The organism is Lysobacterales bacterium, assembly GCA_014946745.1.
Classification (GTDB): Bacteria; Pseudomonadota; Gammaproteobacteria; order Xanthomonadales; family Xanthomonadaceae; genus Aquimonas.
Window position 1 is genome coordinate 2,525,873 of sequence record JADCRD010000001.1, and the last position, 57,671, is coordinate 2,583,543.

47 protein-coding genes (2 of these 47 running past the window's edge) are annotated in these 57,671 nt (G+C 68.4%); 24 read left to right on the top strand and 23 right to left on the bottom strand.

Translation table 11 applies throughout. The features are described from left to right. The 5 genes from H4O13_10010 to H4O13_10030 form a co-directional block, all read left to right on the top strand. Positions 1–1,405: the 3' portion of an AAA family ATPase gene (locus H4O13_10010; protein MBE5315724.1), read on the top strand. The gene continues 200 nt to the left of window position 1, outside the view; 1,405 of the gene's 1,605 nt are visible here — the last part of the coding sequence; its start codon lies beyond the left edge, outside the window; it ends in the stop codon at positions 1,403–1,405. Positions 1,406–1,602: 197 nt separating this feature from the next. Continuing rightward, positions 1,603–2,520 (top strand): general secretion pathway protein GspB, encoded by a 918-nt coding sequence (locus H4O13_10015; protein MBE5315725.1) that lies wholly within the window; start codon positions 1,603–1,605, stop codon positions 2,518–2,520. Positions 2,521–2,536: 16 nt separating this feature from the next. Next, the gene (locus tag H4O13_10020) at positions 2,537–3,220 is read left to right on the top strand and encodes a rhomboid family intramembrane serine protease (protein MBE5315726.1); all 684 of its coding nucleotides are present in this window, start codon (positions 2,537–2,539) and stop codon (positions 3,218–3,220) included. A gap of 259 nt (positions 3,221–3,479) precedes the next feature. Further along, a complete protein-coding gene (locus H4O13_10025; GenBank protein ID MBE5315727.1) occupies positions 3,480–3,800 on the top strand; it encodes a DUF1820 family protein in 321 nt (106 codons plus the stop codon). A 30-nt stretch (positions 3,801–3,830) separates the two neighbouring features. Then, entirely contained in the window at positions 3,831–4,688 is an 858-nt protein-coding gene (locus H4O13_10030; GenBank protein MBE5315728.1) for an NYN domain-containing protein, read from the top strand. Positions 4,689–4,710: 22 nt separating this feature from the next. Here H4O13_10030 and H4O13_10035 read toward each other — a convergent pair whose 3' ends face one another. Continuing rightward, entirely contained in the window at positions 4,711–5,139 is a 429-nt protein-coding gene (locus H4O13_10035; GenBank protein MBE5315729.1) for a universal stress protein, read from the bottom strand. A gap of 141 nt (positions 5,140–5,280) precedes the next feature. On the opposite strand from H4O13_10035, the gene H4O13_10040 reads away from it, so the two are divergent. Further along, complete coding sequence (locus tag H4O13_10040; protein ID MBE5315730.1) at positions 5,281–6,669, top strand: diguanylate cyclase; 1,389 nt, start codon at positions 5,281–5,283, stop codon at positions 6,667–6,669. Between the two features lie 315 nt (positions 6,670–6,984). Here H4O13_10040 and H4O13_10045 read toward each other — a convergent pair whose 3' ends face one another. The 5 genes from H4O13_10045 to H4O13_10065 form a co-directional block, all read right to left on the bottom strand. Continuing rightward, positions 6,985–7,521, bottom strand: coding sequence for a phosphatase PAP2 family protein (locus H4O13_10045; GenBank protein MBE5315731.1), 537 nt, complete (start codon positions 7,519–7,521; stop codon positions 6,985–6,987). Further along, positions 7,518–8,654 (bottom strand): glycosyltransferase family 1 protein, encoded by a 1,137-nt coding sequence (locus H4O13_10050; GenBank protein ID MBE5315732.1) that lies wholly within the window; start codon positions 8,652–8,654, stop codon positions 7,518–7,520. Before H4O13_10050 ends, H4O13_10045 begins: the two co-directional genes overlap by 4 nt. Positions 8,655–9,268: 614 nt before the next feature. Then, positions 9,269–10,261: a zinc-dependent alcohol dehydrogenase family protein gene (locus tag H4O13_10055; protein ID MBE5315733.1), complete on the bottom strand. Its 993-nt coding sequence runs from the start codon at positions 10,259–10,261 to the stop codon at positions 9,269–9,271. A gap of 138 nt (positions 10,262–10,399) precedes the next feature. Next, entirely contained in the window at positions 10,400–11,581 is a 1,182-nt protein-coding gene (locus H4O13_10060) for a hypothetical protein (protein ID MBE5315734.1), read from the bottom strand. 61 nt (positions 11,582–11,642) lie between these two features. Next, positions 11,643–12,731: a hypothetical protein gene (locus tag H4O13_10065; GenBank protein ID MBE5315735.1), complete on the bottom strand. Its 1,089-nt coding sequence runs from the start codon at positions 12,729–12,731 to the stop codon at positions 11,643–11,645. A gap of 158 nt (positions 12,732–12,889) precedes the next feature. On the opposite strand from H4O13_10065, the gene H4O13_10070 reads away from it, so the two are divergent. Then, entirely contained in the window at positions 12,890–14,200 is a 1,311-nt protein-coding gene (locus tag H4O13_10070) for an amidohydrolase family protein (GenBank protein ID MBE5315736.1), read from the top strand. A gap of 6 nt (positions 14,201–14,206) precedes the next feature. Here the strand turns inward: H4O13_10070 and H4O13_10075 are convergent, their stop codons facing one another. The 3 genes from H4O13_10075 to H4O13_10085 form a co-directional block, all read right to left on the bottom strand. Then, positions 14,207–17,506: a PAS domain-containing hybrid sensor histidine kinase/response regulator gene (locus H4O13_10075; protein MBE5315737.1), complete on the bottom strand. Its 3,300-nt coding sequence runs from the start codon at positions 17,504–17,506 to the stop codon at positions 14,207–14,209. 16 nt (positions 17,507–17,522) lie between these two features. Further along, positions 17,523–18,548: a hypothetical protein gene (locus tag H4O13_10080; protein ID MBE5315738.1), complete on the bottom strand. Its 1,026-nt coding sequence runs from the start codon at positions 18,546–18,548 to the stop codon at positions 17,523–17,525. A gap of 122 nt (positions 18,549–18,670) precedes the next feature. Next, on the bottom strand, positions 18,671–20,845 hold the full coding sequence (locus H4O13_10085) for a TonB-dependent receptor (GenBank protein MBE5315739.1): 2,175 nt from the start codon (positions 20,843–20,845) through the stop codon (positions 18,671–18,673). A gap of 178 nt (positions 20,846–21,023) precedes the next feature. Between H4O13_10085 and H4O13_10090 the strand changes: the two genes are divergently transcribed. Further along, positions 21,024–22,337, top strand: a complete 1,314-nt coding sequence (locus tag H4O13_10090) for a GntP family permease (protein MBE5315740.1) — start codon at positions 21,024–21,026, stop codon at positions 22,335–22,337. Between the two features lie 90 nt (positions 22,338–22,427). Here H4O13_10090 and H4O13_10095 read toward each other — a convergent pair whose 3' ends face one another. The 9 genes from H4O13_10095 to H4O13_10135 form a co-directional block, all read right to left on the bottom strand. Further along, positions 22,428–23,552, bottom strand: coding sequence for a DUF4397 domain-containing protein (locus H4O13_10095; protein ID MBE5315741.1), 1,125 nt, complete (start codon positions 23,550–23,552; stop codon positions 22,428–22,430). 510 nt (positions 23,553–24,062) lie between these two features. Then, positions 24,063–25,388, bottom strand: a complete 1,326-nt coding sequence (locus H4O13_10100; protein ID MBE5315742.1) for a HAMP domain-containing histidine kinase — start codon at positions 25,386–25,388, stop codon at positions 24,063–24,065. Between the two features lie 367 nt (positions 25,389–25,755). Next, entirely contained in the window at positions 25,756–26,481 is a 726-nt protein-coding gene (locus H4O13_10105) for a response regulator transcription factor (GenBank protein ID MBE5315743.1), read from the bottom strand. 125 nt (positions 26,482–26,606) lie between these two features. Beyond that, on the bottom strand, positions 26,607–30,623 hold the full coding sequence (locus tag H4O13_10110) for a protein kinase (GenBank protein MBE5315744.1): 4,017 nt from the start codon (positions 30,621–30,623) through the stop codon (positions 26,607–26,609). Continuing rightward, a complete protein-coding gene (locus H4O13_10115) occupies positions 30,620–31,858 on the bottom strand; it encodes a PQQ-like beta-propeller repeat protein (protein MBE5315745.1) in 1,239 nt (412 codons plus the stop codon). The genes H4O13_10110 and H4O13_10115 overlap by 4 nt, the downstream gene beginning before the upstream one ends. 181 nt (positions 31,859–32,039) lie before the next feature. Next, entirely contained in the window at positions 32,040–32,759 is a 720-nt protein-coding gene (locus H4O13_10120; protein MBE5315746.1) for a CsgG/HfaB family protein, read from the bottom strand. 190 nt (positions 32,760–32,949) lie between these two features. Continuing rightward, positions 32,950–33,765 carry an amidohydrolase gene (locus tag H4O13_10125; GenBank protein MBE5315747.1) on the bottom strand — a complete coding sequence of 272 codons (816 nt, stop codon included), beginning with the start codon at positions 33,763–33,765 and terminating at the stop codon, positions 32,950–32,952. Positions 33,766–33,769: 4 nt separating this feature from the next. Continuing rightward, positions 33,770–34,918 (bottom strand): pyridoxal phosphate-dependent aminotransferase, encoded by a 1,149-nt coding sequence (locus tag H4O13_10130; GenBank protein MBE5315748.1) that lies wholly within the window; start codon positions 34,916–34,918, stop codon positions 33,770–33,772. A gap of 270 nt (positions 34,919–35,188) precedes the next feature. After that, on the bottom strand, positions 35,189–39,289 hold the full coding sequence (locus H4O13_10135; GenBank protein ID MBE5315749.1) for a S8 family serine peptidase: 4,101 nt from the start codon (positions 39,287–39,289) through the stop codon (positions 35,189–35,191). Between the two features lie 316 nt (positions 39,290–39,605). On the opposite strand from H4O13_10135, the gene ccmA reads away from it, so the two are divergent. The 10 genes from ccmA to H4O13_10185 are packed head-to-tail and all read left to right on the top strand — an operon-like array spanning position 39,606 to position 47,762. Next, positions 39,606–40,298: a heme ABC exporter ATP-binding protein CcmA gene (gene ccmA, locus H4O13_10140; GenBank protein ID MBE5315750.1), complete on the top strand. Its 693-nt coding sequence runs from the start codon at positions 39,606–39,608 to the stop codon at positions 40,296–40,298. Beyond that, positions 40,291–40,974, top strand: a complete 684-nt coding sequence (gene ccmB, locus H4O13_10145) for a heme exporter protein CcmB (protein MBE5315751.1) — start codon at positions 40,291–40,293, stop codon at positions 40,972–40,974. The genes ccmA and ccmB overlap by 8 nt, the downstream gene beginning before the upstream one ends. Continuing rightward, entirely contained in the window at positions 40,971–41,720 is a 750-nt protein-coding gene (locus H4O13_10150) for a heme ABC transporter permease (GenBank protein ID MBE5315752.1), read from the top strand. Before ccmB ends, H4O13_10150 begins: the two co-directional genes overlap by 4 nt. Further along, positions 41,717–41,908, top strand: coding sequence for a heme exporter protein CcmD (ccmD, locus tag H4O13_10155; protein MBE5315753.1), 192 nt, complete (start codon positions 41,717–41,719; stop codon positions 41,906–41,908). Before H4O13_10150 ends, ccmD begins: the two co-directional genes overlap by 4 nt. A gap of 10 nt (positions 41,909–41,918) precedes the next feature. Further along, positions 41,919–42,470: a cytochrome c maturation protein CcmE gene (locus H4O13_10160; GenBank protein MBE5315754.1), complete on the top strand. Its 552-nt coding sequence runs from the start codon at positions 41,919–41,921 to the stop codon at positions 42,468–42,470. A gap of 31 nt (positions 42,471–42,501) precedes the next feature. Next, entirely contained in the window at positions 42,502–44,481 is a 1,980-nt protein-coding gene (locus H4O13_10165; protein ID MBE5315755.1) for a heme lyase CcmF/NrfE family subunit, read from the top strand. Beyond that, entirely contained in the window at positions 44,481–45,023 is a 543-nt protein-coding gene (locus tag H4O13_10170) for a DsbE family thiol:disulfide interchange protein (GenBank protein ID MBE5315756.1), read from the top strand. Before H4O13_10165 ends, H4O13_10170 begins: the two co-directional genes overlap by 1 nt. Further along, positions 45,020–45,457 (top strand): cytochrome c-type biogenesis protein CcmH, encoded by a 438-nt coding sequence (locus tag H4O13_10175; protein ID MBE5315757.1) that lies wholly within the window; start codon positions 45,020–45,022, stop codon positions 45,455–45,457. Before H4O13_10170 ends, H4O13_10175 begins: the two co-directional genes overlap by 4 nt. A gap of 5 nt (positions 45,458–45,462) precedes the next feature. Continuing rightward, entirely contained in the window at positions 45,463–46,647 is a 1,185-nt protein-coding gene (locus H4O13_10180) for a hypothetical protein (GenBank protein ID MBE5315758.1), read from the top strand. Then, the gene (locus H4O13_10185; protein MBE5315759.1) at positions 46,644–47,762 is read left to right on the top strand and encodes a homoserine O-acetyltransferase; all 1,119 of its coding nucleotides are present in this window, start codon (positions 46,644–46,646) and stop codon (positions 47,760–47,762) included. Before H4O13_10180 ends, H4O13_10185 begins: the two co-directional genes overlap by 4 nt. Before the next feature lie 103 nt (positions 47,763–47,865). Here H4O13_10185 and H4O13_10190 read toward each other — a convergent pair whose 3' ends face one another. Continuing rightward, the gene (locus H4O13_10190; protein ID MBE5315760.1) at positions 47,866–48,021 is read right to left on the bottom strand and encodes a 30S ribosomal protein THX; all 156 of its coding nucleotides are present in this window, start codon (positions 48,019–48,021) and stop codon (positions 47,866–47,868) included. A 166-nt stretch (positions 48,022–48,187) separates the two neighbouring features. On the opposite strand from H4O13_10190, the gene H4O13_10195 reads away from it, so the two are divergent. Beyond that, a complete protein-coding gene (locus H4O13_10195; protein MBE5315761.1) occupies positions 48,188–48,676 on the top strand; it encodes a DUF4442 domain-containing protein in 489 nt (162 codons plus the stop codon). A 138-nt stretch (positions 48,677–48,814) separates the two neighbouring features. On the opposite strand, the gene H4O13_10200 is transcribed toward H4O13_10195, so the two are convergent. Then, entirely contained in the window at positions 48,815–49,285 is a 471-nt protein-coding gene (locus tag H4O13_10200) for a MerC domain-containing protein (GenBank protein ID MBE5315762.1), read from the bottom strand. A gap of 148 nt (positions 49,286–49,433) precedes the next feature. Here H4O13_10200 and H4O13_10205 point away from each other — a divergent pair, with 148 nt between their 5' ends. Then, on the top strand, positions 49,434–51,530 hold the full coding sequence (locus H4O13_10205; protein ID MBE5315763.1) for a TonB-dependent receptor: 2,097 nt from the start codon (positions 49,434–49,436) through the stop codon (positions 51,528–51,530). A gap of 398 nt (positions 51,531–51,928) precedes the next feature. Here H4O13_10205 and H4O13_10210 read toward each other — a convergent pair whose 3' ends face one another. Beyond that, on the bottom strand, positions 51,929–52,147 hold the full coding sequence (locus tag H4O13_10210) for a hypothetical protein (GenBank protein MBE5315764.1): 219 nt from the start codon (positions 52,145–52,147) through the stop codon (positions 51,929–51,931). Positions 52,148–52,231: 84 nt separating this feature from the next. After that, entirely contained in the window at positions 52,232–52,801 is a 570-nt protein-coding gene (locus H4O13_10215) for a hypothetical protein (protein MBE5315765.1), read from the bottom strand. Positions 52,802–53,025: 224 nt separating this feature from the next. On the opposite strand from H4O13_10215, the gene H4O13_10220 reads away from it, so the two are divergent. From H4O13_10220 to H4O13_10235, 4 genes are read left to right on the top strand one after another with little or no spacing between them, the layout of a single operon-like run. Beyond that, on the top strand, positions 53,026–54,603 hold the full coding sequence (locus H4O13_10220) for an ATP-binding protein (GenBank protein ID MBE5315766.1): 1,578 nt from the start codon (positions 53,026–53,028) through the stop codon (positions 54,601–54,603). A 19-nt stretch (positions 54,604–54,622) separates the two neighbouring features. Continuing rightward, a complete protein-coding gene (locus H4O13_10225; GenBank protein MBE5315767.1) occupies positions 54,623–54,988 on the top strand; it encodes a hypothetical protein in 366 nt (121 codons plus the stop codon). 49 nt (positions 54,989–55,037) lie between these two features. Beyond that, the gene (locus H4O13_10230; GenBank protein MBE5315768.1) at positions 55,038–56,303 is read left to right on the top strand and encodes a hypothetical protein; all 1,266 of its coding nucleotides are present in this window, start codon (positions 55,038–55,040) and stop codon (positions 56,301–56,303) included. Next, positions 56,291–57,067, top strand: coding sequence for a response regulator transcription factor (locus H4O13_10235; protein ID MBE5315769.1), 777 nt, complete (start codon positions 56,291–56,293; stop codon positions 57,065–57,067). The genes H4O13_10230 and H4O13_10235 overlap by 13 nt, the downstream gene beginning before the upstream one ends. Positions 57,068–57,222: 155 nt before the next feature. Here the strand turns inward: H4O13_10235 and H4O13_10240 are convergent, their stop codons facing one another. Beyond that, positions 57,223–57,671: the 3' portion of a succinylglutamate desuccinylase/aspartoacylase family protein gene (locus H4O13_10240; GenBank protein MBE5315770.1), read on the bottom strand. Its footprint extends 1,276 nt past the window's final position; the window shows 449 of its 1,725 coding nt (coding positions 1,277–1,725); its start codon lies beyond the right edge, outside the window — the gene reads right to left on this strand; it ends in the stop codon at positions 57,223–57,225.

Consider the following 57,671-nt stretch of genomic DNA (forward strand, 5'->3'; position numbering starts at 1 on the left):
GCAGATGCCGGCCGACACCCGCGTCGCCCTCGTGCTGAACCCGCGGCTGTCGCCGGTCGAGCTGGTCGAGAGCATCTGCGAGGAGCTGAAGCTCGATGTCGAGCCGATCCGCGGCAGCCTGAAGGGCCTGGTCGATCGCTTGAACGCCTACCTGCTGCGCGCCTATGGGGAAGGCCTGCGGGTGGTGCTGATCATCGACGAGGCGCAGAACCTGAGTTTCGAGGCGCTGGAGCAGGTGCGTCTGTTGACCAACCTTGAAACCGCGACCCAGAAGCTGCTGCAGATCATCCTGCTGGGTCAGCCCGAACTGCGCGAGACGCTGGCGCGACCGGAGCTGAGGCAGCTGACCCAGCGCATCACCGCGCGCTTCCATCTGACGCCCCTGTCGGCGGACGAGACCGCGGACTATCTGCGTCACCGGCTGTCGGTGGCGGGCTGCCCGCGCTTTCCGTTCTCGCGGCTGGCGGTGCGGCGCATCCACCAGCATGCGGGCGGGGTGCCGCGCCTCATCAACGTGATTGCGGATCGCGCGCTGACCGCCGGCTATGTCGGCGAACTCAGCCAGATCGGCGAGCACGAGGTCGAGCGTGCGGCGCGCGAGGCGCTGGCCTCACCGGTGCGGCGGGCGCGCCCCTGGCTGCTGAGCGTCACCGCAGCGGTCGCTTTTGCGCTGGTGTTCGCCCTGCTCTGGCGTGGGCGCGAGGCGGTCACTGAAGCCGCCCCCGAAGCGCCCGCGAGCGCCACGACGAGCCCCGCCAACCCGGCGCAGAGCGCGCTGATCGATGAGGCCGGGCTGCGCTCGCTGATCGAGGGCAGCGACGGTGCCAGCTTCGCGGCCTGGAACCATCTGCTTGCGCTGTGGACCCTGCGCGCCCGCGAGGCCGACGTGCGCACCGCCCAGCGCTGCCCGCTGGAGCTGGGCGCGGGCGTCTACTGCCTGCGCGCGGCCGGCAACTTGGCCAAACTCGAAACCCTGCGGCGCCCGGTGCTGCTGCGCCTCACCTCGGGCAATCGCGAGGCCTGGGCGGTGCTGCTCGGCAGCGGTGAAGCGCGGGTGCGCCTGCTGCTCGACGGCGAGACGATCGAAGCGCCGCGCGCCCTGTTCGAGCGCCTGTGGCTGGGCGAATTCCACGTGATCTGGCGAGCGCCGGGCTTCATCAGCGGCAATCTGCGCCGCGGCGATGCCGGCCCTGCCGTCGATTGGCTCGCGCAGCGTCTGCTCGAAGCGCGCCATCTCAGCGAGCTCTCGCCCGGGCCGCAGAGCTTCGACGCCGCGATCGAGCAGGCGGTGCGCCGTCTGCAGGCCGCGCATGGCCTGGTGCCGGACGGCATCGTCGGTCCCGAGACCCTGCTCGCGGCGACCAGCCACAAGGCAGGCGGGCCGCGCCTGCGGCGCCTGCGCTGAGCGCCCGCCGTGCATCAAGGCCCATCGCCCAGCCGCGCAGATGAGTTCGCCGCCCACGCGCAGCCGTGCGCGGCTGCCTTGAACCCGCCGGCACAGCATCGTGTGATGCCAGCCTCGTTCGCGACGCGGATGGCAGCGGACGCAGCCGCAGCCACGCCCACAGGACGTGGGATCCTCAAGCACTCCGAGCGCTCTCCATGTCCCTGATTCTAGAAGCCCTCAAGAAGTCCGAAGCGGAGCGCCAGCGCGGGCGCGCGCCCGGCCTGCTTGACCTGCAGCTGCGCGCGCCGCGGCGCCGATCGAAGGCGGGGCTGCTGACGGTTCTGAGCGCACTGGTGCTTGCGGCTGTGGGCGCAGGCTACGGGTTCGCCCTGCTCCGCGCGCCGGCCGAAGCGCCGCTGGCGGCTGCCGCGCCAGCGCCTTCTGCAGTCGCCGAAGCGGCACCCGCACCGTCCGCGCCAACGGCCACCGCTGCACCCGAGCATGCGGCGGCAGCCGAATCCAAGGATGCGGAGAGCGCTACGCCCGCATCGCGCCTGCCCAGCGACCCCGGCTTCGATTCGGTCGAGCGCGAGGCCAGACCGCAGCTGGCGGTGGCCCTGACCGACCCGGTCGCTACGGCGCAAACGCCGGCGCCGGCAGCGAGCGTGCCGCCGCCCGACGCGTCCGTCGACGCGCCGGCCGCCGCACCCGGCGCACCATTGCCTGCGACCGCAGCGATGCCCGCGACCAGCGCCGATCCAGCAGACGCCGCGCAGGCAGCGGCGGAGCCCGCAGCGCCGCAAGCGCCCACGCTTGCGGTCGCGGCCGAGCGGGACTCCGCCGCCTCGGCTCCGACTGCGGCAGGCCTTGAGCCGGTCGCGCCGCCTGCCGCCCCGAGCGATTCACCGCCGCCGCTCTCCAGCCTGGACCACGAAGCACGTGGCCGCCTGCCGCCGCTCAAGGTCAGCATGCATGTGTTCGCCGAAGACCCGGCTGGGCGCGTGGTGATCATCGATGGCCGTCGCCTGCGCGAGGGCGATGCCATGGACTCGCGCCTGCGCCTTGCGGAAATCCGTCGCGAGGGCAGCGTGCTGGAGCTCGAAGGTCGCCGCTATCTGTTGCCGCGCCCATGAGTCAGAGCGCATGAACGTGTTCGTCAACGTGCCCGGCCGGCGCCGGCCCCAAGGCCGCTGGGTGACGCCACTCATCGTTGCGCTAAGCATGGCCGGCTTCGTCTGGCTGGCGCCGCTCGAACCCGCCGCCCGCGCCGAGTTCCTGCTGCGCTGGGGCACGGTGCCGGCCTCGCTGTTCTCGCCCTCGGTGCTGACCTCGGCCCTGCTCGACGGACGCGCATTCAGTCTGGTGAGCGCTTTGTTCCTGCACGCCAACTGGCTGCATCTTCTGGGCAACCTGCTGTTCCTGCTGATCTTCGGCCTGCCCGCCGAGCGCAGCCTCGGGCCGCTGCGCTTTCTCGCGGTGTTCTTCTTCTGTGGGGTCGCGGCGAACTTGAGCGCCGCCTGGTCGCTGGATGGAACCGCCGCAGTCATCATCGGCTCCAGCGGCGCGGTGTCGGGCCTGATCGGCGCCTTTCTCGTGCTTTTCCCGCGCGCGGAGCTCGCCATTGTTCTGCCGCTCGGGGTGTTCCTCGAGTTCGTGCGCACGCCAGCCTCGGTGCTGATCGGCATCTGGGCGCTGCTGCAGCTGATGTTCGCCTACGTCGGCCCGACCTTCGGCGCGGTGGCGTGGTGGGCGCATCTCGCCGGCTTCGCGCTGGGCATGATCCTTGCCTTGCTGATGCGACGCGGCGTCGAACGCAAGCTGCGCCGCAGCTAGCAGGCTGTTAAAGAACAGCCTGCCAGCCCGGCCAGGCATGGCCGGGACGACGAAGCAAGCGCGTAAGCGATGGCTTTGTCGTGAGGCGGTACGGACCTGCGCCGGACCGCCGACTAGAAAACTCCCCGGAAGGGAGTTTTTCAACACGCTGCTAGCGGCTCTGCGGGCGGACCGCGAGCCAACTTTTACGGGGACCCCGCGTGAAGCCTATACTCCGCCGTTCGCCCTCGACCAGCTTCGCCCTTTAGCCCCCGTTTGCATGAGCAGCCGTCTGTACAAAGTCACCTTCCTCAATGCCGGCAAGATCTACGAGCTCTACGCACGTCGCGTGGTCAGCAGCGCGCTGTGGGGCTTCACCGAGGTCGCCGAGCTGGTGTTCGACGCCAACGATTCGCTGGTGGTCGATCCGACCGAGGAACGGCTGCGCAGCGAGTTCGGCGACACCCGCGTCCTGCACCTCCCCATGCAGTCCATCGTCCGCGTCGAGGAAGTCGAGCGCCGCGGTCAGCTGAGCATCCGCGACTCCGCCACCGGCGAGAGCGTCATCACCCCCTTCCCGATGCCGGGAAAACCGCGCTGACCGCGCCCCACGAACCCCATGGACGCTTGCATGAACCGAGTTGCCGTTTTCATCGACGCCGGCTACCTCTACGCCTCCGCCATCAAGCTGCTCACCGGCATCAAGCAGTCCCGCAGTGCGATCACGCTGTCCTACGAGGACTTCCTCGAGTACATCATCAAGCAGTCCGAAGCGCTGACCCGCCGCGAGCTGCTGCGCGTCTACTGGTATGACGGCACCAGCTCGGGCCCGACCGGCGCCCACCGCAAGCTGGCCTACCAGGCCAACGTCAAGCTGCGGCTGGGCATGGTCAGCTTGGCCGGTGAACAGAAGGGCGTCGACTCGCTGCTGATCATGGACATGGCCAACCTGGCGCAGAACCGCGCGATGAGCGATGCGGTGGTGCTGACCGGCGACGAGGACATCCGCGTCGGCGTGGTGCTGGCCCAGCAGTACGGCGTGCGCGTGCATCTGGTCGGCATCGCCGACCCGGACGGCGAGCGCAACCAGAGCTCGATGCTGCAGCAGGAAGCCGACACCACGGGCCTCATTGGTCTCGAAGAGCTGCAGAAGTTCGCCACGGTGAACGACCGCAGCAGCAGCGAGCACGGCGAGGACGACGAGTACGGCGACGATCCGGCCGCCGCAGCCATGGTCCAGCAGCTGCTGGATGAGGCCGCCGCCTCGCTGATCGCGATGCTGAACCCGGACGAGCTGATCCAGGCGCGGATCGGCCTTGGCACCGGCGCGCAGTCGGTGCCGCCGATGCTCGACCGCCAGCTGCTCACGGTCGGTCGCCAGCGCATGCAGCGCGATCTGATGCCGCACGAGAAGCGCCAGCTGCGCGCGCGCTTCGTCACCCAGCTGAAGCGCGCCGCCCCCGATCCGAACGAGCCCGCCGAGGGCTGATCGGACGCGCCTTCGGGCGCCGCTACTTCACCAGCAGCACGGGCACCTTCGACAGGTGCACTACGCGCGTCGCGACCGAGCCCATCAGCAGGTTGGAGACGGCGCCCATGCCGCGCGTGCCCATGATCACGGTGTCGCAGCCGTGGACCTCGACGGCGCGCGCGACCTGCTCGGCGACGCCACCCAGTGCCGTATGCAGATGCGCTTCGATGCCCGCCGCAGCCAGCATCTCGCGCCCGCCCGCCAGCACTTCTTCGGCGGCGCGCAGGGCGGCGCGGCGCAGGCTGTCGAGCAGGCTGGCGGTGAGGTAATCGCCGTAGACCACCGGCTCGTCCTGCACGTTGAGCAGGTGGACCGACAGCCGTCCGTACTCGCGGAAGAAATCGATCGCGTACTGCAGGGCGCGCTTGGCGCCGTCGGAACCATCGAAAGGAATCAGAACGCTGCGCATGGCCTCTCCTCGCTGGGTTCGACCGGCCGGTCGGAGCATGCAGTGTGGACTGCGGAACGCTGTCCGCCTTGAGTGAGGTCAAGACTGCGCACGGCACATGGCTTGCTTCGCCGAACCGCGCCCCCGCCGCCCTGCCCTGCCATGCCCGACAGCCAAGAACACTGGAAGGACAAATACCTCGACGCGATCGACCGCTTCGAGCGCGAGGAAGCGCGCTGGGGGCGCATGGACACGACGCTGCGCCGCGCCATCGGCCGCTTGAGCATTGCCTGTCGGGGGCTGGACAACCGGCTCGACGAAGAGCTCACCGAGCTGACCCAGGCCATCCGCCAGAAAGTCGACATCGAGGTGCTGGATCGGCGCATCGACGCTTTGTCGGAAGCCATCGTCGCCCTCGACGAGGCGCCCGCTGCCCCCGCGTTTACGCCGCCGCCCGAGCTGAAGGCGATGGCCAGCCCGGCGCCGGCAGCCGCGCCCGCCGCGGCGCCGTCCGATCACGGCGCCGGCCTGTTGAAGCGCATGCTCGGCCAGCTGCGCCTGGAGCCGCCGCTGGCTGAGGAGATCGAAGCGCTGGGGGATCGCCTGCCCAGCGCCAGCGACAAAGACGCCCTCGGCGGCGTCGCCGATGCCCTGGCTGAGCTGATCAACCGCCAGCAGCAGCAGCTGGCCCGCGAGCGCCTCGGCATGGAGAGCCTGTTGGCCCAGGTCGACAGTCGGCTCGACGAGTTTGCGACCTATCTGCTGCAGGACCGCGACGCCCGCGTCGACGAACGCGCCAGCCGCAGCGAACTCAGCACGCGCATCAGCAGCGAAGTCGACTCGCTCGGCCGACAGACCCGCCAGGCGACCGAGCTTGAGCAGCTGAAGACCCAGGTGAGCACACGCCTGTCGGCGATCGACACCCACGTACAGGACTACCGCAGTCGCGAGGAACAGCGCGTCGCCAAACTGGAGGAGCGCGGCGCGGCGATGCGTCTGCGCATCGACGAGCTGGAACGCGAGACCTCGCAGCTGCGCCAGTCGCTGCAGGCCGAACAGCAGATCGCCTCAACCGATCCGCTGACCCGCATCCCCAACCGTCTCGCCTATCAGCAGGCGCTGTCCGAGGAGATTTCTCGCTTCCGCCGCTTCGACCGCCCTCTCACCCTCGCGGTGTGGGACATCGACGCCTTCAAGTCCATCAATGACACCTACGGCCACAAGGCCGGCGACAAGGTGCTGTTCGCGGTCGCGCAGGTGCTGCGCAAACACCTGCGCAGCAGCGATTTCGTGGCGCGTGTGGGCGGCGAGGAGTTCGTCAGCCTGCTGCCGGGTGCCGAACTTGCCCAGGCCCAGCGCGTGTGCGAAGAGCTGCGCCGCAAGATCAGCGCGATCGGCTTCCACTTCGGCGGCACCCCAGTCAAGGTCACCGCCTCGGTCGGCCTCACCGCCCTGCGCGGCGACGACGACGGCGACAGCGTGTTCGAGCGCGCCGACCAGGCTCTGTATCAGGCCAAGCGCAATGGGCGGGATCGGTGTGAGGTGGGGTGATTGAGAGCTGGGATTGGGGATTGGGGATTCGACCGAAGGTCGCCAGGCCTTGGCGAGTGAGCGACTGAAGCAGCCTCAACCGCCTGGCTTAGGAAGCTCTGATTTGTCGGAGATTCTCGCGCGCCAGGGCGGCGCGCTCGCGGATCAGGCAGACACGTGTTTGATCCGGCGTCAGCGAGTTCGGACCCGCGCCTGACTCGCGCCGTCTGACGAACTCCTGGATGGAACTGTTCAGACCGTGCCTAAGTCTCGAAGCGGGTCACCAACCTTGCGCGCTCTTTCGAATCCCCAATCCCCAATCCCCAATCCCAGCTCTCAAGCAAACGGCCACCCCATCCCACCCAGCCACAGCGAGATACCACCGATACCGCAGGCGATGGCGGTCGCGGCCAGCACGTCGCTGGGATAGTGCAGCCCGAGCACGACGCGCGAGACGCCGACACTGGCGGTGAAGGGCACCAGCAGGGCGGCGAGCTGCGGGTAGTGCGCCAACGCGACCAGGCTGAAGGCCACCGCATGCAGGGTGTGCCCAGAGGGGAAGCTGAACTCGTCCAGCGGGCGCACCAGCGGGCGAATGCGCCGGTCCGAGGCGAAGGGGCGCGGCCGTCGGGTCCAGCGCTTCAGCGCACGGTACAGCAGCAGTGCCGCGGCGCCGGTGGCTGCCATATGGGCCGAAGCCGAAAGGCCGTTGTAGCCGTCCCAGAGCACGATGACCGCCATCAGCGCGTACCAGAACACGCCATCGCCCAGGCGGCTGACGGCCGAGAAGTAGGCGCGCACCCAAGCGCGGTGACCCCAGCGATTGGCGGCGAGGCAGAACGCGGCTTCGCCGCGGACTAGGCGGGAACTCATGCAGCTCTCCTTTCGGCCAGGTCGGTCAACAGGGCAGCAAAGTTCGCAGCGACACCGGCGGGGCTCAGGTGCGCTACGGCCTCGCGGGCGCGCGTCGTGCACGCCCTGCGCCGCGCTTCGTCCACGCCCAGCGCAAGCACAGCGGCGACGAAAGCCTGTTCGTCGCCACAGGCCACCGCGGCACCGTGCTCGCCGTCGCGCAGATGTTCGCGGGCGGCACCGTAGTCGTAGGCCACCGTGGCCACGCCGCTGGCCATCGCTTCCAGCGTCACGTTGCCGAAGGTTTCCGACAGGCTCGGGAATACGAACAGATCGGCGCTGGCGAACTGCGCAGCCAGGGCCTCACCGCGCAGCACGCCGGTGAACAGAAAGTCGGGATTCGCCGCGGCCAGCTCAGCGCGCGCCGGGCCATCGCCCACCAACACGAAGCGCGCATCGGGCCGACGCAGCTGCAGCGCGCGGAAGGCGCGCACCGCGAGGCCCAGATTCTTCTCCGGCGCGATGCGGCCGACATGGATCACGGCGAGCTGCTCAGGCGCCAGACCCAGCGATGCGCGAACAGCTTCCGAGCGCTTGCGCGGATGGAACAGCGCGGTGTCCACCGCACGCCGCAGCAGGCAGGGTCGCGCAAACCCGTTTTCGCGCAGAAACGCCTGCAGCTCCAGCGTCGGCACCAGGGTCGCCTGCGCGCTGTTGTGGAAGCGGCGCATCCAGGCGAACACCCAGGGCCGCAGGAAGCCGACGCCATAGCGGCCGGCATAGTCGTCGAAGCGCGTGTGGAAGCCGGTGGCGACCGGAATGCCGAGGCGATTGGCCGCCTTCACCGCCGACCAACCGAGTGGACCCTCGGTCGCCACATAGATGGCGTCCGGTCGCTGCGCCTGCCACCGCGACAGCAGTCGTCGCCCTGCCGGCAGGCCGAAACGCAGGCCCGGATAGCGCGGCAGCGCCGCCCCCGGCGTCAGCAGTTCATCGCCGCGCGCTTCGCCCGACACCTGGCGCGGTCGGATCACCTCTACCGCATGGCCCAGCGCCCGCAGCCCCGCTTCGAGGCCGGCCACGGTGAGGGCCACGCCGTTGACTTCGGGCGGGTAGGTCTCGGTGACCAGCGAGAAGCGGCGAACGATCGACATGCGCCCAGCCTGTGCCGCCGCCGTGTCGCCCAAGTGACGCACACGTTAAGCCCGGATGACACCCCGAGCCCGCCGACCTCATCGGGCGGGTCTCGCCCGGCCAAGCCGCGCCGACCGCCAAGGCCCCACGATCACATTGGGTGGGTCTTGACCCACCGGAGCCACGCCAATCCTCAAGGCCCCGCGAACCCATAGGGTGGGTCTCGACCCACCGAGCCGCACCAATCCCCAAGGCCCTGCGATCTCATAGGGTGGGTCTCGACCCACCGGAGCCACGCCAATCCTCAAGGCCCCGCGAACCCATAGGGTGGGTCTCGACCCACCGAGCCGCACCAATCCCCCAAGGCCGTGCGATCTCATAGGGTGGGTCTTGACCCACCGGAGCTCCACCCCCGCCCGTCCATAGCGCGTTGCCGCTCAAGGCTCGTCCGAAGCGGGGGCCGCGAACGCACAGCACCTGCCGATTTCGGCAATCCACGTCCTTCGCGACCACAGCGAGCGCCGAGCGCCGGTGGGTCAAGACCCACCCCAAGGTCGCCAGTGCGCGACCTTGGGCGGCGCTGCGCTTGGCCCAAGCGACCCAAGCAAGCGCCGCCGATCCGACGGCGCGCGGACTACTCGTTCGCCCCCGGCACCACCAGCACCTTGCCGCTGCGACCGCCGCGCGCGGCTTCGGCCACAGCCTGCTGGATTTCGCTGACGGTGAACGTCGCAGCAATGCGCGCCTGCAGCTGGCCCTTCGCGATCAACCCTGCCAGCTCGCCATACACCTCGGCCTGTTCGGCGTGGCTGGCCCCGCGGAACCAGCGCGCCAGCCAGAAGCCGACCAACCGCACGTCGCGGAACACCAGAGAGCCGGCCGAGATCTGGCAGGGCTCGCCGCTCATCATTCCGTAGTTCACCAGTGTGCCGCCGCTGGCCACGCAGCGGGCGAGACGCTCGGTGGCCATGCCCCCGACCGCGTCGATGCCAAGCCGGATCTTCGCCTTGCCGGTCGCCTGGGCCACGCGCTGGGCGAGGTCATCGCCATCGACCAGAAGCACGTCGCCGGGGGCATCGCCCATCTGTTCGATCGCCGAATCACGGCGCACCACGTTGACGGTCTTCAGGCCGCGCAGCCTGGCCAGCTCGATCAGGTAGCCACCCACCGCCGAGTTGGCCGCGTTCTGGATCACCCACTCTCCCGGCTGCAGCTCGACGAAGTTGCGCAGCATCAGCAGCGCCGTCGGCGGATTGATCGCCAGCATCGCGAGCTGCTGCGGGTCCGCGACATCCGGCAGCGGCACGAACTGCGCTGCCGGCGCCTGCACGTGCGTGCTCCAGGTGCCGCAGCCGACCGGCAGCAGCACCAGCTGACCGGCGCGGAAGCCCTGCACGCCGTCGCCGATCAGCTCAACGCGGCCCACGCCTTCGTTGCCACCGATCGCCGGCAGCGGCGGCAGCTGGCCATAGTCACCGGTCAGCGTCAGCACATCGCTAGGGTTGATGGCCGCCGCCACCACCCGCACGCGCAGCTCGTCGGACGCAGGTGCGGGCAGATCGAAGTCGACGGCGTGGATCACATCCTGCGGCACCGGGCCGCGGGTTTCGTACTGGGCGCGTTTCATGGGGGCGTCCTCGGGGTTCGGGATTCGGGATTCGGGATTCGGGATTCGGGATTCGGGATTCGGGATTCGGGGCGAGCGTAGCAAGCTGGACGCCTAACGCGACCAGTATGTTCGCGCGGCGGCGAGCAAACCAAGCGACTAGTCGGAGTGGACGCGCCAAGCCTCGGGCGGCTCTTGCGGCAGTCCCTGCTCGACCAGTCCTTCGCGCAACGCGGACAATTCCGAAGCTTCCGCGACTCGCATCCTTCGCAAGTGCGCGGCCAGGCCTCCGCACGCCATCTGGCTTTCCAGATAGGTTTCCGACAAGTAGCGGGAGAGATGCCTCGCATCCGCTGCGCGCTCGCGATCTTCGGGTCGCGTCGCCAAGCGAGACATCAGCGCGGATCCAAAGCCCAGATCCAGCATGCTGTCTGCGCGCTCGACCAGAACCTTGGCGATCCTCAGACAGTGTTCCGCAGTTTCCGCGTGGGCATGGCCTACCTCCACCGAGCAAGCCCTGCTCAGGCTGTAGAGGCCGGGCTGAGCGGTCGCAAGATGGATCCCGAAAAGCAACACATGCTTCGCGTCGAGCGCGCCAAGCTCATTCCCGACCAATGGAATCGGCGGGTCAGGCACACCTGCGTCCCTGAGCAACTTCAGGTCAGTGCGGATGAACTCCCAGACGGGAGAGTCCGACCGCTGGCTCGCAGCAGCGGCACTGAGGCGCTCTTTGGTCCAGGCTTCGTCATGGCGACCCAGCAACCACACCTGCAGGTTGTCCGGCTCCCGACGACGCAGCTCGGCGATGGCCGATGCTCGTAGCTGAGCGCTCTGAATTCCAAAGTCCAGCCCCTCACCTGAGCCCTCGAATGTGTCTTGCGCGTGTGCCCAGAGGAACTGTCTGTCAGAGATGGCACGCGCGCTTCCGGAGCGGACCAACGCGGCGGCGCGAACTCGCAGCGAGCGCACCGTTTCTTCCGGCTGGCCATCCTGTGCTTCGGCGTGTGATTCGAACCAGAGAAGTCTTGCGACCAAGAGACAGGCACGCGGATCGCTTGTAGGAGGGCAGTCACCCGGAGAACGCTGGCCACGCAGCAGCTCTCGGGCCACTTCCTGAACATAGGCGCGATGTTCAGCCCGAGCCAGCACCTCGTCGCTCGCGGCAGGCATCGAGTGATTGAGTTCCTCCCTACTTCCCTGAGACTTGCAATCGGGCCGCGGCGATGCCTGGCAGGGCATGCTGTTTACGAAGACGAGCAGCGCTGTCGCGATGATCGTTTGGAAAGTCCTTGGATTGTTCATCAATGCATCCGCAGATTGTTGGAGAAACACCGTCTCCATACGCGCGCTTTGCCCGCCCGACGTCTGTAGCGTGTCGGGCGCCCGCCCGATCCGGCGGACCTCACCATGGAGGCGACAGCCCGGCATCCACGAGCGTCAAACGCGCGGCAGAGATCTCTGTGCCTCCCGGCTCGCGGATCCGCTGCATGAAAAGGCGCTGCTGCTCTCCGGACTTGAACGCCTCAACGATTCCCTCTTGCAGATACTCGTAATCAAGCCTTGCCTGTGCGGCGCGCTCACGTTGAAGTGGATCGCGTGCAACTCGCCGCATCAGCGCGGAGCCCAGAGCCAGGTCGACCACCGACTCCGCGTGTCCTACCAGGCGTTCGGCGATACGCCAGCAGTCGGCATGCACTTCCGCCCGGACGGCCGGATCCACCGCCGCGCAAGTCTCGATGAGCCCCTGCAGCCCGGGCATCGCTTCTGCCGTCAGCATGCCGGTGAGAAGCACCTGCACGGATTCAACGGCCGTCGGCTCGAACGGCAAGCCGTCGACTGCGGGCGCATCGGCGGTGATTCCGGCGAGGCGTTCGAGATCCGCTCGAAGGACGGCGTACAGGTGGGTTTCGAGGCGCGTACTTCGAGCGGCGGCCTGCAGACGCTTCTGCGTCCAGGTCTCACCGGACACAGACAATAGCCAAGCCTGCAGGTTGTCAGGTTCTCTCCGGCGCAACTCGACGATCGCAAGTTCCCTGAGCTCGGGGGCATCGAGCTTGAACACATCCCAAGTCATCACCCAGTACAGCATTGGATCCTCATGCGCGCGCGCGGCCGCCGAAGCCAGCAGCGCCCTCACCCGATCGCGTTCGGGCTGCAGCGGACGGCTTCCGGGAGCCAGTTCGCGCTGGCTCTCGACGGCAGCAAGAAGGCGCGCGGCCAGCACGCAACTCGCGGCGTCCCGCGCGGCTGGGCAGGCCCCCAGTGACGGCTGTCCGGCCAGCAAGCGCTCGGCGACCTCGCGCCAGTAGGCGTCCACAGCTTCGCGATCTGCGTCATCCCGCGCCTCGCGCGTCATGGCATCCGCCGCGGCGAGAAGCACAGTCTTCGGCGAGTGCGAGGCCGCCGTCGGAGCGACAGCCTGGATTTCGGCCACGGGCAGCCAGAGCGCACAGACCCAGACGCAGGGAATCAGAATCATCGAAGGCTTCATGCCCTTCTCCATTGTTGGAAGGTCCCGGCTCGACAGCGCGCAGGATCGAACGTGACTCAGAGCGCCCATCGGGACTTTACGGACATCGCCGCGCACCGCCCGGCCCCTACACTCGCCGTCTATCCGCACTCCAGCCCATCCTTGCCGAGGACTCCTCCATGCATGCCCGCACCCCGCTCGCCGCCGCTCTTGCGCTCTGCCTCGCCCTGCCCGCCTCCGCCGCCGACCTGCTGGTGCAGGCCGGGCGCCTGCTGGATGCACCGGGCCAGGCGCCGCGCGCAGCCAGCACCCTGCACGTGCGCGATGGGCGGGTGGTCGAGGTGCGTGAGGGCCATCTGGATGCGGCGGCGTTTGGGCTTGAGTCCGCCGAGGTGCTGGACCTGCGCACGCACTTCGTGCTGCCGGGTCTGATCGACAGCCATGTGCATCTGTCGTCCGACAAGGGCGGCGTGGCGGGCCAGCTGGCGTCGGTGCAGATGGATCCGGTCGATGTCGCCTACGAGGCGCAGATGAATGCGCGCAAGACCCTGAGGGCGGGCTTCACGACGGTGCGCAACCTCGGTGACTCCGACGGCGTGATCCGCGCCCTGCGCGATGCGGTCAAGGCCGGCAAGGTGGAAGGCCCGCGCATCCTCACGGCCAACAGCAGCATCTCGGCGACCTCGGGCCATGCCGATCCCACGCTCGGCTTCCGCAGCGACCTGCGCGCGGCGGTGAACCGCAACGGCAACGTCTGCGACGGTGTGGACGCCTGCCGCCGCGCGGTGCGCACGCAGATCTCGGAAGGTGCGGACGTGATCAAGATGACGATCACCGGCGGGGTCAACAGCCGCATCGGTGCGGGCCTGGGCGCGCAGATGTTCGAGGACGAGGCCCGCGCCGTGGTCGAGACCGCACGCATGTACGACAAGAAGGTCGCCGTGCACGCGCACGGGGCCGACGGCATCAACCTCGCCCTGCGCCTGGGCGTGGACTCGATCGAGCACGGCACCCTGCTCGACGACGACAGCCTGAAGCTGTTCCGCGACAGCGGCGCCTACTACGTGCCGACCCTGTCGACCGTGAATGGCTACCTGGAGCGCATCGCCAAGGATCCCAACGCCTACACCGGCGAGGTGCGCAGCAAGATCGACTGGCGCATCGGCATCACCGGCAAGGCGCTGGAGCGCGCGGTGCCGGCCGGCGTCAAGATCGCCTTCGGCACCGACGCCGGGGTCAGCCTGCACGGCCGCAACGCCGACGAGTTCGAGCTACTCGTGAAGTTCGGCATGAGCCCGATGCAGGCCATCGAAGCGGCCACCACCAACGCCGCCGATCTGCTCGGCCTGAAGGGCACGGTCGGCGCACTCACGCCAGGACACGCGGCCGATCTGATCGCGGTCCAGGGCGACCCGCTGGCCGACGTCACCGCGCTGAAGCAGGTCGACTGGGTGCTGCGCGACGGGCAGGTGCTGAAGCGCCCGGAGTAATCCCCTTCAGCCGCCGAGCAGCCGCGTCATCAGGCTGCGCAGGGCCAGCGGCTTGAGCGGCTTGTGCAGCAGCCAGCAGCCGGCTTCCGCCACCTCGGCCTGTACGGCTTCGCTGTGGTCGGCGGTGATGATGGTGCAGGGGATGCGCGTCGCCGGCTCGCCCAGCCGACGGCGCAGCTCGATGCCGGTCAGCTCGCCATCGAGGTGGTAGTCGAACAGCAGCAGATCGGGCGGCGTCGACAGCAGGGCCGCGCGAATGCTGGTGGGCTCGGTGAGCGCCAGCACCTCGCAGCCCCAGCCGCTCAGCAGGGCCTGCATGCCGGCGAGCACGCCGGGGTCGTTGTCGACCACCAGCACGCGTGCGCGCAGGCTCAGTTTCGCGGCGGGCGCTGGACGCTCGCTGATGGGCGCGCGCGGCGGCGCGCGCAGCACCTCCACCGCGAAGCAGGTGCCGCGCGACGGCTGCGAGCTGAGCTTCAGCGGCAGCTCCAGCAGACGCGCGATGCGTTCGGCGATCGACAGCCCAAGCCCAAGCCCCTGGCCGCCGCGATCCAGCCGACGGAACTCCTCGAAGATCAGCGCCTGATGCTCGGGCGCGATCCCCGGGCCCTGGTCGTAGACGCCGATCTCGATGCGCTCACCGCGGCGACGCAGGCCCAGCAGCACCCCGCCCGTCTGCGCATAGCGCACAGCGTTGGACAGGAAGTTCTGCAGCACGCGGCGCAGCAGGTGGGGATCGGTACGCAGCCACAGCCGCGTGCGCGTGGCGCGCAGGCGCAGGCCCTTGTCCTGCGCCATCAGGCTGAACTCGGACGCCAGCCCCTGCAGCAGCGGATCGAGCGCGAAGTCCTCGATCTTCGGCACCAGCCCGCCGGCATCGAGGCGCGAGACATCGAGCAGGCCCGAGAGCAGGGTCTCGGCCGAACTCAGCGCGGCGTCGATCTGGCCCAGCGAATCGCGCAGAGCCGGCTCACTGCTGCGCTGCTGCAGGGCGTGGGTGAACAGATGCGCGGCGTTCAGCGGCTGCGCCAGGTCGTGGCTGATCGCCGCCAGAAAGCGGCTCTTCGCCTGGTTGGCGCGCTCGGCCTCGGCGCGCGCCGCGCGGTACTCGGCGGTGCGCTCGGCGACGCGCTGTTCGAGGGTTTCGTTGGCTTGCTTGAGCGCGGCCTCGGCGCGACGGAATTCGGTGACGTCGGTGAACGTTGCCACGAAGCCGCCGCCGGGCATCGGATTGCCGCGAATCTCGACGATGCGATCGTCAGGAAAGCTGCGCTCGGTGACGTAAGCGGTGCCGGCACGCATGTGGGCGATGCGCTTTTCCACCTCGCGCTCGATCTCGACGCCTCCGGCCAGGCCGCGCTGCAGGTTGTGCCGCACCAGTTCGGCCACCGGCACGCCGACCCGCAGCAGGTCATCGGAGAAGCCGAACAGGCGCTGGTAAACGCCATTCCAGGCGACCAGCCGCAGTTCGGCGTCGACCACACTGATGCCCTGGGCCATGTTCTCGAGCGCGGCCTCCAGCAGGCGTTGGTTGAAGCGCAGGGCGTCGCTGGCCTCGCCGACGATCGCGGCGACGGTGTCGAGGTCGCGGCCGTGGGCGCGCCGCGCGGCATCGAGCAGCAGGCGCGCCGAGGCAGCGCCCAGCACCGTGGCGAGTTCGGACTCGACGCGCGCCTCGGCCGCGGGATCGACCAGGCTGTCGTCCTCGCCCGCCGGCAGCAGCGCGGCGAGACGCGGCTCGGCGATGAAGCGCCCGGCCACTTCACCAAGCGTGCGGCGATCGAGCGCCGCTGGCGGCCGCCGCTGCGCTTCGCCGCGCGCGCGCAGCGCCAGCGCCCAGGTCAGCGCGCTGGCCAGCAGCAGGCTGAGCACCAGCGCACGGGTGGTGCGGCTCCAGCCTTCGAGCCCGAGGAAAACGTCAGGCGCAAGCGGGCCCGAGCGCAGCCAGTCGACCGGGCCACCGAAGCCCTCCAGCAGGCTGGGCAGCAGCAGCAGCCAGCACCACAGCGCAAAGCCGGCGAGCAGCCCGGCCAGCACTGCGCGCGGCGGCGTCTGCGGCCGCCAGATCGCGAAGCCCAGCGCCGGCGCCAGCGTGGCAACCGCCGAGAAGCTCAGCGCGCCGATGTCGGCCAGCGCTTCGGAGCCGGCGATGGCGCGGCTGTACAGCCAGGCCAGCAGCACCACGGCCAGGATGATCAGGCGCCGCTGCAAGAGCACGCTGCCACGCAGGTTGCCGCCGGCGCGCTGGCTCCAGCTGCCGCGCAGCAGCAGCGGCGCCAGCCAGTGGTTGCCGATCATCAGGCTGAGCGCCAGGGTCGACAGGATCACCATGCCGGTGGCCGCCGACAGCCCACCCAGGAACGCCAGCAGGGCCATGCCGCTGTCGCCGCCAGACAAAGGCAGCGCCAGCACGTAGAGATCCGAGGGCACGCCCAGCGGCGCCAGCACGGCCGAGCCGGCGGCGGCGATCGGCAGCACCGGCAGGGCGATCAGCAGCATGTACAGCGGAAACAGCCAGCGCGCGGTGCGCAGATGCTGCTGCTCGCGACACTCGACCACGCCGACATGGAACTGGTGCGGCAGGGTGAACATGGCGAGCACGCCCAGCGCGATGAGCGCGGGGAAGCCGCTGGCGCCGTCGGCCACAGGCGTCGGCGGCGTGCTGATGTCGAAGTTCGCCGAGACGTACACGCCCAGCAGCAGCATGGCTGCGAGTTTCAGCAGCGACTCCACCGCCATCGCCAGCACCAGGCCGCGGTTGTGCTCGGTGGCGCTGGCGCTGCGCGCGCCGAACAGGATGGCGAACAGGCCCATCGCCAGGGCCACGTAGAGCGCGCTGTCCTGCCAGGCCGGCGTATCCAGTGCACTGCCGCGGGTGAGCAGTCCGAAGCTCATCGCTACCGCCTTGAGCTGCAGCGCGATGTAGGGCAGCACGCCGAGCACGGCGATCAAGGTCACGACGGCAGCGAGGGCGGAACTCTTGCCGAGCCGTGTCGCGATGAAGTCGGCCAGCGAAGTCGCGCGATGCGCCTGCGCAAGCTTGACCAGCTTGATCAGGAGGCCGATGCCCAGCGCGTAGAGCAGCATCGTGCCGATGAAGGTCGGCGGCAGCCACCAGCCGGAGCGCGCGGCCTGGGTGACCGTGCCGTAGAAGGTCCAGCTGGTGCAGTAGACCGCCAGCGAGAGGCTGTAGATCCACGACCACTGGCGCTCGAACAGCGCGGGCCGGCGCTCGCCGAGCACGGCGGCGCCGAACAGCACACCGAGCCAAAGCAGGCCAGCGCCGAGCAGCAGGGCCTCGCTCATGCGCGCTCAGCCCGGCTCAGACTCCGAGTGCGTCCAGCGCACGGGCCACCCAGCGCAGCTGCGCGCCCTCGCGGGTGTCGTAGTGCTCGCCGGTGTATCCCCACCAGTCCCAGCATGCGTTCGGATTCAAGGGCGCGTAGCTCGCGCGGGTCTGCGGGTAGAGTACGACCACGCCATAGGCATCGGCCCAGCGGTTGAAGCCGCCCTCGCGCACGAAGGCCTCGCCGACTTTGTCGGCGTTCTGCTGGCAGCCGTGGAAGGCCAGCAGCAGACCGCAGCTTTCGCTCTCGCACTGCGGCGGCACGTAGAGGTAGCCGCTGTCGGCGAGGATCGGGTCGGGGCCGTCGCCGTTCAGCGCGCTCTGGCTGAAGCTGCGCAGCTGGCCCGCCGGTTCTTTCGCCGGGCGCGGCGCCTCGCCGAAGAGTTGTTCGAACACGAGGCCCGGCGCATCGAGGCCGCAGCGGCCGAGGTAGGGCGCGGGCGGGTCGAGGCATTCATCGCCCTCGCCTTCCAGCGGCAGCAGGTGACCGAAGGCGCCGTCGAGCCGCGCCTCCACGCTCAGACCCGGCGCGTCCTGCTGCAGGGCGCGATAAAGATCGGCGGCGGCGGCGCCCACCGCTGGCGCGACCTTGCGATCTTCGCGTCCATGCAGCACCAGCACGCGATCGCCTTCCAGCCCCTGCAGCGGCGCCAGCGCACCGGCCGCCGCACGCTCGCGCACGCGTGCAGCCAGGGCCTCGCCATCGGGTGCGGCTGGCTGCGCCTGCATGCAGGGCCCGAGCGCCGTGTTGAGATCGCCCTGCGCGCAGCCGTAGGGGCCGCCGGCAATCAGTGCTGCGCCGTGGATGCGGTCGGAGTACGCGAGGTGCACCTGCGCAGCCATGTAGGCACCGGAGGACAGTCCCGCCACGGCGATGCGCTCGGCATCGATGCGCAGCCCAGGCAGCGGCGGCGCCTCGGCGCGGCTGCTGCAGGCGGCCAGCACCGCGAGTGCGCAGGTGCCCAAGGCGATTCGCGGGAGCAGGTCAGACACACACGTCATGGCAGTGAACCTTGCAAAAAAACGGCCGGACCTCAGGGGAGGCGCCGGCCGGCCGCGGGGGAGCCGCCTGGAAACCGGGCCGGGTCGCACCTCGCAACCCGGCCATCTGCTCTGCTTCGCGATCAGAAGTCGTAGGTCGCGGTCAGGCTGTAGGTGCGGGGTGCGCCATAGAAGCCGGTGAGGATGCCGAGCGCCGGGATGTTGTAGCCGGTGGTGCGATACGCCTTGTCGGCCAGGTTCGCGCCTTCCAGCGCGAAGCGCCAGGCGCCGTCCGTCTGCCAGATCAGGCCGGCCGAGACCAGGCCGTAGCCGGGCTGCTTGATGGCCTCGGACAGATCCGTGGTGGGGTAGACCTCGCTCTGGTAGCTGTAGCTGACGCGGGTCGACAGGTTGCCGCCGCTGGCCAAAGGCAGAGTGTGCAGGGCAGTGATCGCCGCTGAGCGCTCGGGGGCATTGGTGAAGCGCTGATTGCCGGCGACATTGACGTTGTTGGTGATGAACTGGTCGTACTCGGCGTCGAGCCAGGCGAAGTTGCCCTGCAGGCTGAAGTTCTGGCTCAGCAGGGCCTGGTACTCCAGCTCCACGCCCTTGACCGTGCCTTTGCCGGCGTTGGCGAAGTCGCCGAAGAAGACCGGCGGGTTGCTGCCCGGCACGGCGGTGAACACCGACAGCTGGATGTCCTTGTAGTCGCTGTTGAAGTAGGCGAGGTTGAGGAACAGACGGTCATCGAGGAAGGCGTTCTTGGCACCGATCTCGACGGTGGTCACCGTCTCGTCATCGAAGGGCAGGCGCGAGCGCGGCACCGCGGTGGCCTGGGCGCGGATGTTGAAGCCGCCCGACTTGAAGCCGCGGCTGGCCAGGGCGTACAGCAGCACTTCGTCGCTCAGCTTGAAGTCCAGCGAGACCTTGGGCGAGAAGTTCTGGAAGCTCACCGAGTCCTCGAAGTCGGCCGCCACCACGCCGTTCGGTCGGGTGAACGTGGCATCGGTGTAGCCGATGTTGTAGACGTCCGCGGACTTCTTCTCGTCGGTGTAGCGGCCGCCCAGGGTGAGCGCCCAGCGCTCGGCGAAATCCCAGGTGAACTCACCGTAGACCGCCACGCTGTCGGTCTCGACCACGCCCTGGGTGTCGCCGAAGGACAGACCGAAGAAATTGTTCAGCACCTGACCACCAGCGGAGCCGGTGAACCAGTACAGGCCGGCCACGCCGCGAACCGCAGCGCCGGCGTCGTAGTTGAGCTGGAGTTCCTGCGAGGTCTGGTCGTCGGAGTAGAACGCCTTGACGTCGGCGATCGTGTTCGGAAGCGTGTCGAAATCGATGTTGGTCTCGGTGTCCGACTCGCGGTAGGCGGTGACCGACTTCAGCACCCAGGCATCCCCGAGGTTCCAGCTGAGGGTCGCGGACGCGCCCTTCATCGAGGTGTCGTTGACGTTGGGCATGCCGTTGCGCACGTCGTAACGGTCCGCCAGCGGCAGGGCCGTCGGTGCGAAGCGGTTGACGCCGAGCATCTGCGCGCCGCGCACGCCGCTCTGGTCGTCCATCCAGTCGGCAGTGAACTTGGCGCTGAAGTCGGGCGAGCCGAGATAGCCGAGCGTGGCGCGTGCTGCGAGGATCTCCTTGTCGGACACCTCCTGCCCGGTGCGCACGTTCTCGCCGTAGCCGTCGCGCGAGAGCGAAGCCACCGCCAGCCGCGAGGCCCAGCCGCCGCCGAGCGGCAGATTGACGCTGGCCTTGGTGTCGAGCTGGCTGAAGCTGCCGACCGTCACCGAGCCGCGGCCGTAGAACTCCTCCTCCAGCGCCGAGGACACGTACTTGATCGCACCGCCAATGGTGTTCTTGCCGTACAGCGAGCCCTGCGGGCCGCGCAGCACCTCGATGCGCTCGACGTCGAACACATCCAGCAGGGCGCCCTGCGGACGGGCGATGTAGACATCGTCCAGGTACAGCCCCACGCCCGGGTCGACACCCCACAGCGGATCGCTCTGGCCGACCGCGCGGATGTAGGCGGTCAGGGTGCTGGAAGAGCCGCGCGCGGCGTAGACCGTGAGGTTCGGTACGAAGCTGTCGAGATCGCTGATGTCCTCGACGTTGAGCTTGTCGAGGCCGTCAGCGGTGAAGGCGGTGACCGCCACCGGCACCTCCTGCAGGGATTCCTCGCGCTTGCGTGCCGATACGGTGATGGCGTCGAGCGTGCTCGGCTTCGCCTCCTCGCCCTGCGCGGGCGCTTGCTGCGCATGGGCGGCGTACGGTGCGGCCAACAGTGCACCGATGATGAAGCTGAGCGGCTTGCGCATCATGTGGAATCCCCTCCGGAACGGTCTTGGTCTCGCGGCGCCTGCTTCGAGGCAGGCTGCCGATTCTGCGCAAGCCTAGGTGCCGGGCCGGAGGTGGGCACTTGTACCTTCGTACAGTGACGGCGCGCACGTCGCCCTGCGAATACTCGCTGCCGTCGACCGCTCTCCCGTGTGCCCTTCCATGCTCAGCCTGATCGGGCTCATCACCGCCCTGCTGCTCCTGATGCTGCTGACCATCCGCGGCATGAACTTGTTCGTCGCCACGCCGCTGTGCGCGCTGCTGGTGGCGATCACCTCGGACATCGCGCTGCTGCCGCCGCTGGCCGGCGACGGTCAAGCCAACGTGGTCACCGCCTACATGGGCGGATTCACCAGTTTCATCGCCAGCTGGTTCTTCATGTTCCTGCTGGGCTCGATCTTCGGAAAGCTCATGGAGGACACCGGCGCCGCCGACAGCGTGGCGCGCTGGATCGTCAGCGGCATTGGCGCGCAGCGCGCGGCGCTGGCGGTGGTCGTGGCCTGCGCGATCCTCACCTACGGCGGGGTCAGCCTGTTCGTGGTGGCGTTCTCGGTCTACCCCACCGCGCTGGCCCTGTTCCGCGAGGCCGACCTGCCCAGACGCTTCATTCCAGCCGCACTGGCCTTCGGCTCGGTCACCTTCACCATGACCTCGGCGGGCTCGCCCGAGATCCAGAACTGGATTCCCATCCAGTACCTCGGCACCACTCCGTGGGCGGCCTGGCAGGCCAGCCTGATCACCGCGGTTTTCATGGCGGCGAGCGGCTACGCCTGGCTGGTGTGGATGCTGAAGCGCGCCAAGGCGCGCGGCGAGCACTTCCAGGGCCGCGACAACGATCCGCAGCCGCTGGACATCCGCCTGCCGGCGGTGTGGCGCGCCTTGGTGGGGCCGGCCCTGGTGCTGGTCGTCAGCTTCGTCTTTCACGACAGCCTTGAGACCTCGGCCTTGATCCTTGCCCTGCTCGCCGGCTGCGTGGGGGTCTACTCGCTGTGCTTCAGATCACGGCGCGACCCCGGCAAGGCCGTCGCCGAGGGCAGCACCGGTGCCCTGATCGCGATCGGCAACACGGCGGCCGTCGTGGGCTTCGGTGCGGTCGCCAAAGTCGCGCCTGCATTCATGCTGATCGTCGACTGGGTGACGCATCTGCCGGGCGGCGGCCTGGTCAGCGCGGCGGTGGCCGTGAGCATCGTCGCTGCCATCACCGGCTCGGCTTCGGGCGGCCAGGTCATCGCCCTGCCTATCCTCGCGCCGATCTTCCTCGGGCAGGGGGTCAACCCCGAGCAGCTGCATCGCTCGGTGGCGATTTCGTCCGGCGTGCTCGACTCGCTGCCGCACAACGGCTACGTGGTCACCACGATTCGCGCGATCTGCGGCGAAACCCACCGCGCCGCCTATGGCCCTGTGGCCGCGCTGACGGTGGTCGTGCCGGGCCTGGGGCTGGTGCTCTGTCTGCTACTGTTCGCGCTGGGGCTCTAGCAAAGGCGCGGACAAACGGCGCGCGAGCTTGCTCGCGCGCCGTTTCGGGCCGAACGAACGCAGGCCGACAGGTCCGCCGCGGCCCCCGACTCAGAGCGAGCAGATGCCCGAGGGCGTCAAGTTCAGCAAGGGGATGCTGCGCACCGGCTGGCCATCCAGGCGGATCTCGGCGACGGCGGTGCGGCAATCGGCGAAGTCGACGCGCACGCGGCCGACCTGGGTGGTCTGCACGCGATCAGAGGCAAGAAAGCGACCGCCCGTGGTGCTGAGCACGGCCAGCTCGGCACTGCGGCTGTTGAAGCCGCCGCCCGTTGCAGCCGCTGTGCCGAGGCCTGCTGCCGCGCTGTCGAGGGTGAACCAGATCCTGTTGCCGCTGGCGTCGAAGGCGTACCAGCTGCCGAGCAGCCGGTTCTCGTCGGGCTTGGGCGTGAAGGCGAAGCCCTGGCCGCTGAACTCCGGCGTGAACCAGTGGCCGCTGACGGACGCATCGACCGGCGTTTCCGTGGGCAGCGCACCGAGTGGCAGCGCGGTGAAACCGAGCGGCTGATTGACGCCATCGCCCGTCGCCAACACCGACAGCACCGCGCCGGCAGGCAGATCGACGGGAGCGAGATCGATCAGATTGCGGCTGCCGTCCGGCGTGGCCACCTTGAGGTCGTAGTTGCCGGCCGGGATTTCGAGGTAGCCGCTGGCCGCGAAGAAGGGCACGTTGCTGAGGCCGCCGACCACGGCGCCACGATCCGTGCGGATGGACACGGCAGTCGCGGCAGCATCGCGCCCGAAGGGCGCGGCGTGGATGACGCGCAGCTTGAGGTTGCCGGCCGCGGGCGCACGGTTGTCGTCGACCAGCGGCTGCAGCGCCAGCGGCTGGCCGTTGGCACCGCCCGTCGCGAGCACGGTGTAGTCGGTGTTGTCCGCCAGGGTCACACTGGCGCGGATCGCCACCGTGGTGGTGCCTGCGGGCAGCACCTCCAGCGTGTAGGCACCGGCGGGCAAGGAGATATAGCTGGTGAACTCGCCGTAGCGCACGTTGCGCAGCGCGGTGTTGCCGTTGATGCGCACATCCACGGCGGTCGCCGCCAGGCTGTTGCTGAACGGGGCGAAATGACCGACCAGCACGCGCGCGTCGGCGTGCGCCAGTGCAGGCGCCAACAGCAGCAGGCCGGCCAGGCCAGCGGGCAGAAGGGAAGCGTAAGTCGTCTTGATCGTGTTCATAAGGGTCTCCCAGGTGAGCGCCGGAACTGTGGCGCGCCGAACTTGTACCCATCTGAACGTCAATCGCCCCTGCAGAGAATCTGAAGCCGGCGACAACACGCAGCGACTTGGCGTGCACGCAGCTCAAGGCGCTGTGCCCGAGGCATCAAGACCCTGTGCGCGCCGGCGGATCGACGGCAAACAGGCAGCGATGAGCGGTGCGATGGAAAGACCTTGGATCCGAAGCGATGTGCGGCAGATTGATGCGCTTCGAGCCCGGCGATACGTCGCCGCAGGCGCGCTATGCCCCTCAGCCCTTCGGGCAAGGGTGAACAGTTCAGCGTTGACGCCCGCCATGGCGGGCGCTCGCGGATCGGGCACGACAGCGCTTGATCCCGCGGAGGCAAGCGCGCCTGCGAGTGCTCAGAGCCGGCCGCAGCGAATGCACGGACGACCATGGGCTGGAGCGCAGGGCCGCAGTCGTCGCGGCGCGCACCTGCGCCAGATCCCGCGAAGACGATCTGCAGGGGCTCAGTTCGCTTCGGCAGCCGCCTGCCCGCCTGCGTCATAGACCGCCGGAAAGCGCACGCGTGCGCAGGTGCCCTTGCCCGCCTCGCTCTCCAAGGTGACCGGCCAGCCGAAGCGGGTGGACAGCCGGCGGACGATGGTGAGGCCCACGCCCTGCCCGCCTTCCTTGCGCATGCCGCCGCGGAAGAAGGGGTCGAAGGCGCGATCCAACTCTTCAGGCGTCATGCCGCAGCCGGTGTCCTGCACGCACACATGATCGGCGTGAATCTGCACGACTACACTGCCCTGGTCGGTGTACACACAGGCATTGCGAATCAGGTTGGACAGAATCACCCGCAGCACGCGCGGGCTGCCGTGCAGCGAGAAGGCGGCGTGCTCTTCGACCCGCAGTTCGACCGGCTTATCGCCCAGCAGCGGGCGAACTTTTTCAACCTCGTCGGCCACCACTTCGTTGATGACGAAGTCCTCTTCCGGCAGGTCGGCATCGCCCTCGCGGGCGAGGATCAGGAAGGATTCGATCAAGCCCTCCATATCGCGCGCCGAGCCGAGGATGCGCTTGATCTGGCGCTTGACGTAGGGCTGCAGATCGTCCTCCGCGCCGAGCATGTCGCAGGCGATCCGGATCACCGTCAGCGGGCTGCGCAGCTCGTGGCTCGCATCGCGGGTGAAGTCGCGCTCGCGCTGCACGAAGGCATCGATGCGTGAGGCGAATTCGTGCAGAGCCTGCGCCAGCACCAGCACTTCACCTTCCACGTCGAGCGGCAGCTGCTCGGGTGAGAGGGCTTCGAGATTGGGCTTCTTCGGGTCCCAGTGCTGGACCACGCCGGCCAGCCAGATCACCGGCGACACCGCGCGGCGCGAGATCCTGTAGGTCGCCCAGGCGATGATGTAGATGACCACCAGCACCAGCACCAGCGGCACAGCGCCAAAGAAGAACGCGAGCGCATTGACCTGCTCGGCGTCGAACACCAGCAGCAGGGTGCCGCCCTCGCCTTCCTGCACCAGCACCAGTGCGCCGCCGCGCTGGGCCGGCAGGCTGTAGTAGCCAGGCGTGAGGCCGCGCAGGTTCTCGGGCAGAACTTCCTCGCTGTGGCCGGACCGCAGCAGGTAGCCCTGCATGTTGTAGGTATCGGGCGGAGTTGCGCTCGGGTCGCGGGCGAGGCGCTCGCGGAAGTGCGCGGCCTCATCGGTGAGCGCGCGCTGGATGAGCACATCCTTGAGCACAGCGGACGCGCCGTACACGCCCAGAACCGTGGCGCAGCTGATGGCGGCGATCTGCAGGATGAAAGCCGCCCAGATCTTGCGGCGCAGGCCAGTGGAGATGCGCATTTTCTTGGCTGGGATTCGGGATTGGGGATTGGGGATTGGGGATTCGCAGCCCGCGGCGATCCCGCTGCAGGCAAGCGGAGCATGCCTCTGGGCTTTGGATGCGAGCGTGAAGCGGCGGCACCGCTCACCGACGACGATACAGACGGCGGCGATTGCCAAGGTCTTTCCTGGCCAAAAAAGCGCACGGGCCCCGCGCGACGCGCGGGGCCCGTGCCTCGGCGGTGCCGGCCAGGAGTCTTGCAAAGATCGGCGGAGTCTCGCCTCAGCGCGCTGACGCTGAAGGCGTCCACGCGCTTTTCCGAATCCCCAATCCCAAATCCCAAATCCCGGCTCTCAGGAATCCCCAATCCCGAACCCCGGCGCTCGATTACCCCACCCGCTGCGCCGGTTCGGTCTCCAGCTCGGCCAAGCGGTAGCCCGCGCTGTGGATGGTGTGCAGCAGCTGCTTCTCGAAGGGCTTGTCGATCACTTTGCGCAGGTTGTAGAGGTGGCTGCGCAGGGTGTCGGAATCGGGCAAGGCATCGCCCCAGATTTCGCGCTCGATATCGCGGCGGCTGACCACGCGCGGCGATTCTCGCATCAGGATGGTCAAGAGCTTCAGCCCGATCGGCGACAGCTGCAGGTCGCGGCCAGCGCGGGTGAGTCTGAGGGTTGCAGTGTCCAGCACGAGGTCGCCGACCTTCAGCACCTCTGCGCTGACCTGGCGACGGTCGCGCCGAATCAAGGCGCGCACACGGGCTTCCAGCTCCTGGATCGCGAAAGGCTTGACCAGGTAATCGTCACCGCCGGCCTCCAGGCCACGCACCTTGTCATCGAGCGTGTCGCGGGCGGTCAGCATCAGCACCGGCGTCGACTTCTTCGCCTCCTGCCGCAGGCGGCGGCACACTTCAAGCCCGTCAATGCGCGGCAGCATGAGGTCGAGCACGATGACGTCGTAGCTGTTTTCCACGGCGAGGCGCAGGCCATCGGCGCCATCACTGGCGTAGTCGACGCCGAAGCCTTTGCGCTCCAGGTACTCGCCCACCATTTCCGAGATATTGCGGTTGTCCTCGATGAGAAGGATCAAGCCTTGGGATTCTTCGCGTGACTTCATGGCCGTGCTCCAGGGGTCGTTTTCACGGACGTGAATTGATCACGGGCGGGGTGAGGCAGGCGTGAACCGGTCTTGACATCTCACCCATGCCAGAGGCAAGGCCAGCGCGGCCGCCTTCAGGGCGGCTAGGGCGCCTCGAGACCGACCAGCAGAGGCGCTGAATCCAGGGCCCGGAGGCGCATGCCGGCCGCAGGCCCAGCGCCTTCCGGTGGCTCGATCGCGATCGCGAAAACCCGCAGCACGGGGCTGCCTCCACCGCGCTGCCTCGACTCGGCAGTCCTCACCAGAAGCGCCACCGGCGCACCCAAGGCACCCGCGCCGGAAGGATCGGCGGCGGCGGGCACCGTCACACGCGTCCGAGCGACCTGGCTCTCGTCTGTGGCCACCCACTCCACCTCGATCTCGGCAGCGTGCGCCCCCTGTTGGGTCAACAGCAGATGGAAGGGCCGGTCACGTCTCGGCACAGGCAGCACCGGCGAGACCGAGGGGAACTGCGCTGCGCCCAGCGCCTCGCCTTGTGGCGCCAGCTGCAGGGCATCGCCCAACAGGTAATCGATGCCACGCAGACGCATGTGGCCCCGCGGCCAGGCGGCACTGTCGGTGATGCCGAGCCCGCCGCGACTGCCCTGGAAACGGCGGCCGGCGGGGACGTTGGCCCATCCGACCGGCCCCGCCGCGGATCGGTCTGCGCCCCCGTCGCGCACAGGCGGCCCGGGATCACGAGCACGCCGCAACTGAGGATCCTCTGCACGCCCCAGCATCAGCGGCGAGGTCGGATCCGGCGCAAAGTCGGCAGCCTCAAGATGAAGCTGGTCAAGCGGCCGCGCATCGGCGCGCAGGTCGATCCGCTGACGCCGGCCGTAGTGGCTGCGCATCTCCAGCGCGTCACCTGCGGCATTGAACGCGAGACTCGCCAGCGTATCGTCGGCGTCGAGCGGCAGGGCCAGTGGCGGCAGCACCGCCTGCCGGGCGAGCAGATCCACCAGCAGCAGTCGGCCTCGACTGCCGAGCGCGACGATGCGTCCCTCCGGCGACAGGGCGGCCTGTTCGCTGAACTCGGCCCCGAAGTTGCCCAGTTCGACGCTGCGGCCGTTGGCGTACAGCGCTGGGCGCGGCCCGTGGCCGACCACGCCATGCGGGCCCGGCAGCACCCGCACGTGGCCATAGGGCGTATCGATGCGTTGGATGCGCCGCCATTCCCCCGACTGCAGCTGCCATCGCTCGATGGTCGCCGCCTGGACCACACTGCGCGCCTGGGTCGCCAGCACGAGCTCGCCGTTCGCGTCGAAGGTCGCATCGTTGATACGCAGAGCGGGCTCGCCGTCCAGCTGCAGGGAACGCACCGCGCCAGCTCCGGCGGCATCGATGTCCTGCAGCACCTGCCCTTGCCACAGCAGCAAGCGCTCACCGCCGTCCGAGAGACGCAGCCCGGCGGGCTGACCCTCGGTGCTGAAGCCCGCTCCCAGCCACTCGGCGCGCGCGGTGTCAAGCAGTCGCCAACGCAGCTGCAACGCGCCCTCGCTTTCGATCCACCCAACCAAGGCGCGCTCTGCAGCGGGCGCCGTGAGCAGGTACTGCGCGCTCGACGGCAGCGCGAGCTGGCGCAGCTGCGGCACGGCTCCATCGTCCGCGACCCACAGCGAGGCGCCTTCGGCCAGCACGGCGCGACGCCCGCGGGCCGCAAACTCCAGCCGATAGGCGATGGCGCCGGGCTGCTGGCGGGCGAGCGCGGCAAGGGCAGCGTCCGCGCTGGAGTCGTCCGCGGCGGCCGCGCGGGCGTCGCCCGGCTGCAGCGGTCCCGGCCCGATGCCTTCCTCGGCGAACGGCAGTCGCCACAGCGACAGTTCGCCGCCGCTGCCCTGACTGGCGACCAAGCCCTGCTCAGGCTGCAGCGCGAAGGCCTGGAAGCCGATGACGGCTCCCGCGTGCCGCAGCAGGGTCTGCGCGCGCGGCTGCAGCAGGCCTTCGGACTCGGCCAGTGACCACACGGCGATGCGGCCGTCGTTGCCGAGCAGCCAGCGGCCTTCGGCATCGATGCGAGCCGCGTCGAGGCTGCCTCCGCCCGCGCGCAGTCGCGGGCTGGCCCACGCTGGGCCAGCGAGATCGAGCAGGCGCACGCTGCCCTTGGCGTAGACGACGCCAAGCCGAGCACCCGCGAAGCCCAGGTCAACAACGCCGCCCTCGCCCGCTTCGCCGAATTCGGTCTGCTGCAGGGTCCGCAGATCCAGCAGTCGAAGCGCGCCGGCGCTGCTGCCCAAGGCCAGCCAGCGCCCAGCGGCGTCGCTACTCCAACTCAGCAGTTCGGCCCCGTCGTCGAAGCGGACGCGCTGCAGGCTGCGGCCGTCGCTCGCGTCCAGCAGTTCGACCTCGGTGAACCCGGCGCGCGCGCAGGCCACGCGCGTACTGGCAGAGAGGGGCAGGCAGTGGCGCGCGCCCAAGCCATCGAAGCGGGCCCCCAGAGGCTGCCAGGGCACGACCTGCCACAGCTGCATGGCGCCATCGTCGGCGCGCAGCAGCGCTCTTCCACCATCGACGCTGTAGCTGGCCGCCTCGAAACCAACGAAAGCTGCGGGCGGGGGCAGCAGCGCTCCGCTGCGCAGGTCCACGCGCTGCATGGCGCTGGTATCCGGCCGGACGACACCGGAACTGCCGCTGGGATACAGCAGTGCATGCCGGCCATCCGCGGTCGGCTGGATGCGCCCCACGTAGCTGGGCCCCCACGGCGTCGGCGGAAACGGCGGTCGCTGCGACCACAGCGGGCTGCCGTCCTCGACCTGCAGCGCGCGCAGCTCGCCGCCACGCAGGCCCGCCAGCAGCAGCGCGCCCTGCTCGGCGAAAGCGAGCGCCCTGCCCTCGTCCCCCTGAGGCCAGACCGCGATCGCACGCGGCGACTGCTGCATCAGCAGCGCAAAGCGGAGCCGATCGATGTAGGCCTCGTCGACGCGGCCCGCGGCCTCGGCCTCAGCGATGTTGTCGACCAGCGCCGGCAAGGCCTGGAGCGGGTCGCCGCGGGCCGCCGCATCCAGCAGGGTCGCGCGCCGCGCCTGCCACAGGGTGCTCTGCGCCTGCATGCGGTTGGCCTCGGCGCGCAGCCACAGCTGGGTGCTGGCGGCGAGGCCGAGCAGCAGGGTCAGCAGAAGCCCCAGCGCCAGCGCGGCCGTACGCGGCTCGCGCCGTGCCCAGCCGCGCAATCGTTCCGCAGCGCCCTGACGACGCACGCTGACCGGACGGCCATCGAGATAGCGCTGCAGATCATCGGCGAGCTCGCGCGCGGTCTGATAGCGCTGCGAGGCCTCCGCCTGAAGGCAGCGCAGGCAGATGGCCGCGAGATCGGCCGGAAGGCCCGAACGCAGATCCCGCGGATCGACCACCCGCCATGACGCCACCTGGCCGTGCTCCACGCGCACCGGGGCACGGCCGCACAGCAGTCGGTAAAGCACGGCGCCCAGCCCCCAGACGTCGGTGGCCGGCGACAGGGCCAGGCCGTCCGCAGCCTGCTCCGGCGCCATGTAGCCCGGCGTTCCGACGGCCTGCGAGCGCGCTTCCGTGCCCAAGCGCTGGGCCAGGCCGAAGTCGCTCACCTGCGGCTCGCCGCGGGCGTCCAGCAGCACGTTGCCGGGTTTCAGATCGAGGTGCAGGACGCCGACGCCGTGCGCGTACTCGATCGCCTCGGCCACGCGCCGCAGCAGCCGGGCGATTTCGCGAGGGTCCGCCTGCGGTTGCGCCTGCGCCCAGGCCTGCAGCGTGGGCCCCGAAACCAGACCCATCGACAGGTAGTACAGGTGATCGACGCTGCCGATCTCGTACACCGGCACGATGTTCGGATGCTGCAGCCGTCCTGCGTGGCGGGCCTCGCTGCGGAACGCCGTGACCCAGGCCTCGCCGGAAGCGGAATCGACGCCGACGAGCTTCAGCGCGACCTCGCGCTCCAGGCTCTGCTGACGGGCGCGATAGACCACGCCCATGCCGCCCGCGCCTAGCCTTTCGATCAGCTCGAAGTCGCCGAAGCGACGCTGGGCGGGATCCTCCAAGTCGATGTCGCGGGCACGGCGCAGGCGCACCCATTGGCTGACGGCCTGCGTGGGGGCCTCCAGCGCAGCCTCGCTCGACCCCGTCGAGGCGTCGTTCGCCTCAGTACTCACACACCGCCCGCGAACAGGTAGACGCTGCCGTCATCGCTGCCGGCAGCCACGGTGCTGCCATCGCCGGACACTTGAATCGGCCAGCTCATGTTGCTGGTGACATAGCTCCACGCGAGGCTGCCGGTGCTGCCATCGAACAGATAGAACGCGCCCGGGCTGCCATCCGGATGACCGTCCGCCAGACCCAGCCACTGCCCGTCGGCATCGAAACTCACCGAGTTCGGCGAATGCAGGGTCGCGGCCGTCCACAGCAGTTCGCCACGCGTGTGCTGGTTGGCAAAGGTCGAAACGCTGCCGCCCCCGGAGGGCAGGTTGCCCGCCGCGGCGACCCGAGCGCCGTCGGCGCTGCAGGCGACCCCATAAATGGTGGTGGCGCCGCCGGGAATCGCTGCGCTCCAGCTCGGGTCGCGTGTGGTTCCGGCGAGCAGGGCATTGACGTCGAGGGCGTACAGCTCGCCGGTGTTGGCGCCTGCGAAGGCCCAGGCGCCATCCGCGGACAGCGCGGCGAAATGCAGATACGCGGAACCCGGCACCTGCCAGCGCACCGGCGTTGCGGGCACGCCGTCGTCGATGTCGAACAGCAGCACCTCGCCGTGATAGCTGGCCAGGAGGCCGCGGCCGGCATCGGCTGACAGCGCCGCCACCAGCACGGTATCGCTGGCATCCGACAGCGGAAGGGTCGCCGGCGTGTCGACGAAATCGCCGTTCGGATCGCGTGCGAAGAGATAGCCCTGGTCCGCGCCCGCCAGCAGCACACGCGCGTTGGGATCCAGACTCACCACATTGCCGCGGCCAGGAAGCGCGAACTGCAGCAGGCTGGCCCCGCTATCCACGGCAACCGCTGAGATGAAGCCCGCGTAGTCCGGGCTGCCGCTGCGCCAACCGGTGCTGGCGACGATCGCACCCTGGCCGTCCATGGCAACCCAGTACACGCCCTGCCAGCCCTCGAACTCCTGGGCCAGCAGGGGCTTGCCCTCACGATCCCAGACATACGTGCCAAAGCGTCCGTACTGGTCGGCGGACGCTGCGGAATCCACGTGCCGTGCGGGTTCACGCAGGCCTGCCGCCATGCGCGGAGCGAGCTTGCGCTCGCTGCCATGTACCTCTGCTGCGATGCCGCCGTAGTCGTGAAAGAAGGTGCCGGCGACGATGCGCCCGCCATCGGCGCTGATGGCCACCGAGTTGATGTAGAAGCCGGGATGCGGCGTTGCACTCCACAGGGGCGTAGCGGTCATCGACGGGGCGGTTGGGCAGGCCGCGGTCTGCGGCGCCGCGATCCTGCCACACCACCGTGGCAGCGGGGTGCTCTGGCTGGGAGCCCTGCGGCACGCCGTCAGCGCAGAGTGCTGGAGAGGCGGAAAACGCACACGCCCCGGCAGACCGGGGCGTGTGCGGGCTCGCAGCGATGAGGCGCGATCAATCGATGCTGAGCGAATCCCGCGTGCGCTCGCGGCGGCGGTCGTCAGCGGCGTCGAATTCGCGCATGCAGCGGTCCTGCTTGACCATCACGCACTCAAGGTAGTCGGTGGTCATCACCAGGGCCGCGCGGATCGCCTTGCCCGCCGGGGTATTGTTCTCACTCTCCAGGGCGCCGCCGAAGCCCCCACGGTACAGGCCGACGCTCATGCCGCCGCTCTTGGCTTCGCCTTCGATGGTGCGGACAAACTCGATTTCGCCGGTTTCAGTGTTGACCACGCGCAGATCGACGGCCACGTAGGCTTTGCTCGATTTGCCGCCGAGCGAGACGCCGCGGAAGCTGATGCCGCCACCGGTGCTCGCGGTTTCCTCTTCATAGCTCGTGACCGTGCCCATGATCAGGTACTGGGCGCCCGTCAGTTGACCGATGCGCGCGCCTTGCCCGGGCGCCATGCGCCCTGAGGCGGCAAGGTTCTGCTCCTGCAGCACCGATTCCAGTCGGGAGCGCTCGACCACGCTGAAGGCGCGCGTGGCGACCAGCTCGTTCGAGAGCATGCCCGAGAGTTCCCAGCCGACGCCGCCGCGCCACCAGCCGGCGCCCGACTCGTTCTTGAACTCATCCACCGCCACCGAGATGCGCTCGCCACGCTGCGCATACGCGGCCTGCCAACCCACCAGCGCAGCCACTGCCAGAACGCAGGCCATCATCGACTTCATCATTGCGACTCCTCCCTCGTGAACCCTGTGCGTCGTTGAACCCCAAGCGGCGCCCCGCGCGGGGCGTCACCGACTGATAACCCCGCGTGGAAGCCTACGCCTTCACTGCGGACTCAGACAGCACATACGTGACACAGCGGGGAAAAGCGCCATCCAATGTTCCGGGGCGCTGCCGGGCCCGGCGCCACCGGCCTCAGAGGATCTGAAACCGATCGGCGTCGAGCTGGGCCGGAAAGCGCTGGCGATGCAGCGCCAGCGCCGCCGCGTCCAAGCGCGTCGTCACCACCTGCAGCTGGGCGCCAAGCTCGACGATGGGCTGCCCCAGCGGGTCGAGCGCGACGCTGTCGCCAGCGTATGCAAGGTCGTTGCCATCGACGCCCACGCGGTTCACGCCGATCACGCAGGCGAGGTTCTCGATGGCGCGCGCGCGCAGCAGGGTCTGCCAGGCGTAACGGCGCGCGGCCGGCCAGTTGGCGACCCACAGAATCAGGTCGTAGTCGAAGCGCTGCGCGGCCTCGTCGAACACATTGCGGGCGAACACCGGGAAGCGCAGGTCGTAGCAGACTTGCGGACAGATCCGCCAGCCGCACCACTCCACGACCAGTTTCGGCCCGCCGGCGGCATAGCGCTCGTGTTCGCCGGCCATGCGGAACAGGTGGCGCTTGTCGTACTGCGCCAGCTGACCGTCTGGCAGGGCGAACAGAAGACGATTGAACACTTTGTCGCCCTCGCGGATCACCATCGAACCGGTGACCGCGGCGCCAACCTCCGCGGCCAGCGCACGCAGCCAAGCGACGCTGGGGCCTTCCATCGTTTCGGCGTCACCGATGGCAGCGTTGGAGAAGCCCGAGGTGAAGGTTTCGGGCAGCACGACCAGATCGGTCTGGCCGGCCAAGGGCCGCACCAGTTCGCCGTAGAGGGCGCGGTTCGCGGCAGCGTCGTGCCAGACCGTGGCGGCCTGCACCAGCGACACGCGCAAGTCACGACTGGGAGCGTTGGCGACGGTCATGGGCTCAGACCTTGACCAGACGTTCGACCGCCGCGGCCATGGTGGCCTCGGTCTTGGCGAAGCAGAGGCGGATCACCCGCTGATCGGCAGGAGGCTGCGCATAGAAAGGCGAGAGCGGAATCGCGGTGACGCCTTTCTCCACGGTCAGCCAGCGGCAGAACTCGAGATCGCCCAGGTCGGAAATGGCCGAGTAGTCGACCAGCTGGAAGTAGCCGCCCGGCACCGGCAGGCAGGTAAAGCGCGTCGCGGCGAGCTGCACGCGAAAGGCGTCGCGCTTGCTTTGGTAGAAGTCCGGCAGCTCCAGATGGTGCTCAGGATGGTGTTCGAGCATTTCGGCCAAGGCCCACTGCGCCGGCGCGAAGCTGCAGAAGGTCAGGTACTGGTGGACCTTGCGGAACTCCGCGCTCAGCGCCGCCGGTGCCACCGCATAGCCGAGTTTCCAGCCGGTGCAGTGGTAGGTCTTGCCAAAGCTCGACACCACGAAGCTGCGCGCGGCGAGTTCAGGATGGCGCAGCACGCTCATGTGCGGGGCCCCATCGAACACGATGTGCTCGTAGACCTCGTCCGAGAGCACGAAAATGCCGGTCTCGCGGACGATCTCAGCCAGCGCATCGAGATCGGACTGGGCGAACACCGCGCCGGACGGGTTGTGCGGCGAGTTGATCAGGATCATCCGCGTCTTCGGGGTGACGACGTCGCGCACGCGCTGCCAATCGACGCTGAAATCACCGGGGTTCAGCGGCACATGCACCGCAACGCCGCCGGCCAGATCGACCGCCGGTTCATAGCTGTCGTAGCAGGGGTCGAGCAGGATCACTTCCTCGCCAGGCCGCACCACCGCGTGGATCGCGGCGAAGATCGCTTCGGTGGCGCCGCTGGTGACGGTGATCTCGCGTTCCGCGTCAATGCGCGCGCCGTACAGGGCCAGCGTCTTGGCCGCGATCTGCTCGCGCAGCGGGGCCACGCCGTGCATCGGCGCGTACTGGTTGCGGCCGGCGCGCATTGCCCGCACCAGGGCGTCCTGCAGGAAGGCCGGCGTCTCGAAATCAGGGAAACCCTGTCCCAGGTTGACGGCGCCGTGCTGGGCGGCCAGCTGCGACATCACGGTAAAGATGGTCGTGCCCACCTTGGGCAGCTTGGTCTCGATCTGCATCGTGCTCTCGCGGGCGGCGTCAAACGGGCGCGCAAGGGTAGCGGAATCGCCGTCGAATGGCGTCGCGGCCTCTGCGGAGGGCGAGACGCCTAATCCTCGCGGCGGTTGACGCAAGCCCACCTCGCGCGGCCGAGGGCCCGCGCGCTGCCGGCGCGCCGATGTGTCAGGCCACGCTGAAGGAGTCCGCATGGCCGCGCGCCGTGGAGGGCGCGCTTGCGGATCCAGCACGCCAGGGCTTGCCCCGTGCTATCCGGGACCCGGTGGCAGCTGTCAGGGCGGGCAGCCCAGGCTGCTCGTCAGGCGGCTCAAGGGATGGCTGCGCACCCAGCTGCCCGAGAGCGGCGCGACGAAGTCGATCGCGGTCTCAAGCGTGGCCGGCTGGCCATTGGCATAAAGCACCTGCAGTCGCCCTGCGGGCTGCGACTGCACCGGGCTGTGCTCGCACAGCGGACACGCGCCGCGGAACTGCAGCAGATCGATGGGGCCGGAACCGAAGGGACGCCCCGAACCGAGCACCCAGCGCGGCCAGCCGCGGCCGTCGTAGAGGAAACTGGCGACCACCTCGGCCTCGGGTGAGACGTCGAGGCTGTAGCCGAAACCCGAGTTGGACGCGTCGTACCACAGGCCGTTCAGGTCGAGGCTCTGGCCCTGGACAGACGCGCAGCGCTCGCTGCCGATCCATTGCATCGGCTCGCTACCGAATTGCCCATCGAGCTCGAAGCTCATCTGCATCCGATTCTCGGCGGTCGCTGCGATCACGATCCGACCGACCTGCGTTGTCCGGGCGACGCCCTCACTCCACACCATGCGCTGCAGGGGTGCTGTCCACCGCGATTCCGACGCATGGGGTGCGGGTGCTGAGCCGACGTACCAGGTGGGGGTGCCGTCTTCGAGATAGCTGTACCAGAGCAAACCCCAGCTCGCACCGACGGCGTGCAGGAACACGCCTGCGCCGCTGCGCTGCGGGTTGTACCAGGCGCCAAAGCGCGGTTGGACGCGCTGCTCGGTGTCCATACGCAGACTGATCGAGGTGTTTGCGACCTCGCTTCCGACGTTGCGGACGACCACCCAGATGCGTCCGGGCGCGAGCAGCTGCACAGGAACATCGGTCGACGAAGAGCGGCCGACCACGCCGTTCAGGGAAGGGGAAAGGTTCGCGGGTGGCATAGCCAAGGGCATCGTCGGCGCTGGGTCACGGATGGCATCGATCCGGACATCCCCACCTTCAGCGCTCAGCGTCAGTCGCTGCGTGTCCGCCGGCACATCGATGAAGAAAGCTTTCCGGCTTTCGCCGGGCGCCAGCTTGAGGCTCACGCCGCGCCCCTCGACCAGCGGCCTCGGCGTGGGCGCCGATGTATCCCGAAGCAGAGTCACCGGGATCCGCGCGAAAGGCTCCAAGCCGGCCCGTGAGCGAAGACTCAGCAAGAAGGCGCGACGTTCACCAGGCTGGAATGCGGGGTCATTCCACGACAGACGAAGCGGCAAGACCGCTCCGGCGGGCACGCTGGGGGGCGCCGAGGCCGCAACCTCGCCTTGGCCGGAGGGCCTCGGATCCAGCAACGCCGCCCGCAGTTCCACCTCGGCTTCGGCGCGGCCCAGACCCGACTCGTTCCGCGACATCACCCAGACCCTGTTGAGACTGCCCGTTTGCGCCAGATCGAGATCGCAGCGCGGGGAACTGCCCTTGGCGACGCAGATCTGCTCGGACTCGTCCGGCTGCCCATTGCCGTTGTTGTCGATGCCCGCATAGAGGCCGAGCGTGGCGCCGGTGGCGGCTGATGTCTCAGCGCTCAAGCGGAAGCGCCGCGGCGTCACCGACGTTGCGGCGGGCAGTTCGAGCAGAAAGTGGAAAGCGGAGCTCTGCGAGAACGCGTAGGCGTCTTCGGTACTCGAACCGGAGGCCAGGGCGCGACTCGCCACCCGCACCGGCGTCAACGCGCCAGCCTCGACCACCAGCGAATCCAGGGCAGCGATGCCCGCAAGCTCCATCAAGCGCAGCCCTGCGTCCGCGACAGGCCCCAGATCGAGCCGCGATGGGACGTCGCCCGCACTTGCGAACACCGCCAGCGGCATCCTGAGCTCACCCGCGGCGTCGAGCCGAGCGAGCCTGATCTCGCCGTCCAGCCAGCGACCGATATCGGCGCCTCGACTGAGATCCACCAGCACATCGAGACGTTGGCTCGCGCCCGGGGCGAGCTCAAATGACTCAGGTTGAACACGGGCATTGCCACCCGGCAAGGACACACTGGCGCGCCAGCGGCCACCGCCCGCGACATCCCGCAGGGTGCGCGAAAGGCTGCAGGAATCCAGACAGGCCTCGTGCACGAGGCCCGGCAGGTTCAGCTGACGTGGTTGACCGCCCGCCGAAGGCCGCGCCGATCGGAACTCCCGCCCGGAGGTTTCGAGCGCAAGCCCGACCCGCGCTGCCGCAGCGACGTCGAGGCCGCCTGCGCCGATGTCGATCCGGCGAGCGGGAGTGATTGCGTCCTCGGACACCAGTCCGGGCCGCGCGCTGAGCATCAGGGCTGACTGGATCTGATCCGCCCGCCACTCCGGCTTCAGCGCGCGCAGCAGCGCTGCGGCACCGGCGACGTGCGGAGCAGCCATGGACGTGCCGCTCAGGATGCGAAGACCGCTGTCCGAATGACTGGCGGAGAGAATGCTGGTGCCTGGAGCGGCAATCGATGGAAGCATCACGCCCCCATAGGACACGGGACCGCGTCCGCTCGAGGCCGACAGCCGATTGCCCAGGCTCGGGTCCTGGATCAGCCGGACACCTTCGATACGGGCACGCTCCCCTCCCGCGAACAGCCAGGCCTTCAGTTGCTCGCCCGCGCGAAAGCCCAGATGGGTGGACGGGATCGAATGGGCATCGGCAAGCACACTCTCACTGTCGCCCACCCCATTGAGCAGAATCATGCCGCCGCCGCCAGCGCGACGCACGTTGTCGCTCTTGGCGAGCCGTGCCTGGGTGCCGCGCATGCAGACAACGATCTCGCCGTTGAAGCGATTCGGGTTGCCGGACCACGGGTTGCTGCTGCCGTCCGGCTCACCGGTGGTGTCAAGGCCCAAACCCTCTCCCCGACCGCAGCCGGGAAAGTCGGTCGGAAACACGATCTTGGCTGGGCCGTAACCCGCGCTCGCGCCCGCCCCCAGAAGACTGCCCCCGCCCGGGGGATTGGCCGAACCGCCGGTGAAATCCACCACTCGACTGCCGATGCTGCGGTCGTGGCTGATGTTGGCAACGCTGATGACCCACGGCGCATTGCCGGGGGAGGTGACCGAGCCCAGCCCTGGGCCGTCGTTGCCCGCCGCAACCACTGGGACAATGCCGGCCTCACGCGCCGCCAGCAGGGCCAGCGCATCGCTGCTCGTCCAGGGGCTTCCCGGGTCGCCGCCGATCGAGTAGTTGATGACGTCGACGCCGTCGGCCACGGCTGCATTGATCGCCGCCAACAGCCAGCTGCCGACGCACCTTGCCTCGACTTCGCAGGCTTTGTAGGAGGCCAGATTCGCATGCGGTGCAATGCCCGAGACGTCGCGCTCCGACGGGTCACCCGCGACGTTCGCCACGCGCAGCGCGTTGCCGACGGCGGTGCCCGCCACATGCGAGCCATGACCATGACGATCCAAGCCGTTATCCAGCTCGTTGCTGCTGCTGCCCACCGACAGGTCGCGCAGAACGACGAGCTTGCCATTGCAGGGCGGGCTGGTCGGGCTGGCACAGAGCGAGGGAGCCACGCTGCGAGGGAAGGTATGGAAATGTCCATCGATCGGGCCCTGACCGGCAAACGCGGGATGCGCGACATTCAGGCCAGTGTCGATCACCCCGACCAGAACGCCGGCGCCACGCGTCGGTGCGCCCGCAGCCCCCGACCACACCGCCGGTGCGCCGATCCAGGCAGGTCCCGCATCGCCCATGGGCCGACGCACGAAGTCAGGCTCGACGCGGCTGACGCCGGGCAGCTGGGCCAAGCGCTCGGCCTCGGCGGGGGCCAGCTCCAGTACCACCGCGTTCAGCACGAGGTCGATCTCCGCCAGCGCCTTGGGCTCACGCCCGAGGACCCGCCCGGCAGACTGGGTGAACGCCGCGCGTTCGTCCGCCAAAAAGCTGCGATAGGCCTTGACCTCGGAGCTTGCGACCTGCAGCCGGGCCTTGCCGGCCGTGGCGGGGTGCGTGGGCGCTAGCGCTCGCTTGCGCGCATCGCTTGCCCCAGCAAAGCCCTCGAACAGTGCCGCCGGTGGCGATTGCAGGTGGATGATGTAGCGCTGAGGTGGGCTTGCGTCGGCCTGATCCGTGGCAGCGCGGCCAGTCGCCGTGAGCGACAGTGTCAGGAGACTCGACAGCAGGAGGGGGCGTAGGACTGGCATGGACACGGCATCGTTGTCTGGCAAGGGGGCGCAGCCGGCGCGTGCTGCGCGCCTGCGGTTGACCGGGTCGGCGCAGTGTAACTAGCGGATGGAAAAGCGAAAGTGCGAGTCTGTTGCGCAAATGTAGCGGATCTGCAGCAGCCATCCCCGCAGCCCAAAACATCCGCAGATACGCTTTAAAGATCAGCAGCTTGGATCAATACTCCAGGATTCCTGCAGTCCCTCCGGCGAACACTGCGGGCAGCCGCAACCTGACAACGGGACTTGATCCAGCGCATCGACGACCTTTGTTACCAACGGTAGCATGCGCGTCCAGATGACCACTCCCCTCTCCCCTGACCTCGAGCCTAGGCATTCCCCGCCGCTGCTGCAGGCGCGCCGGCTGGCCTTCGCCCGCAACGACGACCCGATCTTCGGGCCGCTCGATTTTCACGTCCATGCAGGCGAAGCCGTGCTCGTCCACGGCGCGAACGGCCGCGGCAAGACCACCCTGCTGCGCGTGCTGGCTGGTCTGCTGCCGGCGCAATCGGGCGAAGTCAGTATTGATGGTGTCGCCGCCAGCCGCGATTCGGTGGCCCGCAGCTGCGCCCTGCTGGGGCACCTGCTCGGCCACAAGGGCGAACTCACAGCCGAAGAAAATCTACGCTTCGCGCGCGGCCTATTCGGCCAGAGACCTGGCATTTCGCCGGTCACCGCGCTGGCGGCCGTGGGCCTTGCAGGCTTCGAGGACAGTCCGGCGCGTCAGCTCTCGGCAGGCCAGAAGAAGCGCCTCGCCCTGGCGCGCCTGCTGCTTGTTCCGGCCCGTCTGTGGCTGCTGGACGAGCCCTACGCCAACCTCGATCTGGAGGGCATCGATCTGGTCAACCGTCTCGTGGCACACCACTTGGGCCGCGGTGGCGCGGCCCTGATCACCAGCCATGGCGCCTACGCCACCGGCGCTGTGCGCACTCGCACCTTGAGCCTCGATCCTGCGCAAGCGGACGCCAGCCCGGAGGCTGCACATGGCTGATTCCTCCGCTCTGACAGCCTTCGGAGCTCTGATCCGCCGTGATCTGCTGCTGGTGTGGCGGCGTCGCGGCGACGCGCTCAACCCGGTGCTGTTCGCACTGCTGGTCGCCACCCTGTTCCCGCTGGCCATCGGGCCGGAGAAGTCCACGCTCGCCCTGATCGCGCCCGGCGTCGTCTGGGTGGCTCTGCTGCTGTCAGGTCTGCTGTCTCTGGACACCTTGTTCCGGGGCGATCTGGAGGACGGCAGCCTGGAGATGCTGCTGCTGGCGCCGCAGCCGCTGGCCTTGATGCTGTTCGGCAAGGTGCTGGTGCATTGGCTGACCACATCGGTGCCGCTGCTGATCGCCACCCCATTGCTGGCCGAGCTGCTCTATCTGCCGCAAGGACTGCTGCCGGTTCTGTTGAGCTCGCTGCTGATCGGCACACCCCTGCTTAGTCTGGTCGGCGGCATCATCGTCGCCTTGACTGTCGGCATGCGGCGCTCGGGTATGCTGCTGGCCTTGCTGGCTTTGCCCCTGTACATGCCCATCCTCATCCTCGGGGCGGGCTGCGTGGCGGCTGCCGCGCAGGGCCTGCCCTACTCCGGTGCCCTGCTTCTGCTGGGTGCCGGTCTGGCCCTGTTGACCATTCTTGCGCCGCTGGCCACGGCCACTGCGCTTCGGATCGCGATGACATGAACCCTGTCCTGCTGTGGTTCCACAAGATGGGCTCTCCGCCCAATTTCTATGCCTTCGCCGGGCGCTGCCTTCCTTGGCTGTATGGCATCGCCATCCCCATGATTCTGTGGGGCAGCTGGGCGGGTTTGTATGAGGTTCCCGCGGATTACCAGCAGGGCGACACCTTCCGCATCATCTTCGTGCACGTGCCAGCCGCGTGGATGAGCTTGTTCATCTATGCCGTGATGGCGGTCAACGCCTTCATCGCCCTGGTCTGGCGCATCAAGCTGTCCGAACAGCTGGCCATGAACTGCGCGCCGATCGGTGCGGCCTTTACCGCCATCACGCTGTTGACCGGAGCGATCTGGGGCAAGCCGATGTGGGGCACTTGGTGGACCTGGGACGCTCGGCTCACGTCAGAACTGGTTCTGCTGTTTCTCTACCTGGGCGTCATGGGCCTGTATGCCGCGATTGAAGACCGCCGCGCCGCCGCCCGTGCTGCCAGCTTTCTTGCGCTGATCGGCTTCGTCAACGTGCCGATCGTGCATTTCTCGGTCGACTGGTGGAACACCCTGCACCAGGGCGCGACCATTCGTTTGTTCGGAAAGTCCAGCATGGATCCAAGCATGGTCGCGCCACTGATCGCCATGGCCTTCGGCACCAAGCTCTGGTTCATGGCCTCGCTGCTGGCGCGCACCCGCGTCGCCATTGCCGATGCCGAGCGCAGCAAGGACTGGGTGCGCCGCGCGTTGGGAGGTGCCGCATGAGCGCCTGGCTGGATATGGGCGAATACAGCGCCTTCGTGTGGTCCTGCTTTGCCATCTTCTTTGTGTTTCTGGTGTGGGACCTGGTGCAGCCGGCCTGGCGGCTGCGCCGCCTGCAGCGCGAGATCGCGCTGCGCGCGCGCCGCGACGCCGCCCGCACGGGAAGCGCAACCCAGAACCCGATTCCCTGAGGAGCCTGATATGCATCCCGTGCGCAAGCGTCGCCTGATCGTTGCCAGCCTGATTCTGGGCGCCGGCCTGGTTGCCGGCAGCCTGGTCGCCTTGGCCCTGCAGGAGAACCTGAACTATCTGCACTCGCCGAGCGAGGTCATCGCCGGCGCGGCCCCCGAGACAGGTGTGTTCCGCCTGGGCGGCGTGGTGCTGGAGGAGAGCGTCGAGAGTGGGCGCGTCGAGGCCACGCGCGAAGTCGAATACCGCTTCAAGGTCACGGATCGCGAGGAAGACTTCCCTGTGGTCTACCGTGGGGTGCTGCCCGACCTGTTCCGCGAGGGCCAGAGCGTGATCGCCAAGGGTCGCATCGAAGAGGGTGTGTTCGTTGCCACCCAGGTGCTGGCCAAGCATGACGAGACCTACATGCCCGCCGAGGTCGCCGACAAGATGACCCAGGCGCGCATCGCCCGCGCCGAGAAGCTCAAGCAGGAAGCCGAAGCCCTGCGCACGGGCGGCTATGGCGACCCTGCCGTCGAAGCCGCGCCGGCCAACCCGCCCGCCGACGGCAAGAGCAGCTACTGATGCGGCCCGCGCCGCGCCTGAGACCCATGCCATGACTCCCGAACTTGGAAACTTCGCGCTGGTGCTGGCCCTGGTGCTGGCCCTGGTGCAGTCCTCTCTGCCGCTCTATGGCGCCTGGCGGGGTCATGCTGGGCTGATGGCGCTGGGCCGCTCGACGGCCTACGGGCAATTCGCCTTTCTGCTGCTGAGCTACCTGATCCTGACGGCGGCCTTTATCCAGCAGGATTTCTCCGTAGCCTACGTCGCCAACAACAGCAACACCCTGCTGCCCATGATGTATCGCATTTCGGCAGTCTGGGGCGCACACGAGGGTTCGCTGCTGCTGTGGGTGCTGATTTTGGCGCTGTGGACGATCGCGGTCGCGGCCTTCTCGCGCAGCCTGCCCCTGCACGTCGTGGCCCGCGTGCTGGCGGTGATGGGCTGGGTCAGCGTCGGCTTCCTGCTGTTCACCCTGCTGACCTCGAACCCGTTTGATCGCCTGCTGCCCGCGCCGGCCGAGGGCCGCGACCTGAACCCGCTGCTGCAGGACCCCGGCCTGATCTTCCACCCGCCCATGCTGTACGCCGGCTACGTCGGTTTCGCCGTCGCCTTCGCATTCGCCATCGCTGCACTTCTGGGCGGCAAGATGGACGCGCAGTGGGTGCGCTGGAGCCGGCCTTGGACGAACGTGGCCTGGGCCTTCCTGACCCTCGGAATCGGCCTGGGCAGCTGGTGGGCCTATTACGAGCTGGGCTGGGGCGGCTGGTGGTTCTGGGACCCGGTCGAGAACGCCAGCTTCATGCCCTGGCTGGTCGGCACCGCACTGATCCATTCGCAGGCGGTGACCGAGAAGCGCGGCAGCTTCGCCGGCTGGACCCTGCTGCTCGCCATCGCCGCCTTCTCGCTGTCCCTGCTCGGCACCTTCCTGGTGCGTTCCGGCGTGCTCACGTCGGTACATGCCTTCGCTTCCGACCCCGAGCGCGGGGTGTTCATCCTGATCTTCCTGCTGATCGTGGTCGGCGGCTCGCTTCTGCTGTATGCGCTGCGCTCAGGCGGCATCGAGCGCGGCAAGCCGGCGGCCCCGCTGTCGCGCGACACCCTGCTGCTGGTGAACAACCTGCTGTTCAGCGCCGCCACGGCAATGGTGCTGATCGGCACGCTCTATCCGCTGCTGGCCGATGCCCTGAACCTCGGCAAGATGTCGGTGGGACCGCCCTACTTCGGCCTTCTGTTCACGGCGCTGATGGTGCCGGTCGTGCTGCTGATGCCCTTCGCTCCCTTCGCGCGCTGGCAGCAGGAGCACTGGGGACGCTTCGTACCGCTGATCAAATTCGCTTTCTCACTGACCGTGCTGGCGACAGCACTCGCGTTCTTCAGCATCGAAGACGGCACGTTCAAGACGTGGGCCGGCGTGGCTGGCGCCACTTGGGTGATGGCAGGCACTGCACTGTATGCCTGGAAGCGCTGGCAGTCGGCGCCAGCCGGCCGCCGCTTCACCGCGGAGATGAGCGGCATGCTGCTCGCCCACTTTGGCGTCGGCGTGTTCGTGGCCGGCGTGCTGCTGGTGGAGAGCACCAGCATCGAGCGCGACCTGGCGCTGAAGCCCGGCGAGTCGACCGAGCTGCGCGGCTTCCGCTTCGAGTTCGAGGGCGTGGCGCACCGTGAGGGCCCGAACTTCGATGCGGACCGCGGCACCGTGCACATCTACGTGGACGATCGCCAGATCGCCACGCTGCACCCGGAGAAGCGCGCCTACAAGAGCGGTGGCCAGATCATGACCGAAGCGGGCATCGACCCGGGTGTGACCCGCGACCTCTACGTGGCGCTGGGCGAGCCTTTGGGCGACGGCGAAGCCTGGTCGGTGCGCGTCTACGTCAAGCCCTTCATCCGCTGGATCTGGTTCGGCGCTCTGCTGATGACCATCGCCGGCTTTGTGGTGGCTTTTGATCGCCGCTTCCGTCGTGTGCCCGCGGCAGAGCCGCTGGCCGCGCCCGCGACACCGAATCCGGAACCCGTCGGAGCGCGCGCATGATTCAGCGCCTGCTGCCGCTGATGGTGTTTCTGGCGCTGGCTACGCTGCTCGGCGCCGGGATCTGGCTTTCGGCCGTACGCGACCCCAACGCGATTCCCTCACCGCTGATTGGCAAGCCGGCGCCAGCCTTCGAACTGCCCAGCCTGCATGAGCCGGAACGCACGGTCCGAAGCGAGGAATTGCTTGGCCGCCCCTACCTGCTCAACGTCTTCGGCAGTTGGTGCCCGGGCTGCCGCGAAGAGCATCCGGTGATCGCGCGATTGGCGCGCGCCGGACACCTGCCGGTGATCGGCTTCAACTGGAAGGACCAGCGCGAAGACGCACTGCGTTGGCTGAACCAGTTCGGCGACCCCTACGCGCTCGTACTCGTCGACTTCGAGGGCCATACCGCCATCGACTACGGCGTCTACGGAGCTCCGGAGAGCTTCCTGATTGGTGCCGACGGCACCGTGCTCTACAAGCACATCGGCCCGATCACCTGGGAGGATATCGAGCGCGAGATCCTGCCGCGGCTGTCTTCGAAAGACGGAGTCGGATCATGAGCCGGCTGCTCGCTCTCCTGCTGGGCCTGCTGCTCAGCCTGTCGGCCCTGGCCATTGATCCCCTGCCCTTCAAGGACCAGGCCGAAGCGGACCGCTTCCGCAAGCTCGCCGCCGAACTGCGCTGCGTGATGTGCCAGAACCAGTCGCTCGCCGACTCGGATGCGATGATCGCGCAGGACCTTCGGCGCGAGGTCTTCAACCTGATGCGCGAAGGCAAAAGCAACGACGAGATCAAGCAGCATCTGGCCGCGCGCTACACCGACTTCGTTCTGTACCGGCCACCGCTGCAGGGCGCGAACTGGGCACTCTGGCTCGCCCCGGCGGTCGTCCTGCTGGGCGGCGCCATTGCGCTTGCCGTGGTCGTCCGCCGTCGCAGTGCCGGCCTCAAGAACGCCGCGCCGACGCACGATTCCAACAACGATCAAGAGTGGTAAACCCGATGTTCTGGATTCTGGCCGCGGTGCTCGGCATCGCTGCGCTGGCCTTCGTGCTGCGCCCCCTGCTGAAACCGCCCCTGCTCGACGAACACGCGGACAAGCGCCGCGCACTCCGTGCTGCGGCCGCCAGCGGAGCACTGAACGCGAACGAGCTGCGCGAGCGCCTGCAGGCCCTGCCGGACGAGCCCGCGCCGCAGCGTACGCCTGTCGCCTTCATTCTCACGCTGGCCGTGCTGGTGCCGGCGCTGGGCTTCGGGCTCTACCTTCATGTCGGCGCACCGCAGGCGCTCGATCCCTCCGCGCGCGTCGCGCCGCCCGCGCCCACCACCATGGAAGAGGCGATCGCCGCGCTTGAAGCACGCCTTGCAGCCGAGCCGAATGACGTCGAAGGCTGGGTTCTGCTCGGCCGCAGCCGTCGCGCACAGGAGGACTTTGCCGCGGCCGAAGAGGCCATGGCCAAGGCCTATGCGCTGGCCGCCGACAACGTCGAGGTACAGATCGACTACGCCGAGGCAAAGGCCCTGGCAACCCCCAGCCGGCGCTTCGAAGGCGAGTCACTGGCCCTTCTGCAGGCCGCCCACCAGCGCGAGCCAGGCAATGCCCGCGCCGCCTGGCTGCTCGGTATCTCCGCGCTGCAGGACGGTCGCCCGGCGGAAGCCACTGCACTGTGGGAAACGGTTCTGGCGCAAATGCCCGCAGACGCCTCCGCGCGTCCCGCCCTGACCCAGCAGATCAACGAAGCGCGGCGGCAAGCCGGGATGGAGCCGCTGCCGGCAGCGTCCGCTGAGGTTCCGAGCCCGTCGGCCGCCCCCGCCACCGAAACTCCGGCCGGCGCGGCGAGCGGCGGACGCATCGAGGTCGAAGTCGAACTGGCCGCCGAACTGGCCGGACAAGTGCCGCCCGATGCCGTGCTGTTCGTATTCGCCCGCGCTCCTGAGGGACCACGCGCGCCGCTTGCGATCCAGCGGCTTTCCGCCGCATCGCTGCCCACCACGCTGGTGCTGGATCAGAGCATGAGCATGATCGAAGGCATGAACCTTGGCACATTTGCCAACGTAGTCGTTGGCGCCCGCATTTCGGCCAGCGGCAACGCCACGCCGCAGAGCGGCGACCTTGAAGGCCTGAGCGCACCCGTGCGGGTGAGCGAGGGTCGTGCCCGCGTGGTGATCGACCGCGTCTTGCCGTGACCGAGTTCATTCCGCCCGCCACACGCTGGTTCGACCTGCCCTCGCCGTTTCCGATGAAGCGCGGCGGCTGTCTGGACGGCGGTCGCCTAGCCTATGAGACCTGGGGCGAACTCAACGCGGAACGCAGTAACGCGGTCCTGATCCTTACCGGCCTGTCGCCCAGCGCCCACGCCGCCAGTCATCCCGATGACCCTGAGCCCGGCTGGTGGGAAGCCATGATCGGCCCGGGTAGGCCGATCGATACCCGCCGCTGGTTCGTCATTTGCGCAAACTCTCTGGGCAGCTGCCGCGGCAGCAGCGGACCCGCCTCACCCCATCCAAGCACCGGCCAAGCGTGGCGGCTGGCATTCCCCGAGCTCTCGGTGGAAGACGGCGCGCGTGCCGCCTTTGCGCTGGTACGGGGCCTCGGCATCGAACAGCTGGATACCGTGGTCGGCTGCTCGATGGGCGGCATGACCGCGCTTGCGTTTCTGCTGCAGCATCCGCTGGCCGCGCGTCGCATGCTGAACGTCTGCGGCGCCGCCCATGCCTTGCCCTTCTCAATCGCCGTGCGCTCGCTGCAGCGCGAAGCGATCCGCCTCGACCCGCTGTGGAACGGCGGCGAGTACAGCGACTCGGCCTATCCCGAGAGCGGCATGCGCATCGCCCGCAAGCTTGGCGTGCTGACCTATCGCTCGGCGATCGAATGGCATGGTCGCTTCGGCCGCGTGCGCCTCGACAGTGAGCTGCGCGAGGACGACCCTTTCGGCCACGAGTTTCAGGTCGAAAGCTATCTGGAGGGTCATGCCCGGCGCTTCATCCGCCAGTTCGACCCGAACTGCTACCTCTACTTGTCGCGCTCGATGGACTGGTTCGATTGCGCCGAGTACGGCGACGGCGACGTGCTGCGCGGTCTGGCACGCATCCGTTTGCAGCAGGCGCTGGTCATCGGCGTCGAGACCGACATTCTGTTCCCCATCGAGCAGCAGGCTCAGATCGCCGAAGGTCTGCGCCGCGGCGGCGCTGACGTGCACTTCGCCAGCCTGCCGTCGCCTCAGGGCCATGACGCCTTTCTCGTCGACTTCGAGCGCTTCTGCCCCCTGATCGAAGACTTCATGACCGCGACAGCCGGCTGAGCTGAATGCGATCCCGCCCACGCTGCGGGTGCGCCCAAAACGAGAACACCCCGCACGAGGCGGGGTGTTCGAAGCGCTTGCAGCCCAAGGCTGCCAAGAAGACTCAGGCCTTCTTGCGGGCCGGAGCCTTCTTCGCCGGAGCCACCGGAGCGGCCGGCACTACCGACTTGGCTGTCGCCTTGCTGCCGTGGGGACGGGCATTGCCGTAGCTGCCGTTGTAGATCTTGCCCTTGCGGGTGCGGGTATCGCCCTTGCCCATGATGTGCTCCTCGGAACTGTGTTAAAGCGGGTCGCTTCGGAAAGCCGTGTAGCCTACCACCTCAGACGCACTGCGCAAACCGCGGGGCGCATCCATCAAGTCGCGCGACCTGGGTCCACTCAAGCCAGGCCCGTGCCATGACAAGTCCCACTTCATTGGAACGACCATGACCGAAAGTCGCCTTGCCCGTCGGATTCGCCAACTCGAAAGTCTGCCCGCCATGTTTAGGCCGTGGTTGCGCGACCGCATCCTGGGTCGCGCGGTGCCACTGGTGGGAACAGCGCGCATCCAGTTCGAGCGGGTGGATGGTGAGTCGGTGATCCTGCGCATTGCCAATCGCAGGCGCGTTCAGAACCATATCGGCGGTGTGCACGCAGCCGCCATGGCGCTGCTGGCAGAGACCGCGAGTGGCTTCTGTCTTGGCTGGCACCTGCCGGATGACCGCCTTCCGCTGATCAAGAGTCTGCAGGTCGACTTTCTGCGGCGCACCCAGGGCGCCCTGCGGGCGACTTCGCGGCTCGAACCGGCCCAGATCGCCCAGATTCTGGCCGCGCCCAAGGGCGAACTGTTGGTGCCTGTCGAAGTGACCGACGAAACCGGCGAGGCCCCCATTGCCTGCCGCATGCTTTGGGCTTGGGTGCCGCGCTCGCGCTGAGGAAACCCGGACAACCCGCGGCTACCGTCCTTGGCCCAGCCAGTCGGGCGTGCTGGCAAACGCGCAACAGAAGCCGAAACCTCGCAGCAAGGGAGTCAATCTGCTGCTGAGACAAGGCGATGTCGCTCGCCAACGCGCTCAGTCGTGCCGACAGTCGACACCGTGCACGTGCGGCGAGCGCTTGTGGCGCAGGTTGATCAGATGCGCTGACGCGATGAACAGCCCGCCCAGGGTCATCAGCACCGCGTGTGGCACCACGTCATGGTGCAAGGGGCCGAAGCTGCCGAACCAGATCAAGCCCAGCCCCGGAGCAGCCAGCGCCGCGGCGGCGGCCTTTTGATGCTGCCGATAGCCAAGTCCCAGGCTGCCGATGACCAGAGCAGTCGCGAACAGCACAAACCCCCGCTCCAGCCACTCCGAAGCCAGGAAGCTGGAGCCCAACGCAGGCAGAAGGGCGAGCACAAACGGCCAGGAAGCGCAGTGCACTGCGCAGACGGTCGATGCGATCGCGCCGATGCGGTCCGCGCGCTCGCCGAGATCACTCCGCGCTTGCACCGTGGCGCTGTTGACCGAAGCAGAGGTATCGATGAAGGCGCTACTCGAAGACATCGGAGTTTCCTGAGCTGTAAGCGCTGGCGGGCGGACTCTTCACGCCCAACGGGTGAGATAGTATAACGTCCAACTCCTCGAATCGGCTGGGCGCTCTTGCGCCCATTCTTTCACGCTCAAGAAGCAACGTTATAACACCGGAGACCGTATGCAGCTTCATCCGCTCAGCCTCGCCATCGCCGTTCTTCTGCCCGGTCTTGCGTTCGCGCAAGGACCCAGCAGCGCACCCCACGACCTGGAACGCGCGAAGAAACTCGACGAACTGATCGTCACCGCCAGCCCGCTCCGCTCGGATTCGGAGAACGTCGTCCAGCCGGTTGAAATCCTGGCAGGCGAGGCCTTGGACGACCGACGCGCCGGGACGCTGGGCGAAACGCTGTCCGGCGTTCTGGGCGTGCAGACCTCGTTCTTCGGCACCGGCGTCGGACGCCCGATCATCCGCGGCCAGGAAGGCGCACGTGTTCAGGTGCTGAACGAAGGCATTGGCAGTCTGGACGCATCCACCACCAGTGTGGATCACGCGGTCAGCATCGATCCCTTTCTGGCCAATCAGATCGAAGTACTGAAGGGCCCTGCGACCCTGCTATACGGCCCCGGCGCGATTGGTGGTGCCGTCAACGTGGTCGATGGCCGGGTTCCGAGCGTGCTGCCGGAAGCTCCGATCAGCGGGCGCGCCGAACTGCGTGCAGGCACAGCCGCCGACGAACGCAGCGGGATGTTCCGACTGGATGGAGCCAGCGGCCGCATCGCATGGCACCTGGACGGCTTCCGACGCGACACCGCCGACTACGAGATTCCAGGCTTCGCACGCCATGTGCACGACGACGAGCACGAGCACGAAGAGCACGACGAACACGGGCATGAGGACGAGGAGAACCCCTTTGGCCTGCTGCCGAACAGCGCTGTGGATACCCGCGGTGGCGCCGCCGGTGCGAGCTGCATCAGCGAGCGCGGTTTCCTCGGATTGGCATTGAGCCGCTACGAGTCGCTGTACGGCGTGCCGGGCCACGCGCACCACTCGCACGAAGAGGAGCACGACGACGCGCACGGGTACGACAAGGCTGAAGGTGAGGAAGAGGAAGAAGTGCGCATTGATCTCGGCCAGACCCGCTGGGATCTGAAGGGCGGTCTTTTCACTCCCTTCGACGGCATCGAATCCGTGAACTTGCGCGTCGGCGCCAACAACTATCGACACGTCGAGCTTGAAGGCGAGGAGATCGGCACCCGCTTCGACAACGATGCGGTGGAGGCCCGCGCCGATCTGGTGCATGCCCCGATCGCCGGCTGGCGGGGTGCGCTTGGCGTACAGGCCTCCCGGCGCGACTTCAGCGCACTGGGCGAGGAGGCCTTCGTGCCGCCGTCGCTGTCCCGCGACATCGGCCTGTTCCTCATTGAAGAGAAGAATCTGGAGCGCTGGAAGCTGGAGTGGGGCGTTCGCGCCGATCGCGTGCGCATCGAGGCCGACGGCCACGAGCGCCGCAGCTTCTCAGGGGTCAGCGCATCGGCTGGCGCCCTGTTCCGGCTCAATGAGGCCTTGCACTTCAGCGCTGGCTTCGACCGGGCGGAACGCGCCCCGAACGCCGAGGAGCTGTTCTCGGACGGCCCGCACCTCGCGACCCGCGCCTATGAGCTTGGCGACGCCGACCTCGAAAGCGAGACCTCCCAACAGATCGAGCTGGGCCTGCAACTGCACGCCGGCCCGCTGAGCGGAAAGCTCTCGGTCTATCGCAATCGCATCAACGACTTCATCTACCAGGCCGACACCGGTCGGGAAGAAGACGAGCTTCCGGTCCTGCAGTGGTCACAGGCGGATGCCACGTTCCGCGGCGTCGAAGGCGAGTTGGAATGGGCGATGTTTGACAACGCCAGCGGCGCCTGGGCGCTTCGCCTGTTCGGCGATGCCGTGAACGCCACCTTGGATGCAGGCGGCGCCCTGCCGCGCATCGCCCCGGACCGCACCGGACTTGCGCTGAATTGGAACCTTGAAGGTTGGCGCGCAAGCATCGAAACGCAGCGCTATGCCACCCAGAGCGCCGTCGCAGAATTCGAAGAGCCCACCGCTGGCTTCAGCCTTCTGAATGCCAGCGTGGCCTACCACTGGGACGTGGAAGACATCGGCTGGGAAGTGTTCCTGCGCGGCAACAACCTTGGCGATCGCGAGGCCCGCATGCACACCTCGGTGTTGAACGAAGATGCGCCGCTGCCCGGCCGCAACCTGCTGTTCGGACTGCGCGCGTTCTTCTGAGGCTTGGTCCAGGGCCACCGCGCACCGGTGAGCACCGCCCACCCGGCCAAGGATGGCCGGGTGTCGCCGCACGCGATGAATTCAGCCGCGATGTGGGCTTGAGAGCCAGCGCGGCCGCTCGCGGCTGCACCAGTTCACCATGACGCATCAGATCAAGCGTCAGCGGTCGTGCGCCGCGGTGCCTGACGCCGTGAAGGCGCGCGCCTTCCCTGGCGCGCTTGGAAGCTCTGCAACCGCAGAGAGTCACCAACGCGAAGCAACAGTGCGTCGCGGGATACAAAGGCCAAGGCCGTAGGTACTCGGAAGTTGAGGCAACGCGGAGCAAGACAACGGAAATGCGAAGCGCAGGACGCGCCACACGCGAGCGTGTGACCTTCGGCGCGGCGGCAGACACGCCCTCAGCGCGAGCCGATGCCTATACCGGCAGCAGACGAAAGCTCGCGCGGTGCCACCGGCGCCTGCAGAGCCAGCTGCAGACCGAGGCTCAGAAGGCCGAGCAGGAGAAAGAACGACACCAGCGTGCGGCGCAGACGCAGCACATTGCGCGCCGGATGCGCGCTGGTCAGCCAGAATGCCCCTGCTGCCATCAGCAGGAAGGCGAAGCACAGGATCAGCATCGGACACCTCCGTGGTCGGCTTGAGCGAACTCTCGACAGGCAGGCTCGGGCGGCGAGCAGGAGGCCGCGAGGCCACCGATTCCATCAATCACGCAGCGGCACGTCCCAAAGCAGAACGCCGTCGCGCAGGCTCAGCAGGTGCTCACCGGACTGCACGCCCGGCCCCGTCCGCAGGCTGCGCGCACGCAGCCCACCGACGCCGTCGGCGAGGAGGTCGGTCACCTCGCCGTCGATCTCCAAGCGCCAACGGATCTGCCCGCTGTCCATTGCCACGCCGAGCAACTGTGTGCGTATGTCCTGACCTTCCAGTTCGCTTCCGCGGGCCAATGCGAGGTAGAGCAGCTCGCGATCGTCGATCAGCGCCGTGACAGCGCCTTGGCCCAAGCTGAGAATCCAAGCGGTGCGGCCCTGCGCGTCGAAGAAGCGGAGTTCGACCTCCGGTGGTAGACGAGTGTCGTCCTCCTCCTCCAGTCGCTCGCTCACCAGAACCGTATTGCCCCGCGCGTCGGCCCACAGCCCTCGTGCGCTCAGCGCCCCCGACGACGCTGGCGCCGCCTGCGCATCAGCCCTGCCGGGCTGCAGCGCGCTGGCCAAAGCGGCCAGCGTCAATGCCAGCACGGCGATGGGCACCATGGCGCGCAGAGAGAACGACATGGATCAGGCTCCTCGAAGGCGCCGCGACGCGGCGTTCACCTCGATAGCAAACCACGCGCAGCCTGCCCCTTCAGTCCCCTGAGTGTGGGGTTTGCGTAGGCCACGCCCGCGGTTTCGCCGGCTGTGTCAACGCTTTGTAGGGGCTTTGTAGCGCCAGGCTCCGGCAGCTCGCCGCCGTGATAGCGTGCCCGGTCTAAAGGCCCCTCCGCCCGACTCACCTCGCCGTGCCCAGCCTGTTCGTTCGCCTCTATGTCGGCTTGATCCTGGCGATGCTGCTGATCGCTGGCGGCGTCGTGGCCGCGATCAGCCTCGTCGAGTCGCAGCGTGCCGCCCGCTACCGCGAGGCGGTGCTGTCGGCACCCATGCAGCTGATGGCCGAGGGCGTCGCCCGTCATGCCGGCGAGGATCGCCAGCGCTGGATCGACATCGCCTCTCGGCTCTTGACCTCGGAGCTCAAGGTCGAGACCACCCCCCAGCCGCCGTCGGAGCTGGTGGTCGAGCGGATGGGCGAGCAGCAGTACCGCGCCCGACTGGCCCTGCCAGGAAGCGACAACGAGCAGCTGGTGCTGCTGTTCCAGAACTGGACCGAGCAGCAGTGGCGAGCCACCACCTTCCTGCTGCTGAACGAGCTGGGCCGCCTGCCGCCCGCCGAGCAGCGCGAAGCGCTGCGCCGAATCGCTGACCGGCTGCCGTACCCGCTGCGCCACCTCGGTCTCAACGAAGTCGAACTCGACCCGCGCCAGCGCGAGCGCATCGCCGCTGGTGAAGTGGTGATGCAGATCGAATGGCGCGATGGCGGCCGCCCCAGCACGCGCTTCTTTGCTCCGTACGGTGAACGCGGCGACGTCCTGGCTGTGGGCCCAGTGCCGAGCCTGGGCCCGCTGCCGGCCTCGACCGTGCTGGCCCTGATCGTGATCGCCGCGCTGGCCTTCTCCGGCGCAGCACTGTGGGCGATCCGCACCCTCGAACGACGGCTGCAGCACATCGACCGCGCGTTGGCGCGTTTTGGCACATCCGACTTCGAACTGGGCGAGCTGGGACCGGCTTCGTCCGATGCCATCGGTCGCCTCGCCCAGACCACGCATCGCATGGCGGGTCGCATCCGCAGTCTTCTGAGATCGCAGCAGGAGCTGGTGCAGGGCATCTCGCACGACCTGCGCACGCCCGTGGCGCGGGTACGCTTGCGCCTTGAGCTGCTGCAAGCCGATCCCGCTCAGCAGGAGCGCATCGCGGGCATCCGCCGTGATCTCGACGAACTGGAAAGCCTGATCGACGCAGCAATCACCTATTCGCGTCTGGACGAGGGTGGCGTGGTCCTCGCCTCGCAGCCGGTCGATGTGGCCCACGAGCTGCGCGCGGTAGTGCAGGACCAGCGCGTGCTGGCCCGCGACATCGAGCTGTCTGCTGACCTGCAGGCGCCAGCGCGACCGCTGGCGGCCGATCGCGCCCTGCTTCGGCGAGCCGTGCAGAATCTGCTGGGCAACGCGCTCCGGCACGCACGCTCGCGCGTCGAGATCGAGCTGCGCGAGGCGGGCAGCGGGGTCACGATCGCCATCGAGGACGACGGCCCAGGCGTGCCTGAGAGCCAGCGCGAGCGCATTTTTGAGCCGTTCTCGCGGCTGGACGAGAGCCGTAGCAAGGCCTCGGGCGGCTACGGGCTCGGCCTCGCGATCGTGCGACGGATCGCCGAGCGGCACGGTGGCTGCATCGCCTGTGGAGTCGCCCGTCTGGGCGGCGCCCGCTTCGAACTGCAGCTGCCCTGGGGCACCGCCGGGGCGCCCCCCTCGCCTGCACATCCATGAACGGCTACACTCGCGCGCTATGAAGACCTCCTCGCTCGCACTGCTGGCTGTTCTGATCTTCCCGGCCCTGGCTTCTGCCCAGGCCGCCGAACCCGCAGTCGACACTCGCGAAGCCGCGCCGGACAAGGCTGCAGCGGTTGCGACTTCGGCTGCCAAGCCCGCCGCCGAGGACTGGGGCATCTGGAACCGCGCGCCACGCCGCGCTGGACGCGATCCGCTGCTGGCCCTCGGTCAGCGCGAGCGCGCCCCCACCCCTGAACCGATCGATGCCGCCGCCCGCGGCGATTCCACGTCCGGCACCGTCGGACGTGACGAAATCGATCTGAATGCCTGGGACAGCGGCCGCATTGAACTGCCGCCGCCCAAGCCCGATGCTGGCAACTGAGCGCGGTCCTACCCACACCACTCCTCGTCGATGTCCGCCGCGCGCGCCGGTGCTTGCTGCCTGCATCGGCGTTCTTCTGCTTGCGCTGTCGCCGCTTGCGCTTGGCGCCCCTCCTCCCTGTGGCGATGCCGAGGGGTGTCTTCAGCAGGCACTCGAAGCCCGTGAGCGCGAGGGCGAACACGCAGCGCTTGAACTGCTGGATGCCCTGATCGCCGCCCACCCACAGCGTCTGCGCGCGCGTGCAGAGCGGGCGCTCAGCCTGTACCGCCTGCATCGGATGCAGGACAGCATCGACGAGATCGACGGCCTGCTGGCACTGGATCTGCCGCGCAACGTGCGCGCCAACCTGCAGGCGCTGCGCGACGAAGCCCGCTACCGCCTTACCTCGCGCTCCACCGCGCGCTTCGGCCTGCGAGCCGCGCTGGGGTATGACGACAACGTCGCCAGCTTCGCCGACTTCGACGCCCGCCGCGAAGGCACCAGCACAACGATCGGCACGGTCGGCGGGCGCCCGGACGACTATGTCGAAGCCGGGGGCCGCCTGCGCCTGCGCAGCGTCGGTGTCGGCCGCTTCAACGGCCGTTTGGACGCGGATCTCAACCTGCGCCGATACGCCCGCGAGGGCGACTTCGATCTGCAGGATCTGCGGCTGCGCGGCGGAGCCGAATGGCGGCCGAGCGGTTTGTTCGGCCTGTCGCTGAGCCCCGGTGTGCGCCATCTGCGCCGTGCCGACGCTGCCCTCTTGAGCGATGGCAGCGTCGAACTCGCGGCAGGTTTGAGCCACGATCCGCTGTCGATGCGTCTTGGCTTGGAGCGCGCCTGGCGTCGCTATGACAGCGCCGCTTTCGCGGGACTCGATGCCAACCACTGGGCCGGCAGCCTGCGCAGCCAGCTGCTGTTCGGCCGCGAAATCCAATGGTGGGTGGCGCTGGATCTGGAGTATCGCGAGGAGGCCGCGCGCAACCCGGTGCAGGCCCGCGATCTCAAGCGTGCCAGCCTGCACGCCGGCCGCAGCAGTGAGCGCCAGGAGTGGTCGCTCAGCCTCGATGACAGTCGCTATCGCTACGGCGGTAGCGGCCAACCGCCCTTCGCCATCGTGCCGGAGTTCGAGGACCCCAGCGGCGACCCGCCGACGCCAGTCGCGGTCGGCGTCGACCGAATCATCTACCGCAGCCTTGAAGCCCGCTACCGCTATCACCTGGACGCCCGCTGGAGCCTGCAGCTCCGCCTGCGACGGCAGCTGTCGGCGATCGGCGGCCTCGCGACCTCTCTTGACCGCACCAGCATTGACATCGGCATCGAATGGAACCGTTGAACAGCGAAGCCCCGGACAGCGCCCCGTCACGCCTGCTGGTCGTCGAGGACGACCCGGAGCTCGGCAGCCTGCTGCAGGAATACCTGAGCGCCCAAGGCTATCGGGTCGACCTCGAACCGAACGGCCGCGCGGCTGTGCAGCGCATCCTTGGCGATCCCTATGCACTGGTGATACTCGACCTGATGCTGCCGGGCGAGGACGGCTTCGGTATCTGCCGGCAGGTGCGGCCGCACTATCACGGACGCATCCTGATGCTCACGGCGCGCGAGGACAGCATCGACCAGGTGCTGGGCCTCGAACTGGGTGCCGACGACTACGTGCGCAAGCCGGTCGAGCCGCGAGTGCTGCTGGCGCGCGTGCGCGCCTTGCTGCGTCGCGAGCTCGTGACTGCCGGCGCTGGGGGTGGAGCAGCGCCTACGCCCGCCTCGCAGGCGCCTGCCGTGCTCAGCCTCAGCGGCATCACCCTTGATGAGGGTGCACACGAGGTGCGCGTGCACGGCGAGCCGGTCGAACTCACCGAAGCGCAGTTCGGTCTGCTGCGGCTGTTCCTGAAGAACGCCGGCATCGTGCTGTCGCGGCAAGAGCTGTTCAGCGGCCTGCGCGGCATCGACTACGACGGCCAGAACCGCGGCATCGATCTGCTGGTCTCGCAGCTGCGCGCGCGCATCGGTGACGACCCGACCCAGCCGCGACTGATCAAGACCATTCGCGCCCGCGGCTATCTGTTCGCCCGCCCCGGCGAGGAGCCGCGCGGCGACAACTGACCGCATGGATCATCTCTGCGCATGCCGCAGCCGTCGCCACAGGCACTCACGGCTGGGTCTACGAACGCCACATCCGCGGCGGGCGCGAGCTCAACTCGTTGCCCGACACTTTTGGATCGTGCGCCAGACCGACGCGGTTCGGTCAACCGATCGAGCTACTCGTAGGTCTCGACGCGCTCGTCCTCGACCGCAGCGTCCTCGGGCCGTTCCGATTCCATCGTGGGGTCGTCCAAGGGATCCGAGGCCGCATCCCCGTTTGCCGGCGGACGCCCGGCATCCTCTTCGTAGGGCAGCACGGCCTGACCGGTCTCGGCCTGATTCACCGCCCCCGTTTCGCTGGTTTCCTCGCCCAGATGGAAGATCGCATAGCCCGGCAGAACCACTTGGTTCAGGGCCATGCCGATCACCCGCCCGGACACGCTGGCGACGATGTCGGTTTCGGCGTTTTCCAGCGGATCGACGATCACGCCGATGCGCTGTCCGCGCTGCACGCGTTCACCGAGTGCCACATCGCTGATCAGCATGCCGCCGCGGTTGGCGCGCACCCAGCGCGACTCGTAGAAGATCGCCTGCGGCTCCAGCCATTCGGGGCTGTCACGCACCA

What these genes read in the sequence shown, in the direction of transcription:
- H4O13_10160 (MBE5315754.1), top strand. Translation starts at nt 41,919, where the DNA reads ATGCATCCCGTGCGCAAGCGTCGCCTGATCGTTGCCAGCCTGATTCTG.
- H4O13_10095 (MBE5315741.1), bottom strand. Translation starts at nt 23,552, where the DNA reads ATGAACACGATCAAGACGACTTACGCTTCCCTTCTGCCCGCTGGCCTG.
- H4O13_10195 (MBE5315761.1), top strand. Translation starts at nt 48,188, where the DNA reads ATGACCGAAAGTCGCCTTGCCCGTCGGATTCGCCAACTCGAAAGTCTG.
- H4O13_10135 (MBE5315749.1), bottom strand. Translation starts at nt 39,289, where the DNA reads ATGCCAGTCCTACGCCCCCTCCTGCTGTCGAGTCTCCTGACACTGTCG.
- H4O13_10090 (MBE5315740.1), top strand. Translation starts at nt 21,024, where the DNA reads ATGCTCAGCCTGATCGGGCTCATCACCGCCCTGCTGCTCCTGATGCTG.
- H4O13_10035 (MBE5315729.1), bottom strand. Translation starts at nt 5,139, where the DNA reads ATGCGCAGCGTTCTGATTCCTTTCGATGGTTCCGACGGCGCCAAGCGC.
- H4O13_10225 (MBE5315767.1), top strand. Translation starts at nt 54,623, where the DNA reads ATGAAGACCTCCTCGCTCGCACTGCTGGCTGTTCTGATCTTCCCGGCC.
- H4O13_10040 (MBE5315730.1), top strand. Translation starts at nt 5,281, where the DNA reads ATGCCCGACAGCCAAGAACACTGGAAGGACAAATACCTCGACGCGATC.
- H4O13_10120 (MBE5315746.1), bottom strand. Translation starts at nt 32,759, where the DNA reads ATGATGAAGTCGATGATGGCCTGCGTTCTGGCAGTGGCTGCGCTGGTG.
- H4O13_10115 (MBE5315745.1), bottom strand. Translation starts at nt 31,858, where the DNA reads ATGACCGCTACGCCCCTGTGGAGTGCAACGCCGCATCCCGGCTTCTAC.
- ccmB (MBE5315751.1), top strand. Translation starts at nt 40,291, where the DNA reads ATGGCTGATTCCTCCGCTCTGACAGCCTTCGGAGCTCTGATCCGCCGT.
- H4O13_10235 (MBE5315769.1), top strand. Translation starts at nt 56,291, where the DNA reads ATGGAACCGTTGAACAGCGAAGCCCCGGACAGCGCCCCGTCACGCCTG.
- H4O13_10190 (MBE5315760.1), bottom strand. Translation starts at nt 48,021, where the DNA reads ATGGGCAAGGGCGATACCCGCACCCGCAAGGGCAAGATCTACAACGGC.
- H4O13_10165 (MBE5315755.1), top strand. Translation starts at nt 42,502, where the DNA reads ATGACTCCCGAACTTGGAAACTTCGCGCTGGTGCTGGCCCTGGTGCTG.
- H4O13_10100 (MBE5315742.1), bottom strand. Translation starts at nt 25,388, where the DNA reads ATGCGCATCTCCACTGGCCTGCGCCGCAAGATCTGGGCGGCTTTCATC.
- H4O13_10050 (MBE5315732.1), bottom strand. Translation starts at nt 8,654, where the DNA reads ATGTCGATCGTTCGCCGCTTCTCGCTGGTCACCGAGACCTACCCGCCC.
- H4O13_10210 (MBE5315764.1), bottom strand. Translation starts at nt 52,147, where the DNA reads ATGCTGATCCTGTGCTTCGCCTTCCTGCTGATGGCAGCAGGGGCATTC.
- H4O13_10130 (MBE5315748.1), bottom strand. Translation starts at nt 34,918, where the DNA reads ATGCAGATCGAGACCAAGCTGCCCAAGGTGGGCACGACCATCTTTACC.
- H4O13_10215 (MBE5315765.1), bottom strand. Translation starts at nt 52,801, where the DNA reads ATGTCGTTCTCTCTGCGCGCCATGGTGCCCATCGCCGTGCTGGCATTG.
- H4O13_10180 (MBE5315758.1), top strand. Translation starts at nt 45,463, where the DNA reads ATGTTCTGGATTCTGGCCGCGGTGCTCGGCATCGCTGCGCTGGCCTTC.
- H4O13_10070 (MBE5315736.1), top strand. Translation starts at nt 12,890, where the DNA reads ATGCATGCCCGCACCCCGCTCGCCGCCGCTCTTGCGCTCTGCCTCGCC.
- H4O13_10085 (MBE5315739.1), bottom strand. Translation starts at nt 20,845, where the DNA reads ATGATGCGCAAGCCGCTCAGCTTCATCATCGGTGCACTGTTGGCCGCA.
- H4O13_10080 (MBE5315738.1), bottom strand. Translation starts at nt 18,548, where the DNA reads ATGACGTGTGTGTCTGACCTGCTCCCGCGAATCGCCTTGGGCACCTGC.
- H4O13_10125 (MBE5315747.1), bottom strand. Translation starts at nt 33,765, where the DNA reads ATGACCGTCGCCAACGCTCCCAGTCGTGACTTGCGCGTGTCGCTGGTG.
- H4O13_10205 (MBE5315763.1), top strand. Translation starts at nt 49,434, where the DNA reads ATGCAGCTTCATCCGCTCAGCCTCGCCATCGCCGTTCTTCTGCCCGGT.
- H4O13_10150 (MBE5315752.1), top strand. Translation starts at nt 40,971, where the DNA reads ATGAACCCTGTCCTGCTGTGGTTCCACAAGATGGGCTCTCCGCCCAAT.
- H4O13_10060 (MBE5315734.1), bottom strand. Translation starts at nt 11,581, where the DNA reads ATGGAGACGGTGTTTCTCCAACAATCTGCGGATGCATTGATGAACAAT.
- H4O13_10045 (MBE5315731.1), bottom strand. Translation starts at nt 7,521, where the DNA reads ATGAGTTCCCGCCTAGTCCGCGGCGAAGCCGCGTTCTGCCTCGCCGCC.
- H4O13_10055 (MBE5315733.1), bottom strand. Translation starts at nt 10,261, where the DNA reads ATGAAACGCGCCCAGTACGAAACCCGCGGCCCGGTGCCGCAGGATGTG.
- ccmA (MBE5315750.1), top strand. Translation starts at nt 39,606, where the DNA reads ATGACCACTCCCCTCTCCCCTGACCTCGAGCCTAGGCATTCCCCGCCG.
- H4O13_10200 (MBE5315762.1), bottom strand. Translation starts at nt 49,285, where the DNA reads ATGTCTTCGAGTAGCGCCTTCATCGATACCTCTGCTTCGGTCAACAGC.
- H4O13_10105 (MBE5315743.1), bottom strand. Translation starts at nt 26,481, where the DNA reads ATGAAGTCACGCGAAGAATCCCAAGGCTTGATCCTTCTCATCGAGGAC.
- H4O13_10075 (MBE5315737.1), bottom strand. Translation starts at nt 17,506, where the DNA reads ATGAGCGAGGCCCTGCTGCTCGGCGCTGGCCTGCTTTGGCTCGGTGTG.
- ccmD (MBE5315753.1), top strand. Translation starts at nt 41,717, where the DNA reads ATGAGCGCCTGGCTGGATATGGGCGAATACAGCGCCTTCGTGTGGTCC.
- H4O13_10015 (MBE5315725.1), top strand. Translation starts at nt 1,603, where the DNA reads ATGTCCCTGATTCTAGAAGCCCTCAAGAAGTCCGAAGCGGAGCGCCAG.
- H4O13_10030 (MBE5315728.1), top strand. Translation starts at nt 3,831, where the DNA reads ATGAACCGAGTTGCCGTTTTCATCGACGCCGGCTACCTCTACGCCTCC.
- H4O13_10175 (MBE5315757.1), top strand. Translation starts at nt 45,020, where the DNA reads ATGAGCCGGCTGCTCGCTCTCCTGCTGGGCCTGCTGCTCAGCCTGTCG.
- H4O13_10025 (MBE5315727.1), top strand. Translation starts at nt 3,480, where the DNA reads ATGAGCAGCCGTCTGTACAAAGTCACCTTCCTCAATGCCGGCAAGATC.
- H4O13_10065 (MBE5315735.1), bottom strand. Translation starts at nt 12,731, where the DNA reads ATGAAGCCTTCGATGATTCTGATTCCCTGCGTCTGGGTCTGTGCGCTC.